Below are 57671 nucleotides of genomic sequence, written 5' to 3'. Positions count from 1 at the left end.
AAACAACGAATGATAATGCCAACAACGAAAGTGCGGTTAAAAATTTAGAAGAAATAAAAGAAAATGAGGATTAATAAAATGTTAAAACGCAAAACTTTTCTTAAAAAGAAAGCTAATTTACAACAAAGTTCTTTATCACGTAATCTACGTTTAAGACGTTTAAAACACCGCAAACAACAACAATTTTCGAGACATTCATTACAATTTGTCGTACAAGAAATTTGTTGCTAAGTAATCTATTTTTCTTATCAAAATAAAGAAAAAATAACCGCACTTTTTTATGTAATTTATATCATTAAAGTGCGATCTTTGTTTTACAATAATCGTAAAATATAGTGTGAAATTTTATAGATTAATCAATATTTTATTCTGATTTTATCCCTAAGTTTCCAATTTTCACACCGACTAGACCAATCGAGACGGGATCAAAATAATCCCCTAAAAATTTGAACAATTCATTTAACTCTGTAAAAGAACGCTGCATTTTTATTTGATCCTCCACTTTACGCACAAATTCATAGCGTATGTTATTTTCTTCAAAATAAGCTGTTAGAGTTAAATAAATCGTTTCAAAGAAATGGCTTTTTGCCCCCTCCTCTCCGGGATCACTAATACGCACATTCCACGTATTATTAAGTAGAATTTGAGGCTGTTTTGACATATTTTACTCCTTATTATTTTAACCTAAGAAAAACCCGATTATAAAGTTTCTGTAATCAAAAAATTTATAATCGGGCTTTTCAAACATTTTCCCTGGGTGTTTCGCCTTACGTTGGTAACTGCCTTTCCCTTTACGTTTTTTCTCAACACGCTGACGAAATAATTTATCGCCTAGCAATGCCATCACTGCATTATCTTTTATCACGCCTCGAGTGTGCAAATAAACGGTTTCATTTTCAACCGCACTTTTTTGTTTCTTTCTCATAAATTTTCCTTAAAAAAGCCGCGGAAGGATTTCCACGGCTGGTGCATTATACATGCAAACGTTTAAATTACAAAATCTCAAGTACAGTTTCTGGCGGACGCCCGATTTTAGCTTTATCGCCATTAATAACAATTGGGCGTTCAATAAGTGCTGAATGTTCACTTATCGCTTTAAATAATTCTGCTTGAGAAAGATCTAAATTATCTAAATTTAAGCTTTTATATAGTTCATCTTTCGTGCGCATCATTTGGCGAACATCATCAATTCCTAATTTTTTGGCAATGCTTTGTAATTCATTAACGGAATACTGCTTTTGCAAATACAGTTCAATAATCGGCTGAATACCTTTATTTTCTAATAATGCTAGCGTTTCACGGCTTTTTGAGCAATGTGGGTTGTGATAAATAATAACAGACATAGGATTTCCTCTTAGTAGCTATAAACACTGTAAATTTTAACTTATAATGGCAAAAAAATACTTATAGGAAAAGAAATTATGCTAGAAATGTTAAAAAGCTGGTACTCACGCCGTTTAAGTGATCCACAAGCAATGGGACTATTAGCTATATTATTATTTGGCTTTATCTCCATTTATTTTTTTGGAGATTTAATTGCGCCTTTGTTGATTGCTCTAGTACTATCCTATTTACTTGAAATACCAATCAATTTTTTAAATCAATATTTAAAATGCCCAAGAATGTTAGCGACAATTCTTATTTTCGGTAGTTTTATTGGTCTAGCAGCAGTTTTCTTTTTGGTATTGGTGCCAATGTTGTGGAATCAAACTATTTCCTTATTAAGTGATTTGCCCGCTATGTTTAATAAATCTAATGAATGGCTACTCAATTTACCCAAAAATTATCCTGAACTTATTGATTATTCAATGGTTGATTCTATTTTCAATTCTGTGCGAGAAAAAATCCTTGGTTTTGGCGAATCTGCTGTAAAACTTTCTTTAGCCTCTATTATGAACTTGGTTTCTTTAGGGATTTATGCCTTTTTAGTGCCATTAATGATGTTTTTTATGTTGAAGGATAAATCAGAACTTTTACAAGGCGTTAGCCGTTTCTTACCGAAAAATAGAAACTTAGCTTTCAAAGTATGGAAAGAAATGCAACAGCAAATTTCTAATTACATTCACGGAAAATTATTAGAAATACTGATTGTCACTTTAATCACTTATATTATTTTCTTAATTTTCGGGCTAAATTATCCGCTCTTATTGGCTTTTGCGGTGGGTCTTTCAGTTCTCGTCCCTTATATTGGCGCAGTTATTGTCACGATTCCTGTTGCATTGGTTGCTTTATTCCAGTTTGGAATCAGCCCAACATTTTGGTACATCATTATTGCTTTTGCTGTAAGCCAACTTTTAGATGGAAATCTCCTTGTGCCTTATTTATTTTCTGAAGCCGTCAATTTACATCCACTAATTATTATCATTTCAGTATTAATTTTTGGCGGTTTATGGGGATTTTGGGGTGTATTCTTTGCCATTCCTTTAGCCACTTTAGTAAAGGCCGTAATAAATGCCTTACCTCAAGATTAAATAATCTTTGAATTTTAAGTACTTTATTTAATTAGAGATTTATATAAATAAAAAATAGTTAATCGTAAATTTTCGATTAACTATTTTTTTTAATTTATTCTAAAAGTAAATTAACTAAGGTAATTCATCAATTTCTTTATCTACTTTAGGCGGGATCATATGTTCACGACGTAAACCAACATCGTATGCAATGGCGATGGCAACAAAAATCGAGGAATAAGTACCAAATCCAATACCTACGAGTAAAGCAAGTGAAAAGTTATGAATGGAAGGACCACCAAAGAAGAACAATGCCATCACGACAACTAATGTAGTAACCGAAGTAATGATAGTTCTTGATAAAGTTTGCGTTAAAGAAATATCAATAATATCAATCGTATCCAATCGTCTAATTTTTCGGAAATTTTCACGAACTCGGTCAAATACCACAATACTATCGTTGATGGAGTAACCCACCACAGATAAAATCGCTGCGACAAAAGTAAGATCAATTTCAATTTGTAATGCAGAGAATACCCCTAGCGTAATAATGACGTCGTGCGCAAGAGAAGCGATACTGCCAAAGCCTAAACGCCATTCAAAACGTGACCCCACATAAATAAGCACCATTGCTAATGTCGCTAAAGTCGCATATACCGCACCTTGTGCTAATTCTTCACCAACATTTGGGCCAACGAACTCAATACTGCGAATTTGAATGTCTTTATCTACATTCTGTAGCATACTTTTGACGTGTTCACCAATGGTAGAATCATTATTACTTGCAGGTAAACGAATCATCACATCCTGAACCGATCCTGTGGTTTGAACAACTGGACTTTCAATTCCATTTTCGTGAAGTTTACTACGAATTTGTTCAAGGTTAGCGGACTGCGAGAAGTGAGTATCAAATACCACTCCACCAGTAAAATCTAAGCCCCAGTTAAATCCTTTGGTAATAATAAAAAATAGAGAAATTACCATTAAAAGTGCGGATAATATATAACCCCATTTACGCACTTTCATAAATTCAGTCAATGGGAACGGGAGCTTTATCCCATTGATTTCACGGATAAAATGTCCGTCTTTATCTTTTGTAAAAAGTTTCATCATTTCCCGCCTAAATTAATAATTTTTTAAGTTGTTTGCCGCCGTAAAGGGCATTAACTAATGCGCGAGTTCCAGTAATCGCGGTAAACATAGAAATCGCAACACCAAGTGAAAGCGTAATCGCAAAACCTTGAATTGGGCCTGTTCCTACCGCGTATAGAATAATTGCGGTTAAGATTGTGGTTAAGTTAGCATCAAAAATAGAAGTAAATGCACCGTTATAACCTTCATTAATGGCTTGCTGAATTGAACGACCATTACGAATTTCTTCTTTAATACGTTCAAAAATCAATACATTCGCATCTACTGACATACCTAAAGTTAAAACGATACCCGCAATACCCGGCATTGAAAGTGTCGCGCCGGGTAAAATAGACATTAATCCCACAAGTAATACGATATTAATAACAAGTGCAAAACTTGCAATCACACCAAACATTTTGTAGTAAAACAACATAAAGGCAATAACAGCAACTAATCCCCAAAGACTCGCATTAATCCCTTGCTCTACGTTTTGTGCACCTAATGATGGGCCAATTGTGCGTTCTTCAACAATTTGAATTGGTGCAATTAATGCGCCAGATTTCAACAAGGTAGAAAGATTATGTGCTTCGGCAATACTATCAACACCAGTAATTTGGAAATTAGAACCAAAACGACCTTGAATTGTTGCAACATTAATAACTTCTTCATGCTTTTCTAAAATGGTTTTGCCATTTTCATCTTTTTTGCCATTATCTTTATATTCAACATAAAGCGTTGCCATTGGTTTTTTGTAATATTTTTTAGTGGTCTGAGACATAATCTCGCCACCTTCGCTATCCAAGGTTACACTCACTTGCGGCGTGCTTGAATGCTGATCTAAACCAGAGCTTGAATTAATAATATGCTCCCCACCTAATACGGCACGTTTAAATAGCGCAACAGGATGCCCTTGGCGATCATATTTAACTTCCGAATCAGCTGGTAACATATTACGAGAAATAGCATCAGCTGTAACATTTTGATTTACGATACGAAACTCAAGTGTTGCCGTTGCCCCTAAAATTTCTTTTGCGCGTGCAGTGTCTTGAACACCTGGTAATTCAATCACAATACGTTCAGCACCTTGACGTTGAATTACCGCTTCTGCAACACCTAATTCAGCAACACGTTTACGTAAAATCGTTAAGTTTTGCTCAATGGCTAAGTCGCGTGCTTCATTTAATGCTGCAGTAGATAGCCCTAAATTAATACTATCAGCATCAGGCTCAGTAATGTCTAATGTTGGATGTAATTGTCGAATAATTCGCTCAGCTTTAGCACGCTGGCTCACATTAGCTAAGGTTATCAACGTACCAAAATGCTCAGTATTTTTAATTGCCGTATATTGAATTTTTTCTTTGCGAAGTTCGCCACGCAAACTGTCTTGTAATTGCTCTTGGCGTTTTACAAGTGCGGCATTCATATCGACTTCCATCAAAAAACGAACCCCACCGCGTAAGTCTAATCCCCATTTCATAGGATTCGCACCAAACATACTTAACCAAGCTGGAGTGGCTGGAGCAAGATTTAATGCGGTGGTGTAATTATTGCCAAGACGTTCAGCAATTTTATCTTTAGCAAGAAGTTGATCATCGGTATTAGTAAAACGAGCTAGAATTGAGCCATTCTCAAGCACGATAGATTTGGTTGGAAGATTATTGGTTTTAAGCACATCTTGAACTTGTCCAAGCACGCTAGTATTTGCTTCTTGACCGCGCGTACCGGAAATTTGCACCGCAGGATCTTCACCATAAATATTTGGAAGAGAATATAAAATCCCGATGGCCACAATAAAAATAACCATCAAATTCTTCCATAATGGATAACGGTTTAACATAGTTTTCCTTTTCTTTTCTAACGCACAGAGCCACAATGCGTGGCTCTGGAAAATAATTTAACGTTACTCTTAAAGTGATTTTAATGAACCTTTAGGAAGAACGCTCACAATGTAGTTACGATTAATCGTAATTTCTGTCGTGTCGTTTAACGCAATCACGATGCTATCGCTACCTTCGGTTACTTTAGTAATTTTGCCGATTAAACCACCAGCAGTTAAAACTTCAGTACCTTTTGCAAGCTCAGACATCAATTTTTTGTGTTCTTTATTGCGTTTAGCTTGCGGGCGATAAATCATAAAGTAGAAAATTAAACCAAAGATCACGAAAATAAATAGCGTGGACATTGGGCTTTGTGCTTCCATTGTGTTTTCCTTATTAATTTAAGTTAAAAATTTTGCGTAAAATACCATAAATTGCTTCATTGGGAAAGGCGAACTAAGCCCAATATCCTACGTTATGGCGATTAATTTTATTTTTTCAAGATAACGATAAATTCTTTTTCCGAAGCGTAATATTGCTCGACTAAAGCAACAGAATTTTCTTCGGCAAAAATAGAAAAATTTTCCACCGCACTTTCAAGGTTTAAGATCAACATTAGCTCATCATTTTTATTCAAATTTTTTAAGGCTTTTTTGGCACTTAAAAGAGGAATGGGGCATCGAAGTGCGGTTAAATTGAGCTGATATTTCATTCTTTAACTTGACGACGAGCACTCATGCGCTTGCCCATTTCAGTCAAAATATCCGCACTTAAGCATTCACGCCCCATTTCAAATAACGGCTCTTCTAACGCAATATGACGATCATAACCTTGAATAAAGCGTTCAATTAAATATTCATCAATATTTTGACGTTGTTCAGAAATAAGCTCTTCTAACTGCACAGATAATGCATTCCAATTTTCATGCAAATATTCGTGCTGTTTTTCTAATTCATCAATGGAAGTTTGTGCTTGCGGAGCCACTTTGACTAATTGAGGGAAAAAATCTGATTCTTCATCATCGTGATGTAACGGTGCGGCACGATTGAAATAAGTTAAAATTTGCTCAACATCATTTAACACAGCCTGAGTATAGCCGTGTTTTTCTAGATAATCAGGCAAAATGCTTAACTGACGACAAAAACGTTTTACCTTGCTATGGCAGGCATAAAGCATTTCAATAGGTTCATTCCATGTGGCGAATTGTTGAGGTTCAAGAATTTGCATAAGATTTCCTTTGTTAAAAAGTGCGGTCAAAAAACGTTTTATTTTTCTACCGCACTTTCATCAATTATGATTTATCCGCTAATTGTAATGGCGGAACAGGTTTGCCCATGCGAGCATAGAATTCCACCACAAAATCATCAAAACGATCATCTTCAATCGCTTGACGAATTTCCGCCATTAAACGTTGATAATAGCGTAAATTGTGAATGGTATTTAAGCGTGCACCTAAAATTTCACCGCATTTATCTAAATGATATAAATACGCTTTGGTGTAGTTTTTACAGGTGTAGCAATCACATTCAGGATCTAACGGGCTGGTATCATCACGATATTTTGCATTACGGATTTTGACAATGCCGTCTGTCACAAATAAATGGCCATTACGTGCGTTACGGGTTGGCATTACGCAGTCAAACATATCAATGCCACGACGCCCCCCTTCCACTAAATCTTCTGGTTTACCCACGCCCATTAAATAACGTGGTTTGTCAGCTGGGATTTGTGGGCAGATGTATTCTAAAATGCGGTGCATATCTTCTTTTGGTTCGCCTACCGCTAAACCGCCCACCGCATAACCGTCAAAGCCAATATTGACTAAGCCTTCTAATGATACTTTGCGTAATTCTTCAAATACGCCGCCTTGGATAATACCGAATAACGCATTTTTATTGCCTAATTCATCAAAGCTATCGCGGCTGCGTTTTGCCCAACGAAGTGACATTTCCATAGATTTTTTCGCATAATCGAAAGTCGCTGGGTAAGGCGTACATTCATCAAAAATCATGACGATATCAGAACCCAAATCATATTGAATTTCCATGGATTTTTCAGGCGAAAGGAAGATCCGCTCACCATTAATTGGGTTTTGGAATTTTACGCCTTCTTCGGTAATTTTACGTAATTTACCTAAACTGAATACTTGGAAACCGCCACTGTCAGTCAAAATCGGACGATGCCATTGCATAAAGTCGTGCAAATCACCGTGTTTACGCATGACTTCTTGTCCTGGTCGAAGCCATAAATGGAACGTGTTACCCAGTAAAATTTCTGCACCTGTCGCACGCACTTCTTCTGGCGTCATGCCTTTTACCGTGCCATAAGTACCCACTGGCATAAATGCAGGGGTTTCTACACTGAACGTGCCCTGTGGACGTTCAAATACCAAGCGACCACGACGAGCATTGCCGCTTGTTTTATCTAATTCATACTTCATTTTTGCTCCAACGAATAAACAGTTCGAAGATTTTTTAAACAAAAAAGCCTGTTAAAAAATACAGGCTTTGTGATATCATATTTTCAATGCTCTTTGAGCAGAGGCGGATCTACTAAGATAGTCCGCCAGTTGCCGCTGTCGGGCTATTTCGTAGATCCTGAGTTTGTTAATCATACTAAGGATAAAAATATGACTAAATTTATGATTAAGTTGGTCATCATTATTCTACTTTGCCTGTTATTGAAAAGTAGCACTGGCTATTAGTAGTTGATGCCGACAAGAGATGGTTACCGCCATCTCTTGTTCTTTATTGTAGGTGCTGACTAATTACAAGTCAAACAACTTATTCCAATCCTCTCACATTAGAATTTTTATTAATAAACATCGCATCGCCATAACTAAAGAAACGATATTTTTCTTTTACTGCATGCTTATATGCATTCATGGTATTTTTATAACCAGCAAAAGCTGAAACTAACATAATCAAAGTGCTTTCAGGTAAGTGGAAATTAGTAATTAAGCAATCCACCACTCGGAATTTTTTCCCTGGATAAATAAAAATAGAGGTATCAGAAAAATAAGGCTCAATTAAATCTGGATTGCCAAATTCTTCCGCAGAAAGTGCCGCACTTTCAATAGAACGAACAGAAGTAGTTCCCACTGCAATTACACGTTTGCCCGCTTTTTTTGTTGCGATAATCGCATTACAGACTTCTTGAGAAACTTCCACATACTCCGCATGCATTACGTGATCTTCAATATTTTCCACACGAACAGGCTGGAATGTTCCTGCGCCTACATGTAATGTAACAAATTCAAAATTCACACCCTTTGCTTTGAGTTTTTCAAGTAAATTTTCATCAAAATGTAAGCCTGCTGTTGGTGCTGCTACCGCACCTGGTACTTTACTATAAACCGTTTGATAACATTCTTGATCGGCTTCTTCATCTGGGCGGTCAATATAAGGCGGCAATGGCATATGCCCAATGGTTTGCAACACATCTAAAAGAGCGGTTGATTTATCACTTAATTCCACTTCAAACAATGCACCATGACGCGCTTTCATTACCGCTTTAATGCCATTATTTTCGCCTAATTTATCTTCCCCTAAAAATAATTCAGCCCCTTCTTTAGGGGATTTCGATGAACGAATATGCGCTAAGAAACGATGTTCATCTAACATCCGTTCAACTAAAACTTCAATTTTCCCACCGCTGGCTTTACGCCCAAACATTCTTGCAGGAATAACGCGTGTATTATTAAAAATCAACAAATCGCCTTCATCAATTAAATCTAATACATCAGAAAAAGTGCGGTGAAAAATTTCTCCGTTTTCGCCATTTAACTGTAATAAACGACAAGAAACACGATCAGTTTTAGGATAACGAGCAATTAATTCATCGGGTAAATCAAAGTTAAAGTCTGAAACACGCATAACAAAATTTAGGTTAAATAAAATAGGCGGTAAGTCTAGTTTGAATTGAAAATGATCTCAAGAAAAAATCTCCCCTCGGGGAAGATAAAATAACCAGCAATTATGCTGGTCATTTGGGATTAATTATAAATTTGCTTTTTTAGTTGCTTTTACGTTTACATCACAATTTTTAACGATGATGTTATCGCTAGATTTACCTTTTTGAATTAAATTTACAGGCACAACAGAATCAAATTTATCTAACGTTAAGCCACTATCTACATTCCAAACATAATCCCCAGAAACGAAACTTGTAAAGTCATTTTGTGATTTATCACGAGTAAAATCTTTCGCAATAATGCCATCGCCCACACTTACCATTGCAGCAACTGGTTCTTGGTTTTCAAATTGATACACAGCAGTCACCGTTTGTTTATTGCAGGAATATACAACTGTTTTATCAGTGATTGTTGGAAGTGTTTGCATTTCAGCTATTTGCGCAGATGATTTTGTCATTTCAGGTGCATCCTTTGCACAAGCAGATAATACGACTGCAGCAGCAAATGCTGGTAAAAGTTTAGTTAAATTCATTATTAAATCCTCTTAATTAATCCCCTATATGGGGTGCTACTTAGATGCTCTTAATTAAATAAAGTTCCATTATTGAAATAAAAAAGGTGGGATCTGCCCCACCTTGTTTATCAATAAACGATACAATTATGTTGATTTTTACCAACGATACCCCAATTTCACGCCCACATTTTGCTGTTTGCCGAGTTGCGAACCTTGAGATTTAGAAATAAAAGCAGAAAGTTGGAAATGTAAAATTTCTGCCTTTAATCCCACTTCTTTTTGCCAATAACGCCCAAATGATTGTTGCAACATCGTGCTATTTACAGTGGTTTGTACGTTAGCGTTTGAAACATCAACATAATTGACGAAGAAATAAGGCTTAACGCTGATATTATCTGTCGGGGTAAATGTATAATCAACTCGAATGCCAGCATTATAGCGATTAAATGCAAGGCTCGGTGTTTGCACTTTCACTTCTTCAGATTGATAATTTTCACGTTCAATAAAATATCGATTAACACCCAAATAAGGCTGAATACCCAATTGCCCTAAACGGAACTGATAACTTGCATTCACACCATAATTTATCGCTTTTCGATGAATTTTTCGGCTTTGTTCTTCAGCCATTTTACTCGCACTAATTCCCGAGCCCACGTTTACACCAAATTGTAAATCGCCCCATTGATATTGGGCAAAACCCGACATCATCGTTAATGTCGCGTGATTTTTAACCTGTTCGTCAAAGGTATTATCTGAACGGCTATGCGAGAAAACCGCCCCAATTCGTCCATTATCTAAGGCTTTTTGCACCCCAATTTGACGCAAGTTCGTTTTCTGCTGATAAGCACGGAACGCATCAGAATCATAGCGTCTTTTATCCTGTGCGATATTTGTCCACACGGCAGATTGTGCTTGATCTACAAAAAGACGATCCAATTCATCTTGAACGGAAAACATACTATTTACTGTTGCAGACAACTCCGATAACGCACTATTTGAGTAACGGCTGATCAATTCTTTTTGTTTGCCTTGTTCCTCTTGATCTTGAGGTTCTTTTTTCACTTGCGGTTGGGCATTAATAACCTCAAGTTTGACTTCGAATACCTTTAACTGGCTTAGATCAAACGGGGTATCAGAAAACGCTGCACTCAATGCTCTTTTTGACCGCGCTTTTTTTGTTTTTGCCTTACTTTTTTGTGTTTTAGCATTCGGTTCAGCTTGTTTGGCTTCTAATGCGTTTAACAGGCTTTGAGCAGACGGGGGATCAGACAACACCGCTCTTCTTGACCGCACTCTTGCCTGACTTGTTTGTGTTTCAGCAGTCTGTTCAACTTGTTTGGCTTCTAATGTTCGTTCTGCTTGCTCTGCTCTTACTAAATCATTGTGCAATTCCTGCTCTTTTATTGGGTTATGCAAGCGGAATTCGCCATTATTCTTCACTAATTCATAACGTAATGCTCCTGCATCAACGTGGTCATTTTCTAAAGTAAATTTGAGTTTGTCTGATAACGGTTTATTATCTTTGCTTTCAACCAAAGTTAATTGCTCAAGGGCTTCGGGTTCTTTGCCTGTGTTGCGAACAGATAATGTGTAATCGCCCTCAGCGTCATTGGATAATTTTAATTTATCGCTTTTATAGCCAAATAAAGATGAAGTAAATTGGAATGTGCCTTTCCCCCTCAATTTACCATTTACTGTCAATGTGTTGAAACGATGTTCTGCCGATGTTGGCGTTGTTTCCGTCTCTAATGAACGGCGGTGACGTGGTGCATTATTTGAGCTAGCTGAATAAGCTGAATTTAACGTAACAGTACTATTATTTAGCGTTAAATTCTGCAATGTAGTATCGCTAGGCATTGTCCAAGTCGCATTTTCCAACGTCACTGTTGTGTCTTTGTCGCCCTGAATTTGGTGCGAAAAATGGCTGTTTTTTAAATAAAATTGAGCAGAATCCGTTAAATTCACATTGCCCATTAAAGTGGCATTATTTACCGTTGCATTTGCGTGATTTGAAAGTTTGATATTGCCTATTTGGGTGGCATTGTTACTCAATGTAAATTGGCTGTGATTTATTAAAGTGACATTGCCATTAAGTTTTGCTAAACCATGAATATTCGCTGTTGCATTATCAGTTAAATTAATAGAGCCATTGATTTGTGTTATAGGTATAGAAGCAATAACAGCGTTATTGTTCAAATCTACTGTTTTACAAGTCGTTAATCCTGTCCAATCTGAACGCGTGCAAATGGTATTTTTCTGATTTGGCACAACACCAAATGTGGCATTTGCATTATTGCTGACTGTCCAATTTCCCTCAATTGAAGAAACATTGCGAGAAACCACCGCACTTCCGCCTTTAATTTGGAAGTTTTCAGCTTTAAATGTGCGGTTGATCCAATCGTAATCCCACACAATTTCGCCTTGTGGGATACCTTCCATTTCTGACCAACGTTTGTCTAAATGATTGTAGGCGTGGGGTGTCGGTCTACCACTGAAAAATAGTTTACCTTTTGTTTGGGTAATATCGCCTTTTAAGTTTGTGCCGCCTGAAAGTAGCAAAGTACGATCTTCTGCAGTGGGTTGATAAATAAGGTTTAATCGTCCATTGTGTTTATTTTCATCTGTTTCGCCAAACCAACCGTTAAATGCAATATCTCGCTTATTAGTTAATTGTTTTAAATTATCATTTATGGTGTCATAACCTGTAATAGTAATATTAGCGACTTGAGTTGTATTATGGTTCACAATCATCGCCCCCTCGTCCGTATTTTGGATACGTTTAAAGGTTAATGAATGCCCATTAAGATCTAAGCGACCACCACGGAAACCAAAATAAATGTTATTCGGATCCACTTGATTTTCGCTATTCAGTTTAACCGTTGCTCTCCCGCTAACGATCCCAACTTCTTTAAAGGCTTGTTTTTGACCTGATTCATCTGCTTGTTGATCTAACACAACCAAACCGTTACCGACACTCAGGCTTCCTAAGTTTTTCCCTTTACCATTAACAAGTAAGGTTCCCAGCCCAATTTTGGATAAGCGATCGCCTTCTGGATTATGCACTTGCCATTCAACTGTACTTTCTTCTCCAACAGAGATGCCTGCACCTTGCCAAGTTACGTTGTTATCACTTGGTTTAACGACAAAATCACCTTCAAAATACAATCCACCAGCACCTTGATTTATATTATTTTCGATTGTTAAAGTTCCTTTTCCTTGGTCGCCAAGGTAAATATTTTTTCCATATTCCATTCTTGGTTGGTAAATATTATAGCCTGCTGCTGCTTTAACACGTTCTTTAGCGGTTTGATTTAACGATGGATTAAATAACTTCACAGTTCCTACTTCTGATTTTGCTTTAGAGCCATCTTTACTAGGTCTAGTTAAAGTTAATTTACCTGTACCATCATTATTTGATACAAAGGAATAATGTCCATTTATTGGGGGAATATAGCGTTGAAAAACACTAGGGGCATCAACCGCAAGAACTTCATTATAAAACCATTCTTCACGTATTAACTGAAACCCATTACCTCTTCCGAAAAAAGGATGCCCAGTTTGTAATACAGCATTTATAAGCCATTGTTTCTTCTTCGCATCATAAATAAACATTGGCGAACCGCTATCGCCTTTAGAACCACCCGTTGGTAATGGACCATAATGATTAGGGCTAACTACATTACCACTAAGATTGACTGTACCATTACCATTTCCACTCTGAGTATGGGTATTTCCTGCAGTAAGATAACGATATGCACCTGAGACATAATATGAACTATGTACATTCGTTTCTTCATCTTTATCTGTACGCCAATACTGACGTCCTGAGCCTATACGTACACGCTCAGGATAGTTCTCTCTATCAGCATATACTTTTCCATCCATATTTGTTGTCATACCCACAGGTTCAGCTTCAGTTACAAATTTATGTAAACGAGGCATATGATAATCTCCATCATAAGGATGCTCTTTCTCCCAAGCCTGATAATTATTTCTTTTTACAATTTGATAAGTAAAACGATGCTGATCGGGATTTGGACCTTCTGCTCCAAAATCAACGCTATTATATCCACCGTTATGTGCCACACTCACTATATATTGATCGCCTACTAATGCCGCCACGCCGTTACGCGACACCACGGAAAAATCAATCATAGGTGCTTTTGTCATTGATGTGCCAACTAATTGCCCTTCTTTGTTATAAACCTCAATATTTTTAGCCCCAACTGAAAACTTCCCTTTATTCTCAGCAAAATCACGATAATATTGGTAGTCAATCCCAAAATAAGTATGACCTGCCCACGCTTGCGACACTATCCCTAATGAAACACAAGCGGTTAAAAAATTAAGACGAAATACAGTTTTTTTCATAATGTTTATTTAATTAAGTAATTTTTCGTATTAAAAAATACGTGGTTAAACGACTATTGAACGATAGTTGAACAATAAAAGTGCGGTGATTTTCTAAGGGATTTCAGCTAAAAAAACGAACTAAAAGGCACAAAAGAAAATAAAGCAGTAAAACTATATAGTAATTAAGCCAAAATTTCTAGGTTTTGGCTTAATACTTAGTGGGTAATCTAATCTTGCGATGGATTAATATTATATGTAATTTATACAGATAACTAAAATTAAAACAATATCACTAATAAAATAACCGCACTTTATGTGAGTTTTCTCTGAAAGTGCGGTCATTTTTTCTAAGGTTTTTCTAAAATCGGTTTAAGGAAGCGGGCGGTGTGGGAACTTTCTACTTTGGCAACTTGCTCTGGTGTACCCGTCGCAATAATTTGTCCGCCGCCACTGCCTCCCTCTGGGCCAAGATCGACAATCCAGTCTGCGGTTTTAATCACATCAAGATTGTGTTCAATGACGACGATAGTATTTCCTTGGTCGCGTAATCGATGCAGTACTTCAAGTAATTGCTTAATGTCAGCAAAATGCAAACCAGTCGTCGGTTCATCTAGAATATACAAAGTTTTACCCGTATCACGTTTAGAAAGTTCCGTTGCTAGTTTCACGCGCTGGGCTTCGCCGCCTGAAAGTGTTGTGGAAGATTGACCTAATCGAATATAGGATAATCCCACATCTATCAAGGTTTGTAATTTTCTTGCAATCATTGGAATCGCATCAAAAAACTCGCGAGCTTCTTCCACCGTCATATCTAAAACTTGATGAATCGTTTTGCCTTTATAACGAATTTCTAAGGTTTCGCGATTATAGCGTTTACCTTTACATTGGTCGCAAGGAACATAAACATCGGGTAAAAAATGCATTTCAACTTTGAGTACACCATCGCCCTGACAGGCTTCACAGCGTCCACCTCGTACGTTAAAGCTAAAACGTCCAGGATTATAGCCGCGCGCACGTGCCTCTGGCACACCTGCAAAAAGCTCGCGAATCGGGGTAAATAAGCCTGTATAAGTGGCTGGATTTGAACGTGGCGTGCGTCCAATCGGGCTTTGGTTAATATCAATAACTTTATCGAAATGTTCTAATCCCTCGATAGATTGATAAGGTGCGTAATCCGTCTTTTCCGCTCTATTTAACGCATTTTGCGCAAGTGGAAATAAAGTATCATTAATAAGTGTGGATTTTCCTGAACCAGACACACCAGTTACGCAAGTAAACAAACCAACGGGAATATCTAAATTCACATTTTTTAAGTTATTACCTGATGCGCCTTTAAGTTTGAGCCATTTTTTCTTATCAAGTGCGGTGCGTTTTTTCGGGATTTCGATTTTATCTGCGCCCGATAAAAATTTTCCCGTGATGGAATTTGGATTGAGCATAATTTCATCGGCATTTCCTTGCGCAATAACTTGTCCGCCATGCACGCCCGCACCAGGCCCAATATCAATAATATGGTCAGCTGCACGAATCGCGTCTTCATCGTGCTCCACAACAATTACCGTATTACCAAGATTACGCAGATGAATTAACGTGTTAAGTAAGCGTTCATTATCACGTTGGTGCAAGCCAATTGAAGGTTCATCTAATACGTACATTACACCAACAAGCCCCGCACCAATTTGACTCGCAAGGCGAATACGTTGTGCTTCACCACCTGAAAGAGTTTCAGCTGAACGAGAAAGAGAAAGATAATTCAAACCAACATTGACTAAAAACTGCAAACGCTCGCAGATTTCTTTAAGAATTTTTTCCGCAATTTGCGCTTTTTGACCAGTGAGAGAAAGTGCGGTAAAAAATTCGAGGGTTTCGCCAATGCTTTTTTCCGCAATTATCGGCAAATTGGTTTTTCCAATATACACATTACGCGCTTCGGGTCTCAAACGAGATCCACCACAATCTATACAAGGTCGATTGCTAATATTTTTCGCTAATTCTTCACGCACCGACATTGATTCCGTTTCTTTATATCGGCGAGCCATATTATTCAAAATCCCTTCAAAAGGGTGCTTGCGAATAACCACATCGCCACGATCATTCATATATTGGAATTCAATTTCCTCTTTGCCTGAGCCATGCATAATGATGTGTTGAATTTTCTTTGGCAAAGATTCATAAGGGGCTTCAACATCAAAATCATAATGTTTCGCCAATGAGGTGAGCATTTGATAATAATAGAAATTACGACGATCCCAACCTTTTACCGCACCACCAGCAAGAGAAATAGTCGGATTTTGCACCACACGATCTTCATCAAAATATTGCTGCACACCCAAGCCATCACAAGTTGGGCAAGCACCTGCAGGATTGTTAAAGGAAAATAAACGAGGCTCTAATTCTGGCACAGAATAACCACAATGCGGACAAGCAAAATTTGCCGAAAAAACTAATTCTTCTGCTTTCGGATTATCCATATCTGCCACAATCGCAGTGCCACCTGAAAGCTCTAATGCGGTTTCAAAAGATTCGGCTAAACGTGTTGCTAAATCTGACCGCACTTTAAAACGATCAACCACTACTTCAATAGTATGTTTTTTCTGTAAGGCTAATTTTGGCGGATCAGATAAATCGCAAATTTCGCCATCAATACGCGCACGAATATAACCTTGCGCAGCAATATTTTCTAAAATCTTGAGATGTTCGCCTTTGCGATTTTTGACAACTGGCGCAAGTAACATCATCTTACTGTCTTCAGGTAAACTTAATACTTTATCCACCATTTGACTAATTGTTTGTGCCGTTAATGGAACATTATGATCGGGACAACGCGGCTCCCCTACTCGTGCAAACAATAAACGTAAATAATCGTAAATTTCCGTAATTGTTCCCACTGTAGAACGTGGATTGTGTGAGGTAGATTTTTGTTCAATGGAAATTGCAGGGGAAAGTCCCTCAATAGAATCCACATCAGGCTTTTCCATTAAAGACAAAAATTGACGTGCATACGCCGAAAGAGATTCAACATAGCGGCGTTGCCCTTCCGCATAAAGTGTATCAAAGGCTAAAGAGGATTTTCCCGAACCTGAAAGCCCAGTAATCACCACAAGTTTATTGCGTGGAATAGTTAAATTAATATTTTTCAGGTTATGGGTTCTAGCCCCGCGAATATCGATATTTTCCATAAAATAACTCAAAAGTATGAAATAAATGTAAATTTTGCGATCATTATCGCATATTTTAATATCTGTGCAAATATCCAGTTAAAATATATAGATCTTTTAAAAAATTTCAGGCAAAATAACCGCACTTTTTTAGATAAAAAATGAGGTTTTTTTATGGCTGGAATTAATAAAGTCATTATTGTAGGTCATTTAGGTAATGATCCTGAAATTCGTACTATGCCAAACGGCGATGCCGTTGCAAATATCAGCGTAGCAACCAGTGAAAGCTGGAACGACCGTAATACTGGCGAACGCCGTGAAGTAACAGAATGGCACCGCATTGTATTCTATCGTCGTCAAGCAGAGATTTGCGGCGAATATTTACGCAAAGGCTCTCAAGTATATGTGGAAGGGCGTTTAAAAACGCGTAAATGGCAAGATCAAAACGGTCAAGATCGTTACACCACAGAAATTCAAGGCGATGTAATGCAAATGCTTGGTGGACGTAATCAAAACGCAGGTGGTTCTGGTAATGATATGGGCGGTGCGCCACAATCTTCTTACCAAGCTCGTCAAACTAACAATGGTAATAGTTATCAATCATCTCGCCCAGCTCCACAACAATCTGCACCACAGGCTGAACCACCAATGGATGGATTTGATGACGATATTCCGTTCTGAAATCCATATACATAAATTATGTAAAAATACATCATAGAAACCAGAGAGAAGCCTTATAAAATAAGACTTCTCTTTTTTTTACATTAATTTTGACACAACATCTTTAATTTGATAGTATTTATATATGATATTTTTGTAAATTAAATGATTATGCATAGATTAGAAACAGTCCTTTTTTCAAATGGAGAACGTTTTCCTATATTGGTTAATGTTAAAACTGGTATTCCTGATTTTTATTCAACCTTATGGGTAACTGTAGAACTACGTAATCAATCCGCAGTAAACACAATTAGAAATAAGCTGGGAACTATACAGTGGGTAATGAATTGGGAAAAACAGAATAATCTTGTTATTAGCGATCTAATTCATAACAAAGCACTCTTAACAGAAAACCAATTAGAATCTCTTATCCAACATATGAGAATAAATGTAAAAAAGCGAAAGAATGTAATCAATACAAAAAAAAGTGTGTTAATGAAAGGTAGGACTCAATTTATTGATATTTATTCTGCCGTATCTCTTAGTCATCAATATAATAGACTAACAACGCTTTCAGAATACATATTATTTCTATCTAAAGTAATTAATGTATCTAATGAATATATTGAAAAATTGACGAAACTAATTACGTTAATTAAAGAGTCAAGACCTAAAAATCATAAAACATTATCTATCAAACCAGAAAGTGAACTACCTGATGGATTGTTAGATGAGTTTATGTCTATTGCGAACTTTTCTAATCCTAATAATCCATTTCAAGATATTGGAATTAGAAAAAGAAACCATTTGATGTTTATCTTATTAAAGGAATTAGGGATTAGAAGAGGAGAGCTATTATCAATTCAAATCCCATTTATTGATATAGGAACAGCTAAATCCTCAATTACAATTAGACGAACGCATGATGATAAATTTGACACAAGGAAGAAGCAAGCTGTAAGTAAAACGAAAGAAAGGCGACTTCCTATTTCACAAAATATAGCTCAACTTATCAATGACTATATTATGAACTATCGCTCTAAGATTCCTAACGCTAATAAACATCCATATTTATTTGTAACCCATCGAAAAGGAAAAACGCAAGGAAACCCAATTAGTACCAGTTCTTTTGATAATGTTATTGTACCAACGATGAAAAAGATAGATTCTAAATTTTCTATTATTCATCCACATATTTTTCGTCATGAATGGAACTTAGATTTTTCACGAAAGGTGGATAAAAATAATCAAAATGTAAATCATGATTCTTCTCATAAAGATTTTATTTCTCCTGAAAAAGAAGCAAAGATGAGACAACATCTTATGGGGCATACATCCGAGAAATCAGGAAATATTTATAATCAACGTTATATAAGAGAAAAAGCTAACAAGATATTATTAGATCTTCAGATTCAGTTTCAAAAAAAGGTTGATAATTATGAATCAGAATAAACGTCTTAGACAGTCAAGAGATGGGTATGTATTTGATGAAAATGAAAACTCTTGGCATATAAGTAAAGACAAAACCATTAACTTTTCTCAACCCATATTAAATATAAATAAAAAAACATTAGATGGGTTTAGAAAAACATTAGCAATATATGCCGAAAAATACTCAAGTTATCACGTATATCACATGTATCAACAATTTCAACGATTAGTAATTTCAACTAATTTAGAAGTCATTAATGTGCCAATAATCTTGGATTGGAAAAATAAACTAGGAAAAGAACATGAATGGTATTTAGGAGCATTAAAGGGTTTTTTATTGTCATGGCATGAGTATGGCTATTATGGAGTTGATAAATCTGTTGTGTCATTGCTAGAAAGCTTTACGTTGAGTGGAAATGATAAAGGTAAATCGGTATTAATGAGATGCCCTTATACAGGAGCATTTACCGAAAATGAAATTTTGGCTTTAATGGCTGAACTTGCTAGACTTTGGAGAGAAGATCTTATTTCATTTGAAACATATGCATATATTCACTTACTTCAATCTACAGCTAGAAGACCCATTCAAATACGCCATTTAAAATTTGAAGATTTAAGAAAGGAAATCTCTCAAGGAACATGGAATTATTTTCTAAATATCCCTAGTGCCAAAAAAAGAGGAGGATTATTCAGAGAAACATTTAAAAAACTTGCTATCACAGAGGACTTATATTTAATTCTCCTAAACTTTATAGAATATCAATATAAGAAATTGCTTAGTTTGGTTGATGAAACCTTTATTTCTAGTTATAAAATGAAATTACCAATGTTTATTGATTGGAATTGTTTAAAGAAGAATATCAAAAATAGGAATTTTGATCTTTCATTATTAAACAAAGATATTTTTCATTATTCTGCTTCTTCGTTGGAGCTATACGCATTACGAAAATTCTGTATTCACCAAAAAGCAATTTCAGAACGAACAGGCGAGATTATTCATGTAACAGCAAGACGTTTTCGCCATACTAGAGGAACAAATCTAGGAAGAAAAGGGGTTGGGGCAACGATTATAGCAGAGCTCCTAGATCATACAGATACACAAAACGTTAAAGTTTATACTGAAAATACAGCTGATACAGTGCAATACATTGATCGTGTTATGGGTGCTGAAATGGGAAAACTCGCTCAAGCATTTACAGGTAGAATTATTTCTAACTTAAATGAAAGCGAAAGGGGGCATGATCCAACATCTTTAATAACCAATAACGGAATAGATACAATAGGTGCTTGTGGTACAAATGATTTTTGTATAACTGGCTATGAAACTTGTTATTTATGTCCTAAGTTTAGACCGCTCGTTGATGGTCCTCATCAACAAATCTTAAATAAATTGTATGAGGAAAAGGAAGAACGTTTAAAACAAACCAAAAGCATAGATTATGCATCATCCAAAGATCGTATTATTTTAGCTGTTGAGTATGTTGTTCAAGCTTGCAATGATATGAAAAGAACTATTGGGAGCCACTAATTATGAATAATCTAATTTTTACTCCACAAGATAATAATCCTAAATCTAATTTAGAGCAATTTATTAATTTCAGTAAAAATCAGCTTACTATCTTTGGAAATGATTGCTGGGAAAACAATCAATGGAAAACAACATTCAGCATTTATCCAGTTCAGGTTCGTTTTTCCACAGAAAGAATTAAATCTACAGCTTATAAATATGAGCCATTAGCTGCACCATTCATTGAATTTGCCAAAGCCTATATTCGTTATACTTATTCTCTAAATCCCATTCGTAATTTAGCCAGACATATTGAATCTTTACGTATAGTTGAAATGGCTCTCTATAATATTAAAGGAAAGGCTGACATACTTCAGCTTGATTATTTAGCTATTCATGAAGTAGAAAATATCGTATCAAAAAAGTATAAAAAAGGTACGGAATCAGTCAATAAATTAGGCTATCAAATTCAAAAATTATTTGATTTTTGTAGAGAAAATCAAATTACACCTCAACTACCTTTATGGGAAAATCCTTATAAACGCCCTAGAGATTTGACTATACTACTGGATGATAAAGGAAAAGAATACCGTTCAAGTAAAATGCCAACTGATGAAGAAATGATGCTGGTTGCTAAACTCTTTCATGATGCCCCTAATTTAGACAAAGAAACTGAATATTATACAGCTGTTATGGCTCTACTTATGGTCGCTCCATCTCGTTGTTCTGAGTTGATGTCTTTATCTGTCAATTGCTTAGAATGGGAGGACGATAGCTTGGGAAATAAGCAATTAGGTATTCGATGGATACCAGCAAAAAATGGTAAAGAGGGATTAAAGTGGGTTCCTAGCTGTATGCAAGATATTGTTGTTGAAGCGGTTAGGCGTTTAACAAATATAAGCTCCTTGGCAAGAAAAGCAGCTAAATTTGCAGAAGAAAATCCTAATATATTGATGTTATTTGATAAAGATCTTGTAACATCCCATTCTTTATACAAAAAGCCTTTGACTAAAAGTGAAATAGCTGAAGTGTTAGATATTGATTCCCAAAATATCTGTAACACCAAATGGTTTAAAAATTTAATAAGTGAAAACGATGGAATTATAACTTATGAGATACTAGGAAAATTTTTGTATAAAAAATACACATCAAAATTTAATAATTGGCCCTATGTAGATAAACATAAAAACGTTAAGGCTTCTGAAGCTTTGTTATTATTCAGAGAAAATGAATTTCATGATGACTTTTCCTCTAAAAGTTTCTCTTTTGTGTTACCAACAGTGAACCAAATTAATGATAGATTTTGCTATTCAGAAACTCGCCCTAAAACATCATTATGGGAAAAACATTGTATAGGTACATCTAAAGGAGAATTTATTAGATTACCATCGCATAATGCAAGGCATTGGTTGAGTACAAAAGCTGAGCGAGGTGGAATGGATGAATTAACTTTAGCTAACTGGGCAGGCAGAGCTAGAGTGGCAGATAATAAAGCTTATGATCACAGGACAGAAGAAGAAAAAAGTGAGGCAGTTCGAGATTTACTCATTCCTGAGGATATTTCAATATTAGACAAAATTCATTTAAATCTTCCTATTACCTATGAAGACTTAGGTAAAGACAGAATTGGAGTTGCAACGATAACAGAAATAGGTATTTGTGAACATGATTATGCGATGTCTCCATGTTCTCGTCATGGTGATTGTGAAACATGTAAAGAGCTTATTTGTATTAAAGGATTAGAGTCTTCTTTAGAAATATTAAAGCAACGTGAGACTCAATTAACCGAGCAATTTAATAAAGCCAAAGAACACCATAAAATAGGTGTTTTTGGTGCAGATCGTTGGATAAGTAACCTAGGATGGAGATTAACACATATAAAAACTAAAATTAAGTTCTTAGAAAATAGTGAAATCCCAAATGGATCATTATTAAGAATGCCTGATGAGTACGACCCTTCTCCAGTTAAATTAGCTTTACAGGAAAAGGGAATGGATATAGATCTTCAAAAGCCTGAAACAGCTAGATTAGACGATGATTTATATAGACTAATGGAGTTATAGTATGCCTAAAATTCTTATCACAGAGGAAAATTTAGAAGATATAATCATGTTGATTAATACTTGGGAGGGTAAATTAACATGGGATTTACTTTGTTCTGAAGTTTCACAACTATTGAATATTAAAAGCATTGAAAGACAATCACTAGCTAATTATAGTGATATACAAAAGGCTTTTAGTACACGGAAACAAAGAATAAAAGAAAACTCTAAAGCTAATCCTCAACCAAATGTAACGATAGATTATTTGCAAAAACAAGTAAATAATTTAAAGGCTCAAGTACAACGATTGGAAGAAATCAATGAGCAATACAAGCAAAAATTCATTGTATGGCAGTATAATGCATATATGCATGGAATGACAGAAGATAAGCTAAATAAGCCACTTATTGCAGTTAATCGCCAGCATCGATAAAGAGATACCGTTTGAAATTTAAATTTCAAACAGTATTTTTTCAAAAAGATTATCCTTCTCTTCTTGGGATTCTATCCTCCGGTGTTACTGATGTTAATTTGGCTAATTTCGGGGCTAGCCATTCTCTGAGGTCATCCATTAAGGAATAAACTACAGGCACAAATACTAGGCTCAACAAGGTTGAGGCGATTAAACCACAAATGACAGCGATTGCCATAGGTGCTCTAAATGCCGCGCCTGCACCGCTGGCAAACACGGCCGGGATCATTCCCGCTACCATTGCAATGGTGGTCATTAAAATCGGGCGGACACGTTCCGAATACGGCACTTATGGCGAAATCGTAAATATGCCCGTTCACGCTGTGGTAAAACACCCTGAAAACCTCACAATGGAACAAGCTGCGGCAAGTTGGATGATGTTTGTAACCGCATACGGCGGTTTGATTGAATTTGGCAAGGTGCAAAAAGGCGATTTTGTTGTATTGGGCGGAGCGACCAGCTCGGTAGGCATTGCCGCCATTCAAATCGCCAAAATGCAAGGGGCAAACGTGATTGCTCTGTCTCGCACGCACGCCAAAGGTGATGTGCTTTTACAGAAAGGGGCGGATTTTGTGATTGCCACCAAAGAAGATGACGTTACGGCTAAATTACTAGAAATTACAAACGGCAAAGGCGTGAATTTGGTGTTCGACCCTTTGGGTGACAAAGAAGCAGCAAAAATTATCAACGCAATGACACAAGACGGCAAATACATCATCTACGGTGCATTAAGCCACGATGATATCGCCGTGCCTGTGTTCCCAATTTTAGGCAAACACTTAACCGTGCGAGGCTATGAATTGTTTGAAATCACTACCGTACCAGAAAAACTCGCTCAAGCGAAAAAATTCGTGTTTGACGGCTTAGCAAGCGGTCAATTAAAACCAGAAATTGACAAAGTTTTTGCTTTTGATGAAATGGCGGAAGCTCACCGTTATATGGAAAGCAATGCACAGATTGGGAAGATTTTGGTAAAGGTTTGATTGTTTTAAGGTAAATATGCCGTCTGAAAAATAAGTTTCAGACGGCACATCGTTATTTTACCTGCCGATTAAGCCACCACACTAGCGAGAGCATCACAGGCACTTCCACCAGCACACCGACCTCCGTTGCCAATGCCGCCCCCGAGTGCAAACCGAACAAAGAAATTGCCACCGCCACCGCCAATTCAAAAAAATTACTCGTGCCAATCAAGCACGCAGGGGCGGAAATTTCGTGTGGTAATTTGAGCCATTTTGCCAAAACGTGAGCCAAGGCAAAAATGCCGTAAGTCTGTGCCAGCAAGGGAATGGCAATCAGCAGAATAATCAAAGGATTGGCAATAATGGTTTGGGCTTGAAAGGCAAACAGCAACACCACCGTCAAAATCAAACCCATAATGGAAAAAGGTTTCAGGCTGCCTGAAAAATATTCCGCTATTCTTTTTCTTTAATACCTTGAATAATCTGACACTTATCAACCGTTTTATTTTCACAACCCACAAATTGCATTAAAAAAGTTTTAACTTGTTGTAGTTCTTTGATTTGTTCGTCCAAATATGCCAAATGTTGCTCGGCAAGTGCATTGATTTCATAGCATTGTTTGTTAGGCGTTTGTTGTAATTGCAACAGCGTTTTGATGTTACTTAAAGAAAGACCGATATTACGGCAAGTTTTAATAAAGCGTAATTGCTCTAACTGATTTTCATCAAACACACGATAGCCGTTTTGTTGATGTGTAGGGGCGATTAAGCCTTGTTTTTCATAATAACGAATGGTTTCCAAATGTACGCCTGTTTGTTCACTGGCTTGTTTTATTTTAAAAAATTTTGACATTTTGGCTTGACCCTGTAATGACTACGGAGTTTATAGTATAGCAAATTTCATCTTAAAACAGGAGCAAAAAAATGGCGTGCCAAAATTGTTGTGGTTCAAATCAGCCTATTCATCAATCGCCCAAGTACAAAAAAGCCTTGTGGATTGTCTTGATATTAAATTTATCAATGTTTTTTGTGGAAATTGTGATGGGGGTTAAATCAGGTTCAACTTCGCTGTTGTCGGACAGTTTGGATTTCTTGGGCGACAGTGCCAATTATTTGATAAGTTTGATTGTTTTGCCAATGGCGTTAAGTTACCGAGCCAAAGCATCTATGGTTAAGGGGCTAACGATGGGCGGTTTTGGTTTATTTATTTTAATGACAACCATTTATCGTGTGTTTTATGGGGAAATGCCCAGTTATTCTGAAATAAGCATTGTGGGATTTTTGGCGTTATTGGTCAATGTGTCGGCATTGTTGATATTATTAAAATTTCGTGATGGCGACAGCAATGTCCGCAGTGTGTGGGTGTGTTCCCGAAACGATGCGATTGGTAATGTGGCGGTAATTTTGGCGGGTATGGCAGTTTATTTTTTTCAATCAAAATATCCTGATTTAATTGTGGCGTTTGTTTTGGCATTTTTGGCATTACAAGCCAGTCAAGAAATCATCAAAAGGGCTTGGGCGGAATTAAAAGTCAGTTAATTTAAAACACCGTTTGGATTGATGTTCAAGCGGTGTTTTTATTTTTAAATTTTGCAAAATAACTTTCAGGCTGCCTGAAAAACCTACACCCCTTTATTCCCCAGCGATTTTCGGTTTATCCACCACACCAGCGACAACATCACAGGCACTTCCACCAGCACACCGACCTCCGTTGCCAATGCCGCCCCCGAGTGCAAACCGAACAAAGAAATTGCCACCGCCACCGCCAATTCAAAAAAATTACTCGTGCCAATCAAGCACGCAGGGGCGGAAATTTCGTGTGGTAATTTGAGCCATTTTGCCAAAACGTGAGCCAAGGCAAAAATGCCGTAAGTCTGTGCCAGCAAGGGAATGGCAATCAGCAGAATAATCAAAGGATTGGCAATAATGGTTTGGGCTTGAAAGGCGAACAGTAACACCACCGTCAAAATCAAGCCCATCACGGAAAAGGGTTTTAGACTGCCTGAAAATTGTGCCACCGATTTACCCGATTTTTGTAAATAAGAGCGGGTAAGCCAGCCTGCCAGCAAGGGCAACAGCACATATAAAACCGTGCTTAAAATCAAGGTATTCCACGGAATCTCTATGTCGCTTACGCCGAGCAATACGCCTGCAATCGGAGCATACGCCACAATCATAATCAAATCATTGACCGAAACCTGCACCAAAGTGTAATTGGGGTCGCCTTTGACCAGTTGCGACCACACAAACACCATTGCCGTACACGGTGCCACGCCCAGCAAAATCATGCCGGCAATGTATTCTTGTGCCGACTGTGCGTCCACCCAACCTGCAAAAAACACCCGAAAAAATAACCAGCCGAACATCGCCATCGTAAACGGCTTGACCAACCAGTTGATAAATAAGGTTAAAAATAAGCCCTTTGGTTTTTTGCCCACGTCTTTGATTGCCGACCAATCAATCTGAATCATCATCGGATAAATCATCAGCCAAATCAGTATCGCCACAGGCAAATTCACATGAGCCACTTCCAAAGATGCAACCCATTGAAATACATTGGGAAACCAAACACCCAAAACCACGCCCAGCACAATCGCCAACGCCACCCAAAGGCTTAAAAAACGTTCAAACAAACCCATGATTTACTCCTTATGATTAATAATTTCGCCGTCTTCTTTGACAAACGGGGTCGCAAAAGGCGGTAAAAATGCCAAAACTGTTTCGGACGGACGGCATAATTTCACACCTTTTTCACTCACCACAATCGGACGATTGATTAAAATCGGTTCACGAAGCATGGCGGAAATGAGCTCGTCATCGCTTAATTTTTCATTTTGCAAATCAAACGTTTCATACGGAGGCACATTGGTTCGCAGCAATTGGCGAGGCGTGATGCCCATGCGTTTGATTAAATCACGCAAAGTCGTTTCACTTGGCGGATTTTTCAAATATTCAATCACTTGTGGCTCAATACCAGCGTGGCGGATGAGTGCTAGTACATTGCGTGAAGTACCGCAGTTTGGGTTGTGATAAATGGTGATGTTCATAGTTACTCCAATCTTTCAAGAATATAGAAATATTTGGCAATAATTTTTCAGGCTGCCTGAAAATCACTGGCAAGATTCGCCTGTTTGAGAACAGCAGTTTTGGGTCAGAAAATGGGTCAATGCCATCATCAAATCCAGCTCGGCAAAATAACGCATGTGCCGTCCTTCCTGCACCACACGCACAAGCCCCGAATGCAACAGGCTTTTTAGATGAAAAGACACATTATTCGGGGCAAGGTTAAGCTGTTTTGCCAAGTCGCCAGCAATCATGCCAGTACTGCCTGCGGCGGTAAGTTGTTGAAAAATCGCCAGTCTTATCGGAGAAGACAGGCTCTCAAAGAGTTTGCTTGCTTGTATCGTATTCATAGGCGTAATTATAACAAGAAATTTCAATATTTCAAGTATGATTGAAGTGTTTTTTAATTGCCCGAAGCCACCTTTCCAAATACGAAAACCCACTTCCCATTTTTCGCTATTCTTATCCTAATTTCAATACATTAAAATACGCTCATTCCATTTCATAAATAAGGTAAAAAAATGACCAAACAAATCCAATTCACCCAAACAGGTTCGCCTGATGTCCTGCAAATCGTTGATGTACAAATCCCCGCCCAAAATCGGGCGAAGTGCAAATCCAAATGCACGCTTTGGGACTAAACCGTGCCGAGATGATGTATCGAGTCGATTGATTAGCAAGTTTTGGCAACATCCCATTAAGCGATAAACCTGAAGGCATTGCCTCAGTTGGCATTAGGCCAGTAGGTACTGAATGCATCATCGCCATATTGCCATGTTGTGCGTGGTTCATCATATTCGCAAGGCTATAAAGCGAGCTACTGGCTAAGCTAATTCCAATTCCATAACGTAAAAAATCTCGACGTTTCATTCTTTCCTCCCCCCTATTGGTTATAGGATTTAAACACTTCACTTTCACCGTTTTTCTTAATCAAAACAACATCATAAGGATCTTTGCGTCCGCCGTATGCTTCACCGTCCATACCTGGTGAACCAATTGGCATTCCCGGTGCAGACAAGCCTATTGCATCGGGTTTTTCTGCGAGTAAACGTTTGATATCCTCAGCAGGTACATGTCCTTCAATCACATAGCCATCAATCACGGCTGTGTGGCAAGAAGCATGTTCATATTTAATGTTAAAGCGCTTATGAGCATCATAATTGCCTGTTTCGTTGACTTTAACCTCAAAACCGTTTTTCTGCATATAGCTGATCCATTCATTACAACAGCCACAAGTCGGGCTTTTCCACACTTCCATAGAAAGTGTTTGTGCTTGAGCAAAAGCGGTTATGCCTAAACTTAAAAGCAACAATGAGCGGGTGAATTTATGTAATTTGCAAATTTTTCTCAAAATCCTACCGCTTGTTTTTCAATATGTATGAAATCTTTACTATAATACAGTCTCATTACTCAGGACTAATAATGCACACATTCCATCCTCAATCGCTTGTCTGGACAAGAGAGCCGCAAGCTTTTGAAATATCAGAAAATAAAATAACCATCACCACAATGCCACATACGGATTTAAAGCAGTCAATGTGTTTTTGCGTGAACACCCCAATTTAAACATTCATTAGGTATAATAATAAAAACCTTAAACAGAATATCATAGCAAAATGAATTTAAAACCAGTTAAAAATCAAACTTCCCAATACGAAGAGTGGGCAAGAGAAAAAGTCAAAAAAGCTATATCCCCAACCTGAAGAACGGGGCTTTACGGCGCAAAAATGGTAAATTTGACTGGTTAAAAATTGAAGGCAAAATAAGTTATTTTAATTTGCAAACACCCAAATCCTGCATAATTTTGAAGATTTTTTACAAATTATTCATATAACATTGTTTTATATTGTAAAATTTTTAAGCTGTGTTGTTACCCATCAACACTGCTTTCAATTATTTTTTCTTTTTCGCCAATAACTCATCAATTAAACCATTCAGCACTTCCCGAATGGTTACGCCCTGTTCCGCCGCATATTTTTTTAGTTCACGATGATTGGCTTCTGTCATATCAAAGCTAATCCGCTTAATACGCTCTTGCTCGCTGACATCAGCAACAGAAAGTTTGCTTTTAGTTGCGCTTGGGCGACCTGCTGTTAATTTATTCATTTGCATATTTCCTTATTTATTTAAAACATTGGTGGTGTCCTGAAAAGTGTGCTGGGTTAAATTTGTTTGGGATGATTGATTGCCTAAAATCCAATATTAAAAGATTTAACATGATAAAACATTGATTTGGAAAAACAGCAACTGCGTCTGACGGCTCTACTTAATCTGTGCCGAATCCGACAGTTATTACCCTCAATCGCTTTAGTATGTTGCTTACCCATCCATTGGTCACCGGTATCAGAAAACGCATTTACAAAAGCATCCCAATTATCGCCGGCAATACGTTCATAGCTTACTTTGAGTGCTTTTAAACGCTGCTTTAAAGCCAAAGCGGTTTGCAAATCACGTTTGCCCCAAACAAATGCCATGATTTCACTTGTCTTGGCATGATAACCGATGTAGATACGGTATTTTTGGTCTATCCGATTTGGTGGTACAAAATGCCAATGGCGCTTTATTCTTTGCTCGAGCAAGTAGACTTTAGTGGGAAAAATATTGTGCCGGTGGTTGGTCACGGTGGCAGTCGTTTGGGTGGAACGGATAAAGATATTCAGCAACTTCAACCACAAGCCAACGTGAAAAACGGTTTTGAGGCGTATTTGCATAAAACGGTAAGGGCTGAACAACAAGTGGAAAAAAGATTAGCTAAATTCTTAACCGAAAATGGTTATACAAAATAAAAATGTAGGGGCACACAGCGTATGTCCCTACCATTTAAATTTCAATTTTATGAAGAAAAAATATCTCCTCCAACTCGCTCAAGATTTGGTTCTAACGGCAATATTGCTTTCTCTTTTTGGCTATCATCTTTATGAAGAAATCACGCACGAATGGCTCGGCTTGGTCTTTTTTGCTTTGATTATCTCACATCTTTCACTGAATACATGGTGGCTCAAAAAGACCTTTTCAGGCAGTTATAACAGCTATCGCATTTTGCAAAGTGCGGTCAATTTTGCAACTTTTTTGTTATTTTTAACCGCTTGTATCAGTGGCATTATGCTTTCTAAACATCTATTGGTGGAAATGCTATTCCACTCTACCACAGATTTAATGTGAAAAATTCATATGACCAGCACCCATTGGTTGCAAATTTTAGTGGGTGTACATTTGGGGTTACATTGGAAACCTATTGCTAATTTATTCGCAAATGGCTAGATAGAAACGATCTTATACTCGCCACAATTTTATTAATTAAGGATAGCCAAATATGAAGAAAATTAATGTTGCCATTGTGGGGAGTGGGTATTCTACCCGTATTTTCCACGTTCCCTTTTTTAAAAATGATCATCGGTTTAACGTGATAAAATTTTTTGAGCGTTCAACCACTCGGGCATTAGCATGGTTCCCCAACATTGATATTGTGTCAAATTTTGAAAAGTTACTGACTGATGAGGTGGATTTAATCGTGATTAGTCAATAAGTGTAAAAATGGCATAATCAACTCAATGAATTTATGGACAAATATTATCTGTTTGGTATTTTATAGTAAGTACATTGTGTAAAAATAAAATCTGAAATCTAGTCTTTTTATTCTTTATTTTTACATATTCACACTTCAATTTTGACAAGTTAATATTTAATTGATTGATTTTAAAGCATTTTATAATTTACATTTTATAAATGATATAGAAACAACCGTTCTAAATTACATAGATTGAAAAGTAAATGATAAAAATCAGAGAGAAGCTGAATAAAAGAGAGCTTCTCTTTTTATTTTACTAATTAAAAGGACTAAACCTATGATTATAGATTTAGTCCTTAATTTTATAGCTTTAGTTTTAGGGAAGATTAATTGCTACCATTTATCTTCCATATCACATTTTATTGAAGAGTAAAACTAATTTGCACACTTAAACTCGAAGGGAATCCTGCGGGTCTTGTTCCAACAGAGCGAGATACGTTAATAGCGTCTAATGCCGCCTTATCTAAACTTTCATCGCCTGAGGATTTTGTAACCTTAGCACCACTTAATGAACCATCAGCTCCTACATTAAAAGATACACTCACTTTTCCTTGTTTGCGCATTATCTTCGCTCGAGTTGGATAACGTTTATGGCTTTCAATTTCACGGCGGATTGCAGAACGGTAAGCCGCTATTTCACTCGTATCCCTTCCACTTCCTGCTACCTGTGCATTGCTATTAGCTGCACTTGTTGTACTTGCTTTATCATTTACGTTGGCACTTGAATCAATATTTTCATCGCCTTTTGGTAGCTCTTTATTGATTGGTTTCTTTTGTGGTTTAACCTCTTTTTTAGGTTTCTTCTTCGGCTTTTCTTTTGGTTTTGGCTTTTCCTTTTCTGGTTCTTTGATTTTTTTCGGTTCAGGTTTTATTGTTGGATCTTCTACAATTTCTTGTTTTTCTGGTTCTGGCTCTTTTTGTACATTTTCTGGCTCAGGCTCTAGCTCTTTTTGTACATCTTCTGGCTCTGGAGCAGGTTCTTCCAACACCATGCCCTGTAATAGCTCCATAGAAATACTTGTAGATATATCGCCTTGTGCGCTATTTGCACTATCACTTGGCTCATTCCAATTCCATAAGATAAATCCTATAATAATACCGTGTGCGATCAAAGAAATAAGCAAACCCAATAGCGAACGTTTTGTTTGCTGCATAATTATTCCTTACGGCGTAGTTGGTACAGATTGGGAAGGAGTAGATTCTTGAGAATTTTCACCCGCACTTTTTCCCTTATCTTTCATAGAAACAATTGCCACATTTTTGATTTCATTTTTAGAAAGCATATCTGTAATCGTCACAAAATCTTGGAAAGAGGCTTCGGCATCAATTTTTAAAGTTACTTTCTGATCTTTATTCCATTGAGCAATTTCTGCCTCTAGAGCTTCTTGAGAAATAGGTTTATCATTAAAATAGAGTTGTTTATCCGCTGTCACTGTCAATAATTTAGCTAGCTCGTCAGATTTAAATGCGACCGCTGTACTAGCTTTTGGTACATTTACTTGAATTTTACCTTGAGAGATAAAAGATGCAGTAATAAGCACCACAGTAAGTAGCACCAACATAATATCAATGAAAGGGATAATGTTGATTTCATCGAATTTTTTCACGAATTATTCCTTATCTTTTTGTTCGCTTAATACTTTCCATTTTAAACGATTAACTTCAACTTTACGCCCCAAACCGTTATAAAACACCATAGAGGGAATAGCCACTAGAATACCTAATGCAGTTGCTTTTAATGCTAAAGATAAGTGCAACATAATTACACTTGGATCAATGTCGCCACCGCCGTGACCGATTTGATAGAAAGTTAATAAAATCCCGATAACTGTACCAAGTAATCCAACATAAGGCGCATTTGCACCGATGGTAGAAATCACTGTCATATTACGGTTTAAATCAATATCTAATGCATGAATAGTAGAATAATGTGCCACGCTTACCTTTCTTAAAAAAAGATAACGTTCAATTACCATCGCAAGCATAATAATGCTCATCAGTAATAATAAACCGATGATAAAATAATCACTGTACTGTTGTAAAAAATCAAAAAGTTGTACCATTTTTTTTCCTTGTTATTTGAGAAATTTTTTTGAGAATATAATTGAGAATGAATTTCAATCATACGGGGGATTTTAGCAAAGGCTAAATAATGCGTAAACCTTGAATTGAAAAATTTATGAATTTTTTACCGCACTTTATGTGGAAAAGTGCGGTTATTTTTTGAAATATTATAGGGAACGAAGATAATCAATGATCATTTGATGATGGTCTTTTATCTTAAATTTATCAAATACTTGCATAATATTTCCGCTTTCATTGATTAAAAAACTAATTCGATGAATACCGTCGTAAGTTCTCCCCATAAATTTTTTTTCGCCCCATACGCCAAATTGCTCCGCAACTTGATGATCAGGATCAGAAAGCAATGTGAAATTAAGTTCTTTTTTCTCAATAAATTGAGCTAATTTTTTCGGGGCATCAGGACTAATACCAAGTACAACTAAACCTAGTGCATCTAATTCAGATTTACTGTCGCGCAATCCGCAGGCTTGTGTGGTACAGCCTGGAGTGAGAGCCTTTGGATAAAAATAAATTAAAACTTTTTTACCACGAAAATCATTTAAAGAAACAAATTTTTCTTGTTGATTTAATAAGGTAAAAGCAGGTGCTTGATTACCAACAGATAATGGATTCATAAAAAACTCCTTTAATGAAAAAAAATTTGCAAATTAACGTTATTTTAGCGACTATAACAAGTGAAACCAAATAATAAAATTAAAAACCGACGGAGGTTATATGTCAGCGCAAAATCCTTTATTTTCGGGTAGCATAGTTGCCCTTGTTACGCCAATGAATCATTATGGCGAAGTCGATTTTTCCTGTTTAGAAAAATTAGTAGAACATCATATTGAAGCTGGTTCTAATGCGCTTGTTTCTGTGGGTACAACGGGAGAATCCGCCACGCTAAGTATTGAAGAAAATGTAAAAGTCATTGAAAAGACTGTTGAATTTGCCAAAGGACGTATTCCTATTATTGCGGGAGCGGGTGCAAATGCGACGAGTGAAGCAATTACAATGACCAAATTATTACGAGACAGTGGTGTAGCAGGATGTTTATCTGTTGTGCCTTATTATAATAAACCAACCCAAGAGGGAATGTATCAACATTTTAAAGCCATTGCGGAATGTACTGATTTACCGCAGATTCTTTATAATGTTCCTATTCGCACAGGCAGTGATATGAAACCAGAAACAGTTGCTCGTTTAGCTGAAATTGAAAATATTGTAGGCATTAAGGAAGCAACGGGAGATGTTAGCCGAATAGTTAAAATTAAGCAGCTTGCAGGTAAGAATTTTATTGTTTTAAGTGGCAATGATGCAACAGGCTTAGAAGCAATAAAATTAGGTGCTGAAGGAGTAATATCAGTAACAAATAACATTGCAGCAAAAGATATGGCTGATATGTGCCGTTATGCACTTGCGGGAGATTTTGATAAAGCGGAAGAAATTAATGCTCGTTTAATGCGTTTGCATCACGACCTGTTCATTGAATCTAATCCAATTCCAGTGAAGTGGGCAGCTTATCGCTTAGGCTTAATTAAATCGCCACATTTACGCTTGCCACTTACAACACTTAGTGAAGAAATTCAACCAAAAGTAGAAGATGCGCTAAAAATCGCAGGATTGTTATAAAAATAAAGGGGTAAGTAATTACCCCTCACTTTTATGTATTATAGATCAGTAAAATAATCAAAAAGTGCGGTCAGAATTTATCAAATTTTCAATTTAGTTAAGGTTAATATATGAAAAAAATAATATTGAATTTAGTAACGGCTATTATTCTAGCTGGTTGTTCGTCTAATCCTGAAACCTTAAAAGCAACCAACGATTCATTTCAAAAATCTGAGACGAGCATTCCCCATTTTTCCCCTTTGGCTACTGGAGGTGTACAGTTACCAAAAGCTGATGATGCCTATTCATTACCTAATATTGAAGTGAAAAAAGGGGAAGATATTGATATTCGCCCACCATTAATCCCTCTCGCTATTATTCAAAATTCAATAACAAAATTTGATGGCGAACGTTCGTTGATTGTCTATCCAAAACAACAGGCAAAACTATATAATCTTCAGCAAGTTAAGCGTTTATTGAAAGATGAGGGTATTTCATCAACAACAGATGGTTCGATTTTAACAACTGATTGGGCAAAAACAGAACGAATTGGCGATAAATCTATAGAAATAAAATATCAAATAGAACAAGTTATGACAGCTGATGTAAGTGTGCTTACCGTATCTATTTTACATATGCGCCGAGATGGTATTATTTTTACACCAAATGTATCAGATAAACAATATTATACTTCGGAACGTTTAAATCGCATTGTTTTAACACTCACTACCGCGTATAACAAACAATTACAGGATTTATCAAGCACTTTAATTCAATAGGGGGCGTCATATAATAATTTCTCTAAAATAATAGATATTTAAACATGAGACATAGATCATTCTTTTGAAAATTACTCTGATATTTATCTTTAAAACACTTGAAAATCTAAAATAAGAACACTATTTTGTTATTAACTAGAATTTAAATCACGCAACAAAGAGGTAAATGCTATGACACTTAATATTACCAGTAAACAAATGGACATCACTCCTGCAATTCGTGAACACTTGGAGGAAAGACTTGCGAAGTTAGGTAAGTGGCAAACGCAGTTAATTAGCCCACATTTTGTTTTAAACAAAGTACCTAATGGATTTAGTGTTGAAGCCTCTATTGGCACACCCTTAGGCAATTTATTAGCCAGTGCAACTTCAGATGATATGTATAAAGCAATTAATGAAGTGGAAGAAAAATTAGAACGTCAGCTTAATAAACTTCAACATAAAAGTGAATCTCGCCGAGCTGATGAACGTTTAAAGGATTCTTTTGAAAACTAAATACTGTAGATAAAATCTAATCTGGCAGTCTTATTGTAAAATGATATGTCTGTCAGATTAATTTTAGATGAAACAATTAAATCACTAAAAATTGATGATCTTTAATAAAATATTAATAATATTTTATTAAATATAGATTAATTTAACCTATCGTGCACGGCGATGTAAACTTCAGTACATTCACGCTTATCCACTACAAGAACATAAACGACAACTTTATCTTCAATAACTTCATAAACTTAAACAATGCCCTACAGAGCGAAATTTTATTTTATAAAACACACCAAAAAATCTAAAAAACCGATCGGCAAATACGTATGAATTTCCTAAGCGTTTGATTAATTTTTTCTTAAATTGCTTTTAATAAAAATAGAGGCTAATGAAAGATACAGATTAAATTTATATTTTTTAACGAAATAGATATTATTTGACGGGATTAATGGCGGTGAGAAAGGGATTTGAACCCTTGATGCAGTTTCCCACATACACGCTTTCCAGGCGTGCTCCTTCAACCACTCGGACATCTCACCGTAAAAGGTGAGCAAACTATAAAGATTTACTCTGGTTTAGTCAAGTTTTTTACTCTAAAAAATAAAAATCTTTAAAAGATTAGTTAAAAAATAGGCAATAAAGCTATTGATCTAATCCAGAGTTAGAAGAAATTAATAATTATTAAAACAGTTGATTTTTAATAGATGCCATATATTAATTTATCTTTTATTCTCTTTCTTAACCTTTTTATTTTAATTAAAAAAGGGATTTTCTCAAAATGATCATACCAAGATGATGGTATATCAATAATTTTATCCATTTCTTTTAAAAGTAAATTTCCTATATGACAATTTAAGTGACTGCATTTTTTGTGCCAAAATTTATATGGACCACAATAATGAGAAATAACTATTGGCATTTTTACGTGTAATAAATTTTTCTTTTTAATCAAACCTCGATCCGTTGGTGTAAAATTAAATCTATTATTAATAAATTTTACTTTTCCTTTACAGATACCATTTAGAATATCTTGATCTTGGTATTTCATAACATTATTGTATTTATTCATCCAATTTATTGATTTTTGGAAAATATTTTCTTCTTTCCATTTATTTAAATTAATTAATAATATGCCCGCATTAAAATAAAAATCTCCTTCTAAACCAATTGTTTTTTTATAAGCTTCATTTTTTACATCAATAAAAGTATCTCGACATGCTGCCAAATAATAGTTCGTTATATCTATATTCCAAAGTTCTTGAAGTGAAGAGTTTGTTAATGTGTCCACATCAATATAAATAGCTTTTTCTATATTCTTTATGTATTTAGTTAAATTTAGTCTAGCGTAAGTAGCTAAAGATATATAATCTATTGTTTTTGGAAAGTTTTGAAAATCTGACTCACAAACTGGCAAGAAAAATACTTTACAAGAATATTCGCTTGCTAAATTATTTATTATGGTCTTATTTTCCTGATTTATTTTCATATCAAGAATATAAAAATTTATTTTTTCAGGTGTGTTTTTAATAATGCTAAAAATACTTACAGCTAAATAAGGTGCATAATAGTTGTCAGATGAAAATATAATATTCATCGTCTGACTGACAGTCTGTCTGTCTGTCTGTCTGTCTGTCTGTCATGAAATTATCTCTGATTAACGTGTGAATTATTATTTTTTGGGTTATTTTTTTGATAGATTAAATAATTTTATTTACTTTATAATTTACTTTTTAAAACACTCAATGCCTTTGCTCGATGAGAAATTTTTTTCTTCTCAACCGTTTCTAATTCAGCAAATGTGCAACCTTGTTCTGGGCTAAAGAATAAACTGTCATAACCAAAACCATTTTCGCCTTTTTCTTCAAAACCAATCACGCCACAACACTCACCTTCGGCGATAATTGGCGATGGATCCGTTGGATGTTGTAAAAACACGATACAACTCACAAATTTGGCTTGGCGTTTATCTTGTGCAACATGAGCAAGCTCTGCCAATAATTTCTCACGGTTTTTAGCATCATTGCCCTCTTCACCAGCATAACGTGCAGAATACAGACCTGGCGCGCCATTAAGTGCGGAAACCACCAAGCCAGAATCATCCGCAATAGCAGGTAAACCTGATTTCTCTGAGGTATAGCGCGCTTTTAATAACGCATTCTCAACGAAAGTTAAGCCTGTTTCTTCTGGGCTTTCAATGCCTAAATCTGTTTGTGCAATCACTTCAAAACCAAAATCAGATAGGACATCAGCCATTTCTTTTACTTTTCCTTTATTGCCTGTAGCAAGTACAATTTTTTGTTTCATAATTAGTCCTTTTATTGATGATAAGCTGCCGTTAAGTCAGCCCAGTTTTGCTCGGTAAATTGAATATTCATTCGTCCAACTTCTTTTTCGAAGGAACGTTTTAAACGGTTCAGATTTTGCACTTTCCAAAAATCTCCTAATTTTTCACCGCACTTATCAAAATCGAGTAACCAACATTTTTGCCCTTGTTCAGTCTGTTGAAGCAAAATATTGTGTGCATTCAAGTCAGTATGGCAAATCTGTAAATCATGTAGTTTTCGAATCAAACGACCAATTTGCCTCCAAATTTCTTTTGGCAATGTTTGTGTTTGTAAAAGTGCGGTTAAATCCTGCGCGTTTTCGATTTTCTCGGTCAAAATATCCGCTTGATAGCAAATACCTAACTTGCCTTTTTGAATACGTGCGGCAATGGGTTTAGGCACAGGCAAACCTGCTTCATACAAACGTTGCAACAAATGAAACTCAGCAAAACTACGGGTAGTGTCAAGAGCAGAAAAACGATACCGATCTTTGTTCAGTTTACCCCAAAGTCCACCGCGATAATAATGACGCAACGCACAATTTACGCCAAACCAATCTTCCGTTTGCAAGAAATAAGTCGTCCCTCGACCTTTTGCACTTCCTATCACTCGTTCTTGTTTTTGCCAAAATTCCGCTTGGAAAAACTCGGTTGCTTGCTCAAAAGTGCGGTCAAAATTAAAGATAAAATATTGGTTATCTTGTTGGAATTGGTTCATTAGAACGTTGTTATAAATAGAAAATGGGGTCATTCTACTTTAAAATAGGCACAAATTAAATAATAAAGGAATGCCAATGCCACTTTTTACCAAAGCTCCAAAATCCCTTTGTATTCTCCGATTGTCAGCGGTAGGCGATGTTTGCCACGCCTTAGCTGTGGTTCAGCACATTCAGGCATATTATCCCCAAACAGAAGTGACTTGGATTGTAGGCAAAACCGAAATGGGTTTGCTTTCGGGTATTCCTAATGTCACGCTCATTCCTTATGATAAAAAAACAGGATGGAAAGGCGTTTTATCACTTTGGAAACAACTAAAAAATAAGCAGTTTGATGCGCTATTAAATATGCAAACAGCATTTCGTGCATCAATCCTTTCTTTAGGAATTAAAGCAAAATTCAAAATTGGATTTGGAGAAAAACGTTCTCGCGAAGGGCAATGGCTATTTGTAAATCGTCGTATCAGAGATCCTTTTTCCCCTCACGTATTAGATGGATTTATGGCTTTCGCTGAATATATTGGCGTACCGAAAGCAGAACCGAAATGGGAATTAGCTATCTCACAAGATGATTATAAATTTGCCGATCAATTTATTGATTTTTCTCGTAAAAATTTATTGATTTCCCCTTGTTCTAGCAAAGCAGAAAAAGATTGGCTAATCGAACGTTATGCAGAAATTGCCAATATTGCCCATCAGCATAATATCAATGTGATTTTCTGCAGCTCGCCAGCCAAACGTGAATTAGAAATAGTCGAAAAAATTACCGCACTTTGCCACTTCACACCAACCAATATTGCAGGAAAAACAAACCTAAAACAGCTTACCGCTTTAATTTCTAAGGTTGATCTAGTACTTTCGCCAGATTCTGGCCCTGCCCATATTGCGACAACACAAGGTACACCCGTTATTGGCTTGTACGCCTATCACAATCCTTTGCGTACTGCACCTTATAATAATTTAGATAACGTGGTATCAGTATATGAAGAAAATGCCCAAAAAGAATTTGGCAAACCCTCTTCTGAACTACCTTGGGCAACCAAACTAAAAGGGAAAAATTTGATGGCAGAGATTCAAGTCGAACCCGTTATTGAACAAATGAAAAAATTAGGATTATTTTGAAAAAATGATCTGCATCTCAAAAGTTAGATGGTTAAGTTAAACGTTTTAATATAGCCAACTTGAAAGTTGTTTTTGGAAAGTAAGAGCTTTATTTTTTAAGTTAAAAATCAATAACTTGTTGTTAAATTAGTTTATATTTAGTCATAAAAATCTATACCTTAATCTCTTGCTTATTTAGTCCAATTTTTGCAGGTACAGATTGAAATCCAAAATTAGTTTAAATTTTACGCTACTAAATGCAAATGATTATAACTAAACTAGTTGATTATTATTATTATTATTATTATTATTATCGCCGTTATCCTCTTTTTAATTATTATAATAAGGAAAACAGATGCGATTTTCTAAACTTTCCCTTGCAATTGCTACAACCTTAGTGACAGCAAATGTGCTAGCACAATCCACTGAATTAGACTCTATCAACGTTATTGCGACACGAGATCCAAGTAGGTTTGCTTATACGCCAGAAAAACAATCTAAAGATAGTCTTCTTTCTAAGCAAGCGACTAGTGTTGCAGCTGCGTTACAAGACATTCCAAATGTTGATGTTAGAGGCGGTTCGAGAAGCATTGCTCAAAAACCTAATATCCGAGGGTTAAGTGATAATCGTGTTGTGCAAGTCATTGATGGCGTGAGACAAAATTTTGATTTAGCACATAGAGGTTCTTATTTTCTTCCAATGTCACTTATTCAAGAAATTGAAGTAATCAAAGGGCCAAGTAGCTCCTTATGGGGTAGCGGTGCATTGGGTGGTGTTGTGGCAATGCGTACGCCAAATGCTTTAGACTTATTGAAAAATAATGACAAATTCGGAGTTAAAATTCGCCAAGGTTATCAAACTGCTAATAATTTATCGGAAACGGATGCTTCTGTATTTGCGGCAAATGACAAATTCGATGTTCTTATTAGTGCTTTTTATAATAATGCGGATAATTTACGCATTGGTAAAGGCAACAAGCTGAATAATACAGCCTATAAACAGTTTGGGGGCTTAGCAAAATTTGGTTGGCAAATTAATGATGCGAACCGTGTGGAATTATCCCACCGCGAAACTCGTTTTAAACAAACAGCACCAAGCAATAATGAGGTGGAAAACGAACTTACCAATGAACAAATTACAGATCAAATCAAAAAGTTCCACGGATCAAAAGACGATCTTCCTCCTACAACACAACCATCACCATCAGAAACATTAAAGTTTTACTCTGGCGTGAAAACACGTTTAGGTAGTGTCAGTTATTTAACTGATCAACAAATTCCTGATCAAAGCACGGTATTTAACTATTATTTAACGCCAGATAATCCTTATCTAAATACGCATATTGCGCTATACAACAATAAAACTATTGAGAAAGAACAGCGTAAAGTCAGTGGTGTGAAAGATCAGACTAAATTAACTACCCGAGGTATAAATTTACGTAATTCTTCCGAATTATCTCACATTTCCTTTGTTTATGGGGTGGATTATATGCGAGATAAAATCCGTACCGAACGAGGCATGAACGATAAAGATGCGAAGTTTCGAGCGGAACCCTATAATGCGAATTCAAACACTACAGGCGTTTATTTAATCGCTCATATTCCGCTATTTGGGGAAAAATTGCTAGTTTCGCCAAGTGTACGTTATGACCACTACGATACCTCAAGTAAAACTGTAAAATACAAGGATAATCATTTATCTCCTGCCACAAAATTAACTTGGATAGTGACCAATTGGTTAGATTTTACTGCCAAATATAATGAAGCTTTCCGAGCACCATCTATGCAAGAGCGGTTTGTGAGTGGTGCTCACTTTGGGGCAAGTATTATTGGAGGTCGAGAGGAAATCAATAAATTTATAGCAAATCCAAATTTGCGCCCTGAAACAGCGAAAAATAAAGAAATTACCGCAAATCTACATTTTGATAGTCTGTTTAAACAAGGCGATAAATTCAAAATTGAAGCGACTTATTTCCGTAATGATGTGAAAGATTTTATTAACTTAAAAATATTTAATGATGCAAAGACAAATACAAATGGAGCATTGTTGCCAAAAAATTCCCAGTATCAAAACATAACTAATGCCCGTTTAAGCGGTATTGAGTTGCAAGCTCAATACCAAACAGAACGTTTAACACTGTTTACTAACTATGGCAGCACCAAAGGTAAAGATAAAGATAGTGGCGAAGCTTTATCAAACATTGCCGCAAGCAAAATCGGCGTAGGGGTAAATTATGCTTTAGTAAAAGACAAATTCACGGTGGGAGCGACAGTAACCCATTACGCTGCTCAACGCCGAGTGCCTAAAGATCATGGTGTTACCTACCCAAGTTATATACTGACCGATCTTCGTGCTACCTATGCGCCATTAAAAGGCGAATGGAAAAACCTGCGTTTAGATTTTGCACTGGAAAACTTGTTTGATAGAAAATATCAACCCGCGTTTAGTTTAATGGAAGGCACTGGTCGTAATGCGAAAATTAGTGCGGTTTATAGCTTCTAAATTTACTTTGGAAAACGCCCTAAAGCTGTTTTCCCTCAATTTTTGTAATTTTATCAATTAATAGGACATAAGGAATGAAAATGAGACCTCGTTATTCTGTTATTGCAAGTGCGGTCAGTTTAGGCTTTGTTTTGAGTAAATCAGTGATGGCATTAGATCGGCCAGATACTGGATCATTGAACCGTGAACTAGAACAACGTCAAATTCAATCAGAAGCCAAACCTAGTGGCGAATTATTTAATCAAACGGCAAATTCGCCTTATACTGCACAGTATAAACAAGGACTGAAATTTCCACTTACGCAAGTACAGATTTTAGATCGAAACAATCAAGAAGTCGTCACAGACGAGCTTGCACATATTTTAAAAAATTATGTAGGAAAAGAGGTATCGCTGTCAGATTTAAGTAATTTAGCAAATGAGATCAGCGAATTTTATCGTCATAATAATTATTTAGTGGCAAAAGCAATTTTACCACCGCAGGAAATTGAGCAAGGTACGGTAAAAATTTTGTTACTCAAAGGTAATGTAGGCGAAATACGCTTGCAAAATCACAGCGCATTAAGCAATAAATTTGTATCCCGTCTCTCTAATACAACAGTGAATACGTCCGAATTTATTTTGAAAGATGAGTTAGAAAAATTTGCTTTAACAATAAACGATGTTCCAGGGGTAAATGCTGGTTTGCAACTCTCCGCAGGCAAAAAAGTCGGCGAAGCGAATTTACTGATTAAAATTAACGATGCAAAACGTTTTTCTAGTTATGTTTCAGTAGATAACCAAGGCAACAAATATACAGGGCGTTACCGTTTGGCTGCAGGGACAAAAGTCAGTAATTTGAATGGCTGGGGCGATGAATTGAAACTGGATTTAATGAGTTCTAATCAGGCTAATTTAAAAAATGCTCGTATAGATTATTCCTCTTTAATTGATGGTTATTCTACGCGTTTTGGTGTAACTGCTAACTATCTCGACTACAAATTAGGTGGTAATTTTAAATCATTACAATCTCAAGGGCATTCCCATACCTTAGGGGCTTATTTGTTGCACCCAACAATCCGTACACCAAATTTTCGTTTAAGTACTAAAGTGAGCTTTAATCATCAAAACCTTACGGATAAACAACAAGCGGTTTATGCGAAACAAAAACGGAAAATAAATAGTTTAACTGCAGGGATTGACGGTTCTTGGAATCTTATTAAAGATGGGACAACTTATTTTTCATTATCTACCTTGTTCGGTAATTTAGCGAATCAAACTAGTGAAAAACAACAGTATGCAGTAGAGAATTTTCAACCAAAATCGCATTTTACGGTATATAACTACCGCTTGTCTCACGAGCAAATTTTACCAAAATCTTTTGCTTTCAATATTGGTATAAACGGTCAGTTTGCCGATAAAACCCTTGAAAGCTCACAGAAAATGTTGCTTGGTGGTTTGTCTGGAGTACGTGGACATCAAGCTGGTGCGGCTTCTGTGGATGAAGGGCATTTGATACAAACAGAATTCAAACATTATTTACCAGTCTTTTCCCAAAGTGTGCTAGTTAGTTCATTGTTCTATGACTATGGTTTCGGGAAATATTATAAAAATAGCCAATCTCTCGCACAAAGCGTGAAAAATAGCGTGAAATTACAAAGCGTTGGTGCAGGACTTTCTTTTTCAGATGCTGGCAGCTATGCCATCAATGTCAGTGTCGCCAAGCCGCTTGATAACAATATTAATAATGCCGATAAACACCAATTTTGGCTTTCTATGATTAAAACTTTCTAAGGAGGTATGCTATGTATAAATTAAATGTAATTTCTCTTATCATTTTGACCACTTACACTGGTGCGACATATGCCTCTACACGGGATTTGCCACAAGAGGGTTTGCCACAAAATCACAAGGTAGTTGTTGGGGAGGCAGATTTTTCTCAAACTGCAGATAAAATGACGATTACTCAAAAAAAACCAACAACTCAAATAGAATGGCATAGTTTTGACATCGGCAAAAATAAAGAAGTGGAATTTATACAGCCTAGCGAACATGCTGTGGCATATAACCGTGTAATTGGCGGCAATGCTAGTCAAATCCAAGGGAAATTGAAGGCAAACGGTAAAGTTTATTTAGCAAACCCTAATGGGGTTATTATTACCAAAGAGGCAGAAATTAATGTAGCTGGTTTATTTGCAACAACCAAAGATTTAGAGCAAATCAGTGAAAAGGGCAATGGCAATAGCAATAGCTATCAATTTACCCGTAAAACAAAAGATGGTCAGGTGCCAAAAGAAGGTCAGGTGGTAACAGAAGGTCAAGTTATCAATAAAGGGAAAATTAAGGCGAAAGATTTCGTGGTACTTAATGGCGATGAAGTTATCAATGAAGGGGAAATTGACGCTACAAACAATGGCAAAGTATATTTATCCTCAGGCGATAATTTTACATTTACCTTATTACCAGATAGCGGTATAAGTGTGGCACTAGAAGATAATGCAGTACGGGGTATTGTTAAAAATGAAGGGATTATTAAAGCAGGGGACATTACGCTAAATGCAAAAGGGCGTAATCAAGCATTAGATAGCTTGGTTGTGAATAATGGTGTGTTAGAAGCAACTAAGGTTAGTAATAGAAACGGCAAGGTTGTGTTATCTGCTGGCAATGTTGAGTTGAATAATAAAAGTGATATTAAAGGGGAGATAGTTACTTTTGGGGCTGATGTTACCTCAAATAAGGAACTTAAAGACAATATAAAAATCACTTCTCAAACTGGCTCAAAAGTTACCTCGCCTAAAATCGACTTTAAAGGCAAAAGCGTTAATATCAATGGTAACTTTGGACGTGACGATGGTACAAAGCACTATAGCGATGAGCATAAAAGATTAAATACAGAAGTTAATATTGACGTGCCAGACAATGAAAATATTCGTATTGCGGAGAAAGAGAAAGAGAAAGAGAAAGAGAAAGATAAAACGGGTACGGGTTCATTTATACAAACAGATGCGTTAAGTTCATTACTAGCTAATAATGGAAAAGTGAATCTTAAAGGAAAGGACGTTAATATTTCAGGAAATATTAATATAAATTCCTTTAAAGGCTCAGATTCGCTATTAAAGCTAACTAACCAAGGTCATATTAATATCAATAATGCGGATATTAATTCAACAGGTCGTTTATTTTTTATAACCAGTTTGCAGAATGAGAAAGATTCTCAATCAGATATTACCATTACTGACAGCAAAATAAATCTTGGTAACGGAGCTATGGGATTGGGGCGTAGTATCAATAAAGACAACTGTGATCACCCAAGATGGTGTAGAACGGAAATCACACAACGCAAGAAGTTTGATGTTCATATGCGTAATGTAGTATTTGATCAGGTTGATGATGTGGTTGTAGCAGGTGGATTTAAAAAAGTTAATTTAGATCACATCGTTGCCACAGGACAAACGAATTTTTACATTGATGGGGGGGTATCCCGTAATAATTCAAGATATGAATACGGTGTGTTAGATTTAGACAAACGTACGCAGTTATCGGAGTTAGATCAACGCAAACGCCGTTGGAAATATTACAATGATTTAGATTTAGATATGAATAAAGCCTATTGGCATCGTTTTGATATGTTTGCCACTAAAAATACAGGGCGAACAGCTATTAAAGATACAGAAATTAATATTTCTAACAGTAATATTAATCTGAAAAATGGATTTGTACATTTACTGGCAGAAAAAATTAACTTAGATAAGAGCAAGATTGATATTACTTTTGATAAAGATAATTCAGAAGATATTTCAACTCAAATTAACCGTTTAGGAATGAATGGTAAAGTCTCAATGGTAAACTCACATATTAAAATCGTGGGCGATGAGAAAAGCGATATATCTGCAAAAGCACCTTATGCTACGATGTTTTTAATCGGGGAATTAATAGGGGAAAAAAGTTCTATTTTTGTGAAATCTCATCAGGGTTACACCTTTAGAACTGATGGCGATACAAAAATTGCAGGTAAATACAGTAAAGATGACTTGAAAATTACCGCAATTAACACTGGAGGAAGAACTGGGAAAGAAGTGATCATTAATGGTGCGCCTGGCTCAATTGATAATGATGCGAATATTGCCAATATGGCATTTACTATTGGTGATAACGCAAATACCAAAACAACCATTGAAAATGCTGACATCACTGCCTTAGCACCAAACGGTGGGACAGCTTATTTAAGCTCCAAAGGGGTAGAAATTGAGGTAAAATCAAATTCAAATTTCACATTCTTTGAACTTCCTCGTGAGAAAAACTTTAATCAAACAAAAATTAAAGGCGATTCTACCAAACTCAGTGAACGTAGTTTTGCTAGACTTTATGACAAAATTAACGGTGTGCGAGCCAGCAACTTGTCTGCTGAGCAATTGAATGTTACGGACTCAAGCGAAAAAATCATTAATACAAAGTTAGTGAGTAGCTTAGATGTTGAAAAACTTGTTTCTGTTGCAGTTTGTGATGCAGGTAACGGTTGCGAAGAACAACAATTCGGCGATAAAGGTAATAATACTAAAGTGAGTGTTGGAGAGTTAGAAACTGAACAATAACTATTCAGAACACAAGGTAAAAGCATAAAGCCAATCTGACAGACATCAATTAAATTGCATGCCTGTCAGATTTCTTAATAGCCACTATCGCTACATTATTTTAAACAACCACGAACAATCAATACGCCAACATTTCGAGCTTGCGCGACGGCTTTTGGTTTACTCAGTTTAATTTTTAATCCTTGAAGTTGATAACGTGACTCAAGCAAATCCGCCACTTCATAAGCCACTCGCTCAATCAGCAAGAAAGGTTTACTTTCCACATAATCAATAATCGCTTGGCTCACTTCAGCATAATTCAAACAATATACAACATCATCCGTTTCTGCCGCTTGTTTACAATCCCAAGCCATTTCTAAATCAAACACAAGTTTTTGTTTTATTTGCTGTTCCCAATCATATACACCGATTTGTGCAAAAACAGTCAATTCTTCAATAAAAATGCGATCCATAAGGTTTCCTCTAAAATTATTGTAGGCGTATGCTATCAATTTTGGGTAGAATAACGAACAGTTTTTCTTGCTGGAGTGCAAAATGAGCCTTTTCGCCCTTTTTTATATGCTTTTTGCCTATCTTTTAGGCTCAGTTTCCAGTGCGATTTTAATTTGTCGCATTGCAGGCTTGCCAGATCCACGTCAAAATGGTTCACACAACCCTGGGGCGACAAATGTGTTGCGCATTGGAAATCGTAAGTCTGCCTTGGCGGTGCTTATTTTTGATATGTTAAAAGGGATGATTCCTGTATGGGCAGGGTATTATTTAGGTCTTACTCAATTTGAATTAGGAATGGTCGCACTTGGTGCTTGTTTAGGGCATATTTTCCCAATTTTCTTTCAATTTAAAGGTGGCAAAGGTGTTGCAACTGCCTTTGGGGCAATCGCACCGATTTCTTGGGCTGTTGCAGGTTCAATGTTTGGTACGTGGATCTTTGTTTTTCTTGTTAGTGGCTATTCTTCATTAAGTGCGGTTATTTCTGCATTACTTGTGCCTTTTTATGTGTGGTGGTTTAAACCTGAATTTACTTTTCCTGTTGCACTGGTGTGTTGCCTATTAATTTATCGTCATCACGATAACATTCAACGCTTATGGCGTGGTCAAGAAGATAAAGTTTGGGCTAAATTTAAAAAGAAATAAAAATTTTACCGCACTTTTCTAAATTTCCACTGGAGTTTCCTGTGTATACTAAAGGTTCCGTTTCCACCCGTATTGCGAAATATTTATTTATCATTCTTATCGTTGCTGGTGTGATTAGTTCTCTGAGTTTGGCAATTATGAGCAGTAATAAATATGATGCCGAAGCCATTAATATTTCAGGTTCTTTGCGTATGCAAAGTTATCGCTTACTTTATGAAATGCAAGAACAACCAGAAAGCGTGGAAACGAACTTACGCCGTTATCATATAAGCCTTCATTCATCTGCTTTACTAGAAGTTCAAAATCAATTTTTCACACCGAATGTATTAAAACATTCCTATCAAAACATTTTGCAACGTTGGACGAACATGGAAAAATATGCGCGCCAACAGGATGTAAAAAACTATAGTAAGCAGCTTACTAACTATGTGGCAGATGTTGATTATTTTGTGTTTGAACTACAACGTTTTAGTGAGCAAAAATGGATTTTAGGCGTTTCAGTATTAGGTTTTGCGATGTTGTTAATTTTGCTGATGGTGTCTTATGTGATTTGGTACACAAACCGAGAAGTTGTGAAACCTTTGCATTTAATGACAAAAGCCAGTATGCAAGTGCAAATGCGTCAATTCAATCATATTCCACTTGACACAAGGAAACAAAACGAACTTGGCACACTGGCTCGCGTATTTACACAAATGTCCACAGAACTGGGACAGCTTTATTCGCGTTTAGAAGAAGCGGTAAACGAAAAAACGCAAAAGTTGCGTCAAACTAACCGCACTTTAAGCACTCTTTATCAAAGTGCTCAACTTCTGAATACAAACACAATTAACGATAAAATTTTAAATCAAGTTTTGAATTACATTTTTATTAGCGATCATTTGAACTTCGTTAAAGTGGAAGTGATGGGGGCTGAACATTGGGATATTACATTGGGTAAGCAAGATGCTAATAATGAACTACAAATCGAAACCCTTTCTGTGGATAACGAAGAATTAGGTGTACTCTCTTGGCAAGCAGGATTACCTTGTCCAGATCCCCGAATTATGCAAAATTTAGCGCAAATGCTTGCTCGTGCGCTTTATTTCCATAAAAATTTACGTCAGAAAGAACAGATTTTATTAATGGAAGAACGCTCAATTATTGCGCGAGAGTTGCACGATTCTTTGGCTCAAGTCTTATCATTTTTACAAATTCAACTTACTTTGCTCAAACATAACCTGAAGAAAGAAGACGAACAATCAAAAGAAAAGAGTTTGGCAATTATTGCCAATTTTGAACAAGCCCTTTCTGGTGGTTATGCGCAGTTACGTGAGCTTTTAGCCACTTTCCGTTTAACTATACAAGAAGCGAATTTACAGCTTGCACTAAAACAAGTGATTGATTCATTACGCTCGCAAACAACAATGCAAATGAATGTGAATTGTCAATTACCCTCACAAAGTTTGAACCCTCAACAGCTGGTTCACGTTCTGCAAATTGTACGTGAAGCCACCACCAATGCGATCAAACATTCTCAAGGCACGGTAATTGAAATTAGCGCAAGAATTAATGCGGAAGGCGAGTATGAAATTTTAGTTGAAGATGATGGGGTTGGCATTCCAAACCTTGAAGAGCCTGAAGGGCATTACGGCTTGAATATTATGGCGGAACGTTGTCGTCAGCTTAATGCACAATTGCATATTCATCGCAGAGAGCAAGGCGGCACACAAGTCAAAATTACCTTGCCACATACATTATATTAGGACATCAAAATGCAAAATTTACAACCTTTTCACACTTTCCACATTCAGTCTAATGCTCGTGAAATTATTGAAGCACATAGTATCGAACAGCTACAACAAGTGTGGGCTCATTCTAAATCAGAAAATTTACCCACTCTTTTTTTAGGTCAAGGAAGTAATGTTCTATTTCTAGATGATTTTAATGGCATCGTGATCCTTAATCGTTTAATGGGGATTACGCACGAACAAGATGCAAATTTTCACTATCTTCACGTCAATGGCGGGGAAAATTGGCATAAATTGGTGGAGTGGTCTATTAATAATGGTATTTATGGCTTAGAAAATCTGGCTCTGATTCCCGGTTGTGCAGGCTCTGCCCCCATTCAAAATATCGGTGCTTATGGCGTTGAATTTAAAGATGTATGTGATTATGTGGAGGTACTTAATTTAAATACGAACGAAACCTTTAGACTCGACACAGAACAATGTGAATTTGGTTATCGTGAGAGTATTTTTAAACATCGTTATCAGCAAGGTTATGTGATTACAGCGGTTGGATTAAAGCTCACAAAAAATTGGCAGCCTATTCTAAAATATGGTTCGCTTGTAGAGTTCGATCCGAAAACGGTCACCGCTAAACAAATTTTTGATGAAGTCTGTCATATCCGTCAAAGCAAATTACCAGATCCCAATGAAGTGGGTAATGCAGGGAGTTTCTTTAAAAATCCCGTTGTCAGTTTAGAACATTTTGAAAAAATCAAAAAACATCACGAAAATCTACCGCACTTTCCACAGGCAGATGGCTCAGTGAAATTAGCGGCAGGCTGGCTGATTGATCAATGCAATCTTAAAGGCTTTCAAATTGGCGGTGCAGCCGTTCATGAAAAACAAGCATTAGTATTAATTAACAAAAGCAGGGCAACAGGACAAGACGTGGTCAAACTCGCCCATCACGTTCGCCAAACTGTTGCAGAAAAATTTGGTGTATCTTTACAACCTGAAGTCCGCTTTATCAGTGCAACTGGCGAAGTAAATAGCGAGCAAATTATCACGTAATTTTATAAAGTAAGGATATAAACAATGAACTTTAAAGAAATTTTAGAAATCTTGCCCAAAATCGATCATCTAACGGGTTTGAACGTGATGAATGGAGAAACTATTATCCATAACATTCCTGCGATACAAGGTAAATTAGGTTCGCTTCGCCTTTATAATGCGTTGGCTGAAAAATTTAACGGAAAATTAAACCGCACTTCCGCACAACAAGGTGTTGAATGGTTTGCAGAACACGTAGAAGATGCTAAAGCAAATCCAGGCAAACATCCGAATATCGATCTACTATTCAAAGTCATTGATGAAAATCTTAATTTAACTTTAATTCCACTTTGCTAATTAATCAGAATTATTTAAAAATAATTGAACTTTCAATTGATAAAATCTGTCTTATTAACAAATTGGTTCAATAAGATAGCTTATTGTGCTATAACTAAGTACATTGATTGGCAAAAGCCAAAATAAAGAAGGGAAACGATGGATAAAGAAACACAAATGATGTTAGTTCCTCAAGGCAGTATCGAAGGTTATATTCGTGCAGCAAATGAATATCCGATGCTGACCGCAGAGGAAGAAAAGGAATTGGCAGAACGTTTGTATTATCACGAGGATTTAGATGCAGCGAAAAAACTCATTTTGTCGCATCTTCGTTTCGTGATCCACGTGGCGCGTGGCTATTCTGGCTATGGTTTACCACAAGCTGACTTAATCCAAGAAGGCAATATCGGCTTAATGAAAGCGGTTAAACGTTTTAACCCTGAAGTTGGTGTACGCTTGGTGTCATTTGCTGTGCATTGGATTAAAGCAGAGATCCACGAATATGTTCTTCGTAACTGGCGTATCGTAAAAGTCGCAACCACGAAAGCTCAACGTAAATTATTTTTCAACCTACGTAAAACTAAACAACGTTTAGGTTGGTTCAATGAAAATGAAGTTGATATGGTCGCAAATGAATTGGGTGTTTCCAAAGAAGATGTGATCGAAATGGAATCGCGTATGAGCGGTGCGGATGTCGGTTTTGATTTACCTACTGATGATGCAGAAACAGAGACCTATTCTCCAGCCCTTTATTTGGAAGATAAAAGTTCTAATTTCGCAGCAGCGCTTGAAAATGAAAACTTTGAAAGCCAAGCAACCGAGCAATTAGGTGCGGCGCTACAAAGTCTAGATGCACGTAGTCAGGATATTATCAAAGCTCGTTGGTTAGATGATAACAAAGCTACATTGCACGACTTAGCGGCAAAATATAATGTCTCTGCGGAACGTATCCGTCAATTAGAAACTAATGCACTGAAAAAATTAAAAAGTGCGGTGAATTTTTAAATAATTTAGAAAAAGAAAACCTGCTGATTAGCAGGTTTTTTATTTATCATTTAACCGTAATTTCAAATCTTCAGCAGTTTGGCAGGTCTTAATCTTATCAAACACTTGGTTCGCCTCATCATATTCCTTATTCAAATAACGTAACCATTGTTTAATTCGTGCCACATGATAAAAACCACTGTCATATTCATTTTCAACATTAGCATATTTTTGCAAGATTTTTTGAATCTCATACCAAGGCATTTTTTCTGCATTTGATTTCAGAACATGACTTAAATTCGGAATATTCAACGCGCCTCGTCCTACCATTAAATCCTGACAACCTGTTTGAGATAAGCAATCTTGCCCATCTTGCCAATGCCAAATTTCTCCGTTAGCAATAACTGGAATGGATAAACGCTCTCGGACTTCGCTAATTTTTTTCCAATTAATTCGATCAGCACGATAACCATCAGCTTTTGTGCGTCCATGAACTGTAATTTCGGTTACGCCGCCTTGCTCTACCGCATCAGCGATTTCAAAGGCTTGAGAAATATCATCCCAACCTAACCGCACTTTTACACTAACGGGAAATTCACTTGGCACGGCTTGGCGTAAGGCTTGAGTGGCACGATAAATCAATTCAGGCTGTTTCAATAATGCCGCACCACCATTGCTGCCATTCACTGTTTTAGAAGGGCAACCACAATTTAAATCAACGCCATGAGAGCCAAGATCGATCGCACGAATCGCATTTTCAGCAAGGCATTCTGGATGCTGCCCTAGCAACTGCACTCGCACAGGCGTACCAGAAGAAGTAAAGCCCTGATTTTTTAATTCAGGGCATAAACGATAAAATACTTTTTCAGGGAGAAGTTGATCAACTACGCGAACAAATTCTGTTATACATAAATCGTAGTCATTCACTTCGGTGAGAAGTTCACGTACAAAGGGATCTAAAACCCCTTGCATAGGCGCAAGAATAACACGCACTATTTCCAGCCTTTTGCTTTACAAATTAAATCGTAAGCGGCTTGAATCTGTTGAGTTTTTTCTTTTGCCATTTCCATCATTTCTGGCGGTAAACCTTTCGCCACGAGTTTATCTGGATGGTGTTCATTCATTAAACGACGATAAGCACGCTTAACCGTGCTTTGCTCATCGGACTCAGTCACACCCAATACTTTATAGGCATCATTTAAAGTTGGGCCAGAAGCATGTTGGTAACCACCACTATTTTGTTGTTGATATTGGTAGCCACCTTGATATGCACCTTGTTGATATTGCTGATAGAAACCGCCTTGAGTAAAAGCTCGAGCAGCCATTTCCATCGCAATCATTTGTTCAAATTGCATACGAGAAAGACCAAGTTCTTCAGCGATCACATAAAGCACTTCTTTCTCATTTTCGTGAAGTTCTGAATCGGCAAAAGCCGCTTGAACTTGCACTTGTAAGAACATTCGCAATAAATCAGCACGTTGCCCACAACCAATGCGAAATTCACGGATAACTTGGCGAATTGGGAAATCAGATTCTTTACCACGACGAAATGCATCTTGCGCTAATTTACGCCCTGCATCATCCAGTTTAAGCTGAATCATTAATTGATTAGCTAATTGGATATCTTCTTCTGTTACACGCCCTTTCGATTTACTTAAATGTCCTAACACCGCAAAGGTGGTTTGCATAAACAAGTCTTGACGCGTTGTTTTCTTTTTAAAGAAACTAGAACTTACCGAGCCAAGTTCATACAATTTTTTATCTGCAATAGAACCTAAAATGAGCCCAGCTATCGCACCAAAAAATCCACCAACTTTCCAACCTAAAAATACGCCTATAATTTTTCCAATAAATCCCATTCTTTCCCCTGTTAAGCCAAAGTGCGGTTATTTTTATAATGTTATTTATAATGATGACAAAAATTTATTTCTCAAGTTTTATACGCCAAATTCGGCACGATAAGCACGCATTTCTGGCAAATGGCTACTGTATCGAGGATCTTGTTCGATAAATTGCATCAAATCATCTAAATCAATGATTGATAGCACTTGGCATTGATAATCACGTTCTACTTCTTGAATTGCTGAAAGCTCGCCTTTTCCTCGTTCCTTACGGTTTAGAGCGATCAATACCGCCGCAAGCTCTGCCTGATTTACACTGATTAATTCCATAGATTCACGAATTGCAGTGCCAGCCGTAATCACATCATCCACAAGCAAAATTTTTCCTTGCAATGGGCTACCAATTAAATTGCCGCCCTCTCCGTGATCTTTCACTTCTTTACGATTAAAACACACGGGTTTATCAATACCATAACGATTAAATAACGCCACCGAAACTGAAGTGCCAATTGGAATACCTTTGTAAGCAGGGCCAAAAACCACATCAAAATCTACCGCACTTGCTTGAATTGCCGCAGCATAAAACTCGCCTAAACGTGCTAAATCTGCCCCCGTATTGAACAAACCCGCATTGAAGAAATACGGACTTTTACGCCCCGATTTCAAAGTAAACTCGCCGAATTTCAATACATTTCGGCTTAAAGCAAATTCGATAAAATCGCGTTTATATTGTTCCATTTTTTAACTCCTATAAACTGTGTTTATAAGCCTAGCGCTTCACGTTGAGCAATGAAAATTTGATTACAGCCTTGTTTCGCTAAATCTAATAATGTTAATAATTCTTCATGGCTAAATGGCTCGCCTTCTGCAGTGCCTTGCACCTCAATCATGCGACCATCTTCCATCATCACAACATTCATATCGGTTTCCGCTGCAGAATCTTCCACGTATTCCAAATCACAAACAGCTTGCCCATCAACAATCCCTACAGAAATCGCCGAAACTAGCCCTTTAATGGGGTTGGTTTTTAACGTGCCATTCTCAATTAAACTGTTGATCGCATCACATAATGCGACTGCAGCACCAGTAATGGATGCAGTTCGTGTGCCGCCATCCGCTTGAATAACATCGCAATCTAAAGTAATCGCACGTTCACCCAGTGCTTTAAGATCCACCATGGCGCGCAAAGAGCGGGCAATTAAGCGTTGAATTTCCATTGTGCGTCCGCCTTGTTTACCTTTAGCCGCCTCACGTTGCATACGACTATGTGTTGAACGTGGCAACATTCCATATTCAGCCGTTACCCAACCTTGCCCTTGTCCTTTTAAGAAACGTGGTACAGCATCTTCCACTGTTGCAGTACAAAGCACTTTGGTGTCCCCAAATTCAACAAGCACGGAACCTTCAGCGTGCTTGGTGTAATTACGGGTAATTTTAATTTGGCGGGGTTGATTATTTTCTCGATTATTTGGACGCATAATTATTCCTTGATATGGTTTCTAACGATGTAATAAAAAAGCGTACTATTCTAGCACGCTTTGATTTTTATTTTTGTTAAAATTCACTAAGATATTGATTATTGATAATAAAAAAGCAAGGTGCTTTACCTTGCTTTATTAATTTGGTGGAGATAATCGGGATCGAACCGACGACCTCTTGAATGCCATTCAAGCGCTCTCCCAACTGAGCTATATCCCCATAAAAGACAGCGACATGATAAAATTTGACTATGTGGCTGTCAATACGATTTTATTATGTGTTTGTTATCCGATTAAATATTAAGCATTTTGTGCATGAATAAAATCAATAGCACGCTGAATACGCGCAAGTACGCGATCTCTGCCGATACCGACTAGGGTAACATCCATTGATGGCGATTGACCAGAACCTGTCACCGCGACACGTAATGGCATACCAACTTTACCCATGCCCACTTCTAGTTCAGCAGCCGTTTGCTCAATGGCTTCGTGAGTAGAATGTAAATCCCAGCTAGAAAGTGCGGTTAATTTTTCTTTCACTTTTGTAAGCGCTTCAGCAGCATTGCCTTTGAAATGTTTTTTCGCTGCGGCTTCATCAAAGGTTTCAAACTCTTCAAAGAAGTAGCGGCTTGACCTTGCCATTTCTTTTAAGGTTTTGCAACGTTCCGCAAGCATGGAGACAATATCAGTTAATGCAGGACCATTGCTTGTATCAATGCCTTGATCTTTGTAATGCCATTCAAGGTGTTTAGCCACATATTCTGGCGGTAATTCACGGATATAATGTTGATTCAACCATTGTAATTTTTCGGTATTAAATGCGCTAGCTGATTTGCTAACATGATCTAATTCGAAATAGTTGATCATTTCTTCGCGACTGAAAATTTCTTGGTCGCCATGTCCCCAGCCTAAACGCACAAGATAGTTAATTAAAGCTTCTGGTAAGTAACCATCATCACGATATTGCATGACGCTCACTGCACCATGTCGTTTAGAGAGTTTTTGACCATCATCGCCATTAATCATAGAAACGTGTGCATAGGTTGGAATTGGGGCACCAATCGCTTTTAAAATGTTAATTTGACGAGGCGTGTTGTTGATATGATCTTCGCCACGTACAACATGTGTGATACCCATGTCCCAGTCATCTACAACTACACAGAAGTTATAAGTTGGAGAACCGTCTGTGCGGCGAATAATAAGATCATCAAGCTCACTGTTGCTGATTTCAATACGGCCACGTACGGCATCATCAAATACTACCGAGCCTTCAGTTGGATTTTTAAAACGTACAACATGGGGTTCATCAGGTGAATGGTTGTGATCGTGTAAGCAGTGACGGTCATAACGTGGTTTTTCTTTATTTTGTTCTTGAGTATGACGAAGTTCTTCTAAGTGTTCTTTAGTACAATAACAACGATATGCTAAGCCTTGTTCAATCATTTCATCGATCACTTGGTTATAACGATCAAAGCGTTTAGTTTGGTAATAAGGGCCATGCTCCCACGGAAGATTTAACCATTCCATGCCTTCAATAATGGCAGCAGTAGCTTCAGGTGTTGAACGCTCTAAATCAGTGTCTTCAATTCGTAATACAAATTCACCGTTATTATGTTTTGCGTATAACCAAGAATAAAGTGCGGTACGTGCGCCACCTACATGTAAATAACCTGTAGGGCTAGGAGCAAAACGAGTACGCACTTTTACATTTGGATCTAAATTAAAAGGAGCATCTAGTTTCATTTTTATAACCTATCTTCAATAAAATATTAGTCGTCATTCTACTACGACTTGTTTGACTTCTAAATAAAAAAGCGGATTTTATGCTTATTTTTACGACAATTAAACAAAATTTAGTAAAAAGGTATTGACTGAAAATGCATTCTCCCTATAATGCCAACCCACAACATTAAGGGCGATTAGCTCAGTTGGGAGAGCACCTC

59 protein-coding genes, 2 tRNA genes and 1 pseudogene (1 of these 62 running past the window's edge) are annotated in these 57671 nt (G+C 36.8%); 24 read left to right on the top strand and 38 right to left on the bottom strand.

The genetic code is table 11. The features are described from left to right. Window positions 1–74 carry the 3' end of a membrane-bound lytic murein transglycosylase MltF gene (mltF, locus tag HMPREF2813_RS00950; RefSeq protein WP_041174604.1) on the top strand. 1375 nt of this gene lie to the left of the window's left edge, so only the last 74 of its 1449 coding nucleotides appear in the window; its start codon lies off the left edge, out of view; the stop codon is at window positions 72–74. A gap of 290 nt (window positions 75–364) precedes the next feature. Here mltF and HMPREF2813_RS00945 read toward each other — a convergent pair whose 3' ends face one another. From HMPREF2813_RS00945 to arsC (HMPREF2813_RS00935), 3 genes are all read right to left on the bottom strand, one after another. Then, on the bottom strand, window positions 365–661 hold the full coding sequence (locus tag HMPREF2813_RS00945; RefSeq protein ID WP_014550515.1) for a DUF5377 family protein: 297 nt from the start codon (window positions 659–661) through the stop codon (window positions 365–367). 18 nt (window positions 662–679) lie between these two features. Continuing rightward, window positions 680–925, bottom strand: coding sequence for an alternative ribosome-rescue factor A (locus HMPREF2813_RS00940; protein WP_005653419.1), 246 nt, complete (start codon window positions 923–925; stop codon window positions 680–682). 67 nt (window positions 926–992) lie between these two features. After that, window positions 993–1343 carry an arsenate reductase (glutaredoxin) gene (gene arsC / locus HMPREF2813_RS00935; RefSeq protein WP_005664106.1) on the bottom strand — a complete coding sequence of 117 codons (351 nt, stop codon included), beginning with the start codon at window positions 1341–1343 and terminating at the stop codon, window positions 993–995. 78 nt (window positions 1344–1421) lie between these two features. Between arsC (HMPREF2813_RS00935) and HMPREF2813_RS00930 the strand changes: the two genes are divergently transcribed. After that, entirely contained in the window at window positions 1422–2471 is a 1050-nt protein-coding gene (locus HMPREF2813_RS00930; protein WP_005664109.1) for an AI-2E family transporter, read from the top strand. A 114-nt stretch (window positions 2472–2585) separates the two neighbouring features. Here the strand turns inward: HMPREF2813_RS00930 and secF are convergent, their stop codons facing one another. The 10 genes from secF to uvrA form a co-directional block, all read right to left on the bottom strand. Beyond that, window positions 2586–3560, bottom strand: coding sequence for a protein translocase subunit SecF (gene secF, locus HMPREF2813_RS00925; RefSeq protein ID WP_005656163.1), 975 nt, complete (start codon window positions 3558–3560; stop codon window positions 2586–2588). Window positions 3561–3570: 10 nt separating this feature from the next. Beyond that, entirely contained in the window at window positions 3571–5421 is a 1851-nt protein-coding gene (gene secD, locus HMPREF2813_RS00920; protein WP_005653411.1) for a protein translocase subunit SecD, read from the bottom strand. A 69-nt stretch (window positions 5422–5490) separates the two neighbouring features. Then, window positions 5491–5784 (bottom strand): preprotein translocase subunit YajC, encoded by a 294-nt coding sequence (gene yajC / locus HMPREF2813_RS00915; RefSeq protein WP_005645638.1) that lies wholly within the window; start codon window positions 5782–5784, stop codon window positions 5491–5493. 107 nt (window positions 5785–5891) lie between these two features. After that, on the bottom strand, window positions 5892–6113 hold the full coding sequence (locus tag HMPREF2813_RS00910) for a sulfurtransferase TusA family protein (RefSeq protein ID WP_005653410.1): 222 nt from the start codon (window positions 6111–6113) through the stop codon (window positions 5892–5894). After that, window positions 6110–6628 carry a hemerythrin domain-containing protein gene (locus HMPREF2813_RS00905; RefSeq protein WP_005656166.1) on the bottom strand — a complete coding sequence of 173 codons (519 nt, stop codon included), beginning with the start codon at window positions 6626–6628 and terminating at the stop codon, window positions 6110–6112. The genes HMPREF2813_RS00910 and HMPREF2813_RS00905 overlap by 4 nt, the downstream gene beginning before the upstream one ends. A gap of 64 nt (window positions 6629–6692) precedes the next feature. After that, window positions 6693–7841, bottom strand: coding sequence for a tRNA guanosine(34) transglycosylase Tgt (tgt, locus tag HMPREF2813_RS00900; RefSeq protein ID WP_070646930.1), 1149 nt, complete (start codon window positions 7839–7841; stop codon window positions 6693–6695). 343 nt (window positions 7842–8184) lie between these two features. Then, a complete protein-coding gene (queA, locus tag HMPREF2813_RS00895) occupies window positions 8185–9276 on the bottom strand; it encodes a tRNA preQ1(34) S-adenosylmethionine ribosyltransferase-isomerase QueA (protein WP_005694057.1) in 1092 nt (363 codons plus the stop codon). Between the two features lie 123 nt (window positions 9277–9399). Then, window positions 9400–9846, bottom strand: coding sequence for a hypothetical protein (locus HMPREF2813_RS00890; RefSeq protein ID WP_005686672.1), 447 nt, complete (start codon window positions 9844–9846; stop codon window positions 9400–9402). Window positions 9847–9984: 138 nt separating this feature from the next. Then, on the bottom strand, window positions 9985–14199 hold the full coding sequence (gene hap, locus HMPREF2813_RS00885) for an adhesion and penetration autotransporter Hap (RefSeq protein WP_070646928.1): 4215 nt from the start codon (window positions 14197–14199) through the stop codon (window positions 9985–9987). Window positions 14200–14528: 329 nt separating this feature from the next. Continuing rightward, window positions 14529–17360 carry an excinuclease ABC subunit UvrA gene (uvrA, locus tag HMPREF2813_RS00880; RefSeq protein WP_048946950.1) on the bottom strand — a complete coding sequence of 944 codons (2832 nt, stop codon included), beginning with the start codon at window positions 17358–17360 and terminating at the stop codon, window positions 14529–14531. Window positions 17361–17513: 153 nt separating this feature from the next. Here uvrA and HMPREF2813_RS00875 point away from each other — a divergent pair, with 153 nt between their 5' ends. From HMPREF2813_RS00875 to HMPREF2813_RS00855, 5 genes are all read left to right on the top strand, one after another. Then, window positions 17514–18020: a single-stranded DNA-binding protein gene (locus HMPREF2813_RS00875; protein WP_013525504.1), complete on the top strand. Its 507-nt coding sequence runs from the start codon at window positions 17514–17516 to the stop codon at window positions 18018–18020. 150 nt (window positions 18021–18170) lie between these two features. Further along, window positions 18171–19451 carry a site-specific integrase gene (locus tag HMPREF2813_RS00870; RefSeq protein WP_016533798.1) on the top strand — a complete coding sequence of 427 codons (1281 nt, stop codon included), beginning with the start codon at window positions 18171–18173 and terminating at the stop codon, window positions 19449–19451. Further along, window positions 19438–20958, top strand: a complete 1521-nt coding sequence (locus HMPREF2813_RS00865; protein WP_014550508.1) for a site-specific integrase — start codon at window positions 19438–19440, stop codon at window positions 20956–20958. The genes HMPREF2813_RS00870 and HMPREF2813_RS00865 overlap by 14 nt, the downstream gene beginning before the upstream one ends. 2 nt (window positions 20959–20960) lie before the next feature. Then, a complete protein-coding gene (locus HMPREF2813_RS00860) occupies window positions 20961–23000 on the top strand; it encodes a hypothetical protein (RefSeq protein WP_005631036.1) in 2040 nt (679 codons plus the stop codon). Between the two features lies 1 nt (window position 23001). Then, entirely contained in the window at window positions 23002–23412 is a 411-nt protein-coding gene (locus tag HMPREF2813_RS00855) for a hypothetical protein (protein WP_005631033.1), read from the top strand. A gap of 49 nt (window positions 23413–23461) precedes the next feature. On the opposite strand, the gene HMPREF2813_RS09980 is transcribed toward HMPREF2813_RS00855, so the two are convergent. Beyond that, window positions 23462–23680 (bottom strand): efflux RND transporter permease subunit, encoded by a 219-nt coding sequence (locus HMPREF2813_RS09980; RefSeq protein ID WP_228840868.1) that lies wholly within the window; start codon window positions 23678–23680, stop codon window positions 23462–23464. Here HMPREF2813_RS09980 and HMPREF2813_RS00850 point away from each other — a divergent pair. Next, window positions 23613–24434: a zinc-dependent alcohol dehydrogenase family protein gene (locus HMPREF2813_RS00850; protein ID WP_005631031.1), complete on the top strand. Its 822-nt coding sequence runs from the start codon at window positions 23613–23615 to the stop codon at window positions 24432–24434. The genes HMPREF2813_RS09980 and HMPREF2813_RS00850 overlap by 68 nt on opposite strands. Before the next feature lie 52 nt (window positions 24435–24486). On the opposite strand, the pseudogene HMPREF2813_RS00845 reads toward HMPREF2813_RS00850, so the two are convergent. Further along, window positions 24487–24852: pseudogene (locus HMPREF2813_RS00845) on the bottom strand (arsenic resistance protein); the annotation flags it as partial. Window positions 24853–24866: 14 nt separating this feature from the next. Next, on the bottom strand, window positions 24867–25265 hold the full coding sequence (locus HMPREF2813_RS00840) for a Cd(II)/Pb(II)-responsive transcriptional regulator (RefSeq protein WP_014550506.1): 399 nt from the start codon (window positions 25263–25265) through the stop codon (window positions 24867–24869). Window positions 25266–25336: 71 nt separating this feature from the next. On the opposite strand from HMPREF2813_RS00840, the gene HMPREF2813_RS00835 reads away from it, so the two are divergent. After that, entirely contained in the window at window positions 25337–25951 is a 615-nt protein-coding gene (locus HMPREF2813_RS00835; RefSeq protein ID WP_005628502.1) for a cation diffusion facilitator family transporter, read from the top strand. Window positions 25952–26034: 83 nt separating this feature from the next. On the opposite strand, the gene arsB is transcribed toward HMPREF2813_RS00835, so the two are convergent. From arsB to HMPREF2813_RS00800, 7 genes are all read right to left on the bottom strand, one after another. Then, the gene (arsB, locus tag HMPREF2813_RS00830; protein WP_070646926.1) at window positions 26035–27051 is read right to left on the bottom strand and encodes an ACR3 family arsenite efflux transporter; all 1017 of its coding nucleotides are present in this window, start codon (window positions 27049–27051) and stop codon (window positions 26035–26037) included. 3 nt (window positions 27052–27054) lie between these two features. After that, on the bottom strand, window positions 27055–27459 hold the full coding sequence (gene arsC / locus HMPREF2813_RS00825; RefSeq protein WP_005628499.1) for an arsenate reductase (glutaredoxin): 405 nt from the start codon (window positions 27457–27459) through the stop codon (window positions 27055–27057). 63 nt (window positions 27460–27522) lie between these two features. Further along, window positions 27523–27825 carry an ArsR/SmtB family transcription factor gene (locus tag HMPREF2813_RS00820; RefSeq protein WP_014550505.1) on the bottom strand — a complete coding sequence of 101 codons (303 nt, stop codon included), beginning with the start codon at window positions 27823–27825 and terminating at the stop codon, window positions 27523–27525. 190 nt (window positions 27826–28015) lie between these two features. Then, complete coding sequence (locus HMPREF2813_RS00815) at window positions 28016–28345, bottom strand: hypothetical protein (RefSeq protein ID WP_005628495.1); 330 nt, start codon at window positions 28343–28345, stop codon at window positions 28016–28018. A 13-nt stretch (window positions 28346–28358) separates the two neighbouring features. Then, the gene (locus HMPREF2813_RS00810; protein WP_005628492.1) at window positions 28359–28826 is read right to left on the bottom strand and encodes a DUF411 domain-containing protein; all 468 of its coding nucleotides are present in this window, start codon (window positions 28824–28826) and stop codon (window positions 28359–28361) included. Window positions 28827–29368: 542 nt separating this feature from the next. Then, complete coding sequence (locus HMPREF2813_RS00805) at window positions 29369–29581, bottom strand: hypothetical protein (protein WP_005653483.1); 213 nt, start codon at window positions 29579–29581, stop codon at window positions 29369–29371. A gap of 83 nt (window positions 29582–29664) precedes the next feature. Then, window positions 29665–30054, bottom strand: a complete 390-nt coding sequence (locus HMPREF2813_RS00800; RefSeq protein ID WP_075985562.1) for an IS1 family transposase — start codon at window positions 30052–30054, stop codon at window positions 29665–29667. Between HMPREF2813_RS00800 and HMPREF2813_RS00795 the strand changes: the two genes are divergently transcribed. The 3 genes from HMPREF2813_RS00795 to HMPREF2813_RS00785 all read left to right on the top strand — a co-directional run bounded on the left by HMPREF2813_RS00795 (window position 29968) and on the right by HMPREF2813_RS00785 (window position 31001). Further along, a complete protein-coding gene (locus HMPREF2813_RS00795; protein WP_005612106.1) occupies window positions 29968–30261 on the top strand; it encodes a flavodoxin in 294 nt (97 codons plus the stop codon). The genes HMPREF2813_RS00800 and HMPREF2813_RS00795 overlap by 87 nt on opposite strands. Before the next feature lie 49 nt (window positions 30262–30310). Further along, window positions 30311–30637 carry a hypothetical protein gene (locus tag HMPREF2813_RS00790; RefSeq protein ID WP_220089296.1) on the top strand — a complete coding sequence of 109 codons (327 nt, stop codon included), beginning with the start codon at window positions 30311–30313 and terminating at the stop codon, window positions 30635–30637. A gap of 151 nt (window positions 30638–30788) precedes the next feature. Further along, window positions 30789–31001, top strand: coding sequence for a Gfo/Idh/MocA family oxidoreductase (locus HMPREF2813_RS00785; protein WP_005628486.1), 213 nt, complete (start codon window positions 30789–30791; stop codon window positions 30999–31001). A 401-nt stretch (window positions 31002–31402) separates the two neighbouring features. On the opposite strand, the gene HMPREF2813_RS00780 is transcribed toward HMPREF2813_RS00785, so the two are convergent. The 4 genes from HMPREF2813_RS00780 to bcp all read right to left on the bottom strand — a co-directional run bounded on the left by HMPREF2813_RS00780 (window position 31403) and on the right by bcp (window position 33742). After that, on the bottom strand, window positions 31403–32197 hold the full coding sequence (locus tag HMPREF2813_RS00780) for an energy transducer TonB (RefSeq protein WP_014550503.1): 795 nt from the start codon (window positions 32195–32197) through the stop codon (window positions 31403–31405). 9 nt (window positions 32198–32206) lie between these two features. After that, window positions 32207–32650 (bottom strand): TonB system transport protein ExbD, encoded by a 444-nt coding sequence (exbD, locus tag HMPREF2813_RS00775; protein ID WP_005648853.1) that lies wholly within the window; start codon window positions 32648–32650, stop codon window positions 32207–32209. 3 nt (window positions 32651–32653) lie between these two features. Further along, window positions 32654–33106 carry a TonB-system energizer ExbB gene (gene exbB / locus HMPREF2813_RS00770; protein WP_005648856.1) on the bottom strand — a complete coding sequence of 151 codons (453 nt, stop codon included), beginning with the start codon at window positions 33104–33106 and terminating at the stop codon, window positions 32654–32656. Window positions 33107–33274: 168 nt separating this feature from the next. Continuing rightward, window positions 33275–33742 carry a thioredoxin-dependent thiol peroxidase gene (gene bcp, locus HMPREF2813_RS00765; RefSeq protein WP_005668209.1) on the bottom strand — a complete coding sequence of 156 codons (468 nt, stop codon included), beginning with the start codon at window positions 33740–33742 and terminating at the stop codon, window positions 33275–33277. A 100-nt stretch (window positions 33743–33842) separates the two neighbouring features. Between bcp and dapA the strand changes: the two genes are divergently transcribed. The 3 genes from dapA to hpf all read left to right on the top strand — a co-directional run bounded on the left by dapA (window position 33843) and on the right by hpf (window position 35992). Further along, entirely contained in the window at window positions 33843–34739 is an 897-nt protein-coding gene (dapA, locus tag HMPREF2813_RS00760) for a 4-hydroxy-tetrahydrodipicolinate synthase (RefSeq protein WP_005663978.1), read from the top strand. A 110-nt stretch (window positions 34740–34849) separates the two neighbouring features. Further along, a complete protein-coding gene (gene bamC / locus HMPREF2813_RS00755) occupies window positions 34850–35497 on the top strand; it encodes an outer membrane protein assembly factor BamC (RefSeq protein WP_005668207.1) in 648 nt (215 codons plus the stop codon). 171 nt (window positions 35498–35668) lie between these two features. Continuing rightward, complete coding sequence (hpf, locus tag HMPREF2813_RS00750; RefSeq protein WP_005653397.1) at window positions 35669–35992, top strand: ribosome hibernation-promoting factor, HPF/YfiA family; 324 nt, start codon at window positions 35669–35671, stop codon at window positions 35990–35992. A gap of 440 nt (window positions 35993–36432) precedes the next feature. Here hpf and HMPREF2813_RS00745 read toward each other — a convergent pair. The 4 genes from HMPREF2813_RS00745 to HMPREF2813_RS00730 form a co-directional block, all read right to left on the bottom strand. Beyond that, a tRNA-Ser gene (locus HMPREF2813_RS00745) sits at window positions 36433–36522 on the bottom strand. Between the two features lie 158 nt (window positions 36523–36680). Further along, window positions 36681–37577 carry a glycosyltransferase family 8 protein gene (locus tag HMPREF2813_RS00740; protein ID WP_044509703.1) on the bottom strand — a complete coding sequence of 299 codons (897 nt, stop codon included), beginning with the start codon at window positions 37575–37577 and terminating at the stop codon, window positions 36681–36683. Between the two features lie 122 nt (window positions 37578–37699). Beyond that, entirely contained in the window at window positions 37700–38287 is a 588-nt protein-coding gene (rdgB, locus tag HMPREF2813_RS00735; RefSeq protein ID WP_020909975.1) for an RdgB/HAM1 family non-canonical purine NTP pyrophosphatase, read from the bottom strand. 11 nt (window positions 38288–38298) lie between these two features. Beyond that, the gene (locus HMPREF2813_RS00730) at window positions 38299–39024 is read right to left on the bottom strand and encodes a 3-deoxy-D-manno-octulosonic acid kinase (protein ID WP_020909974.1); all 726 of its coding nucleotides are present in this window, start codon (window positions 39022–39024) and stop codon (window positions 38299–38301) included. A gap of 76 nt (window positions 39025–39100) precedes the next feature. Between HMPREF2813_RS00730 and HMPREF2813_RS00725 the strand changes: the two genes are divergently transcribed. From HMPREF2813_RS00725 to HMPREF2813_RS00710, 4 genes are all read left to right on the top strand, one after another. After that, window positions 39101–40144, top strand: coding sequence for a glycosyltransferase family 9 protein (locus tag HMPREF2813_RS00725; protein ID WP_005668198.1), 1044 nt, complete (start codon window positions 39101–39103; stop codon window positions 40142–40144). 334 nt (window positions 40145–40478) lie between these two features. Then, window positions 40479–42626 carry a heme/hemopexin-binding protein HxuC gene (gene hxuC / locus HMPREF2813_RS00720; RefSeq protein WP_005668196.1) on the top strand — a complete coding sequence of 716 codons (2148 nt, stop codon included), beginning with the start codon at window positions 40479–40481 and terminating at the stop codon, window positions 42624–42626. Between the two features lie 74 nt (window positions 42627–42700). Beyond that, window positions 42701–44398 carry a heme/hemopexin-binding protein HxuB gene (hxuB, locus tag HMPREF2813_RS00715; RefSeq protein ID WP_020909973.1) on the top strand — a complete coding sequence of 566 codons (1698 nt, stop codon included), beginning with the start codon at window positions 42701–42703 and terminating at the stop codon, window positions 44396–44398. 11 nt (window positions 44399–44409) lie between these two features. Then, entirely contained in the window at window positions 44410–47196 is a 2787-nt protein-coding gene (locus HMPREF2813_RS00710) for a filamentous hemagglutinin N-terminal domain-containing protein (protein WP_005668192.1), read from the top strand. A gap of 95 nt (window positions 47197–47291) precedes the next feature. Here the strand turns inward: HMPREF2813_RS00710 and folB are convergent, their stop codons facing one another. Next, window positions 47292–47648: a dihydroneopterin aldolase gene (gene folB, locus HMPREF2813_RS00705; RefSeq protein WP_005668190.1), complete on the bottom strand. Its 357-nt coding sequence runs from the start codon at window positions 47646–47648 to the stop codon at window positions 47292–47294. 82 nt (window positions 47649–47730) lie between these two features. On the opposite strand from folB, the gene plsY reads away from it, so the two are divergent. From plsY to rpoH, 5 genes are all read left to right on the top strand, one after another. Beyond that, window positions 47731–48330, top strand: coding sequence for a glycerol-3-phosphate 1-O-acyltransferase PlsY (gene plsY / locus HMPREF2813_RS00700; protein WP_005656208.1), 600 nt, complete (start codon window positions 47731–47733; stop codon window positions 48328–48330). Between the two features lie 41 nt (window positions 48331–48371). Then, window positions 48372–50075 carry a nitrate/nitrite two-component system sensor histidine kinase NarQ gene (narQ, locus tag HMPREF2813_RS00695; protein ID WP_005668188.1) on the top strand — a complete coding sequence of 568 codons (1704 nt, stop codon included), beginning with the start codon at window positions 48372–48374 and terminating at the stop codon, window positions 50073–50075. Between the two features lie 9 nt (window positions 50076–50084). Further along, window positions 50085–51110, top strand: a complete 1026-nt coding sequence (murB, locus tag HMPREF2813_RS00690) for a UDP-N-acetylmuramate dehydrogenase (RefSeq protein WP_070646924.1) — start codon at window positions 50085–50087, stop codon at window positions 51108–51110. A 24-nt stretch (window positions 51111–51134) separates the two neighbouring features. Continuing rightward, window positions 51135–51446, top strand: coding sequence for a DUF2322 family protein (locus HMPREF2813_RS00685; RefSeq protein ID WP_005668897.1), 312 nt, complete (start codon window positions 51135–51137; stop codon window positions 51444–51446). 138 nt (window positions 51447–51584) lie between these two features. Next, complete coding sequence (gene rpoH, locus HMPREF2813_RS00680; protein ID WP_005663931.1) at window positions 51585–52430, top strand: RNA polymerase sigma factor RpoH; 846 nt, start codon at window positions 51585–51587, stop codon at window positions 52428–52430. Window positions 52431–52469: 39 nt separating this feature from the next. Here rpoH and dusC read toward each other — a convergent pair whose 3' ends face one another. The 6 genes from dusC to gltX form a co-directional block, all read right to left on the bottom strand. Beyond that, on the bottom strand, window positions 52470–53402 hold the full coding sequence (gene dusC, locus HMPREF2813_RS00675; protein ID WP_014550493.1) for a tRNA dihydrouridine(16) synthase DusC: 933 nt from the start codon (window positions 53400–53402) through the stop codon (window positions 52470–52472). Next, complete coding sequence (gene djlA, locus HMPREF2813_RS00670) at window positions 53402–54268, bottom strand: co-chaperone DjlA (protein WP_005686695.1); 867 nt, start codon at window positions 54266–54268, stop codon at window positions 53402–53404. The genes dusC and djlA overlap by 1 nt, the downstream gene beginning before the upstream one ends. 78 nt (window positions 54269–54346) lie before the next feature. Then, window positions 54347–54988 (bottom strand): orotate phosphoribosyltransferase, encoded by a 642-nt coding sequence (gene pyrE, locus HMPREF2813_RS00665; protein WP_014550492.1) that lies wholly within the window; start codon window positions 54986–54988, stop codon window positions 54347–54349. 23 nt (window positions 54989–55011) lie between these two features. Continuing rightward, a complete protein-coding gene (gene rph / locus HMPREF2813_RS00660) occupies window positions 55012–55728 on the bottom strand; it encodes a ribonuclease PH (RefSeq protein ID WP_005663925.1) in 717 nt (238 codons plus the stop codon). Window positions 55729–55872: 144 nt separating this feature from the next. Beyond that, window positions 55873–55948: transfer RNA gene (locus tag HMPREF2813_RS00655), tRNA-Ala, on the bottom strand. Between the two features lie 80 nt (window positions 55949–56028). After that, entirely contained in the window at window positions 56029–57471 is a 1443-nt protein-coding gene (gltX, locus tag HMPREF2813_RS00650; RefSeq protein WP_005686698.1) for a glutamate--tRNA ligase, read from the bottom strand. Between the last annotated feature and the right edge of the window lie 200 nt (window positions 57472–57671).

The organism is Haemophilus sp. HMSC066A11, assembly GCF_001811665.1.
Classification (GTDB): domain Bacteria; phylum Pseudomonadota; class Gammaproteobacteria; order Enterobacterales; family Pasteurellaceae; genus Haemophilus; species Haemophilus influenzae.
This window is presented reverse-complemented; position numbering and strand designations above follow the sequence as displayed.

Bases quoted from the DNA above. Each gene is read 5' to 3' on its own strand.
- HMPREF2813_RS00820 (WP_014550505.1), bottom strand. From the start codon at position 27,825: ATGAATACGATACAAGCAAGCAAACTCTTTGAGAGCCTGTCTTCTCCG.
- plsY (WP_005656208.1), top strand. From the start codon at position 47,731: ATGAGCCTTTTCGCCCTTTTTTATATGCTTTTTGCCTATCTTTTAGGC.
- rpoH (WP_005663931.1), top strand. From the start codon at position 51,585: ATGGATAAAGAAACACAAATGATGTTAGTTCCTCAAGGCAGTATCGAA.
- HMPREF2813_RS00710 (WP_005668192.1), top strand. From the start codon at position 44,410: ATGTATAAATTAAATGTAATTTCTCTTATCATTTTGACCACTTACACT.
- HMPREF2813_RS00840 (WP_014550506.1), bottom strand. From the start codon at position 25,265: ATGTCAAAATTTTTTAAAATAAAACAAGCCAGTGAACAAACAGGCGTA.
- HMPREF2813_RS00945 (WP_014550515.1), bottom strand. From the start codon at position 661: ATGTCAAAACAGCCTCAAATTCTACTTAATAATACGTGGAATGTGCGT.
- dapA (WP_005663978.1), top strand. From the start codon at position 33,843: ATGTCAGCGCAAAATCCTTTATTTTCGGGTAGCATAGTTGCCCTTGTT.
- bcp (WP_005668209.1), bottom strand. From the start codon at position 33,742: ATGAATCCATTATCTGTTGGTAATCAAGCACCTGCTTTTACCTTATTA.
- rph (WP_005663925.1), bottom strand. From the start codon at position 55,728: ATGCGTCCAAATAATCGAGAAAATAATCAACCCCGCCAAATTAAAATT.
- HMPREF2813_RS00835 (WP_005628502.1), top strand. From the start codon at position 25,337: ATGGCGTGCCAAAATTGTTGTGGTTCAAATCAGCCTATTCATCAATCG.
- HMPREF2813_RS00910 (WP_005653410.1), bottom strand. From the start codon at position 6,113: ATGAAATATCAGCTCAATTTAACCGCACTTCGATGCCCCATTCCTCTT.
- gltX (WP_005686698.1), bottom strand. From the start codon at position 57,471: ATGAAACTAGATGCTCCTTTTAATTTAGATCCAAATGTAAAAGTGCGT.
- exbB (WP_005648856.1), bottom strand. From the start codon at position 33,106: ATGGTACAACTTTTTGATTTTTTACAACAGTACAGTGATTATTTTATC.
- HMPREF2813_RS00870 (WP_016533798.1), top strand. From the start codon at position 18,171: ATGCATAGATTAGAAACAGTCCTTTTTTCAAATGGAGAACGTTTTCCT.
- HMPREF2813_RS00730 (WP_020909974.1), bottom strand. From the start codon at position 39,024: ATGAACCAATTCCAACAAGATAACCAATATTTTATCTTTAATTTTGAC.
- arsC (WP_005628499.1), bottom strand. From the start codon at position 27,459: ATGAACATCACCATTTATCACAACCCAAACTGCGGTACTTCACGCAAT.
- HMPREF2813_RS00905 (WP_005656166.1), bottom strand. From the start codon at position 6,628: ATGCAAATTCTTGAACCTCAACAATTCGCCACATGGAATGAACCTATT.
- HMPREF2813_RS00930 (WP_005664109.1), top strand. From the start codon at position 1,422: ATGCTAGAAATGTTAAAAAGCTGGTACTCACGCCGTTTAAGTGATCCA.
- hxuB (WP_020909973.1), top strand. From the start codon at position 42,701: ATGAAAATGAGACCTCGTTATTCTGTTATTGCAAGTGCGGTCAGTTTA.
- HMPREF2813_RS00875 (WP_013525504.1), top strand. From the start codon at position 17,514: ATGGCTGGAATTAATAAAGTCATTATTGTAGGTCATTTAGGTAATGAT.
- HMPREF2813_RS00785 (WP_005628486.1), top strand. From the start codon at position 30,789: ATGAAGAAAATTAATGTTGCCATTGTGGGGAGTGGGTATTCTACCCGT.
- HMPREF2813_RS00685 (WP_005668897.1), top strand. From the start codon at position 51,135: ATGAACTTTAAAGAAATTTTAGAAATCTTGCCCAAAATCGATCATCTA.
- bamC (WP_005668207.1), top strand. From the start codon at position 34,850: ATGAAAAAAATAATATTGAATTTAGTAACGGCTATTATTCTAGCTGGT.
- HMPREF2813_RS00855 (WP_005631033.1), top strand. From the start codon at position 23,002: ATGCCTAAAATTCTTATCACAGAGGAAAATTTAGAAGATATAATCATG.
- HMPREF2813_RS00860 (WP_005631036.1), top strand. From the start codon at position 20,961: ATGAATAATCTAATTTTTACTCCACAAGATAATAATCCTAAATCTAAT.
- HMPREF2813_RS00850 (WP_005631031.1), top strand. From the start codon at position 23,613: ATGACAGCGATTGCCATAGGTGCTCTAAATGCCGCGCCTGCACCGCTG.
- HMPREF2813_RS00740 (WP_044509703.1), bottom strand. From the start codon at position 37,577: ATGAATATTATATTTTCATCTGACAACTATTATGCACCTTATTTAGCT.
- HMPREF2813_RS00865 (WP_014550508.1), top strand. From the start codon at position 19,438: ATGAATCAGAATAAACGTCTTAGACAGTCAAGAGATGGGTATGTATTT.
- pyrE (WP_014550492.1), bottom strand. From the start codon at position 54,988: ATGGAACAATATAAACGCGATTTTATCGAATTTGCTTTAAGCCGAAAT.
- rdgB (WP_020909975.1), bottom strand. From the start codon at position 38,287: ATGAAACAAAAAATTGTACTTGCTACAGGCAATAAAGGAAAAGTAAAA.
- HMPREF2813_RS00790 (WP_220089296.1), top strand. From the start codon at position 30,311: ATGAAGAAAAAATATCTCCTCCAACTCGCTCAAGATTTGGTTCTAACG.
- hxuC (WP_005668196.1), top strand. From the start codon at position 40,479: ATGCGATTTTCTAAACTTTCCCTTGCAATTGCTACAACCTTAGTGACA.
- secD (WP_005653411.1), bottom strand. From the start codon at position 5,421: ATGTTAAACCGTTATCCATTATGGAAGAATTTGATGGTTATTTTTATT.
- hap (WP_070646928.1), bottom strand. From the start codon at position 14,199: ATGAAAAAAACTGTATTTCGTCTTAATTTTTTAACCGCTTGTGTTTCA.
- queA (WP_005694057.1), bottom strand. From the start codon at position 9,276: ATGCGTGTTTCAGACTTTAACTTTGATTTACCCGATGAATTAATTGCT.
- HMPREF2813_RS00815 (WP_005628495.1), bottom strand. From the start codon at position 28,345: ATGAAACGTCGAGATTTTTTACGTTATGGAATTGGAATTAGCTTAGCC.
- HMPREF2813_RS09980 (WP_228840868.1), bottom strand. From the start codon at position 23,680: ATGATCCCGGCCGTGTTTGCCAGCGGTGCAGGCGCGGCATTTAGAGCA.
- yajC (WP_005645638.1), bottom strand. From the start codon at position 5,784: ATGGAAGCACAAAGCCCAATGTCCACGCTATTTATTTTCGTGATCTTT.
- HMPREF2813_RS00780 (WP_014550503.1), bottom strand. From the start codon at position 32,197: ATGCAGCAAACAAAACGTTCGCTATTGGGTTTGCTTATTTCTTTGATC.
- arsB (WP_070646926.1), bottom strand. From the start codon at position 27,051: ATGGGTTTGTTTGAACGTTTTTTAAGCCTTTGGGTGGCGTTGGCGATT.
- HMPREF2813_RS00725 (WP_005668198.1), top strand. From the start codon at position 39,101: ATGCCACTTTTTACCAAAGCTCCAAAATCCCTTTGTATTCTCCGATTG.
- secF (WP_005656163.1), bottom strand. From the start codon at position 3,560: ATGAAACTTTTTACAAAAGATAAAGACGGACATTTTATCCGTGAAATC.
- tgt (WP_070646930.1), bottom strand. From the start codon at position 7,841: ATGAAGTATGAATTAGATAAAACAAGCGGCAATGCTCGTCGTGGTCGC.
- HMPREF2813_RS00940 (WP_005653419.1), bottom strand. From the start codon at position 925: ATGAGAAAGAAACAAAAAAGTGCGGTTGAAAATGAAACCGTTTATTTG.
- arsC (WP_005664106.1), bottom strand. From the start codon at position 1,343: ATGTCTGTTATTATTTATCACAACCCACATTGCTCAAAAAGCCGTGAA.
- HMPREF2813_RS00795 (WP_005612106.1), top strand. From the start codon at position 29,968: ATGATAACCGATGTAGATACGGTATTTTTGGTCTATCCGATTTGGTGG.
- djlA (WP_005686695.1), bottom strand. From the start codon at position 54,268: ATGGGATTTATTGGAAAAATTATAGGCGTATTTTTAGGTTGGAAAGTT.
- murB (WP_070646924.1), top strand. From the start codon at position 50,085: ATGCAAAATTTACAACCTTTTCACACTTTCCACATTCAGTCTAATGCT.
- HMPREF2813_RS00805 (WP_005653483.1), bottom strand. From the start codon at position 29,581: ATGAATAAATTAACAGCAGGTCGCCCAAGCGCAACTAAAAGCAAACTT.
- hpf (WP_005653397.1), top strand. From the start codon at position 35,669: ATGACACTTAATATTACCAGTAAACAAATGGACATCACTCCTGCAATT.
- folB (WP_005668190.1), bottom strand. From the start codon at position 47,648: ATGGATCGCATTTTTATTGAAGAATTGACTGTTTTTGCACAAATCGGT.
- uvrA (WP_048946950.1), bottom strand. From the start codon at position 17,360: ATGGAAAATATCGATATTCGCGGGGCTAGAACCCATAACCTGAAAAAT.
- HMPREF2813_RS00890 (WP_005686672.1), bottom strand. From the start codon at position 9,846: ATGAATTTAACTAAACTTTTACCAGCATTTGCTGCTGCAGTCGTATTA.